The organism is Nonomuraea monospora (assembly GCF_039531895.1).
Classification (GTDB): Bacteria; Actinomycetota; Actinomycetes; order Streptosporangiales; family Streptosporangiaceae; genus Nonomuraea; species Nonomuraea monospora.
Genome location: NZ_BAAAQX010000005.1, coordinates 397,490 through 453,742 on the forward strand (window position 1 = coordinate 397,490; position 56,253 = coordinate 453,742).

Genomic DNA, 56,253 nt, shown 5'->3' on the forward strand with positions numbered 1-56,253 from the left:
ACGAGGACGTCTTCGACGCGCTGACGCTGCTGGCCGCCGGCTCGTGGTCGCCGGCCGCCGTCGCCGAGGGCCACGCGGTCGTGCAGCGCCTGCAGGCCGACATGTTCGAGGGGCGCAGGAACCGCCTGGTGCGCCTGGGCTTCCCGCCGGACGAGGCCGCCGAGCTGTCCGCCCTGCACACCCGCAACTTCATGTGACCGTCACAGGACGATCGGCAGCCTGTCATGGCCGCGCACGGTGCTGCTGTGCAGCCGCGCCGCGCGCTCGTGATCCTCGACCCGGCCGGGATCGTCGTGCCGGGCAGGCCCACGTCACGGGTGCAGATGTGCTCGCGCGTCTGATCACCTCTCCCGCGCCTCGCCGCGCTCCCTGATCAGCGCCCGCAGCTCCGCCGTGGCCTGACGGGCGCGGGCCTTCTCCGAGCCCTGGATCCCCATGGCGCTGACCGTACGCCCGTCGGACAGGTCGAGCCGCGGCCACGGATCGCCTGTCACCATCGTGACCTCCAGCACCTCCGGCCACGTCACCCGCTGCGTACGCATCGCGTTGACGATCGTGAGGCCCTCGTCGTCGGCCTCCACCCGCACCCGCCCCAGCAGATGCAGCACCCAGGCCACCGCGCAGCCGAACGCCACGATCGCCACCCGGTCGGGCAGCTTGAACGGCTGCGCGATGAGGACCGCCATCACCACCGCCCCCAGCACGATCACGACCGCGAAGCCGTAGGCGACGACGCGGCCCCGGCGCGGACGCCAGGTGACGGGCAGGGGCGGAGGGGATACGGGCTCTGGCACGAGGAGAACCTACCGTAGGTCAGGCGAGGGTCCTCAGGAGGAGGGCGGTCTCGAGCGCGGCGATGGTCGACTCATACCCCTTGTCCTCCTTGCTGCCCGGCAGGCCGGAGCGATCGACCGCCTGGTCGAGGCTCTCGCACGTGAGCACGCCGTTGCCGATCGGCGTCTCCTCGTCCAGCGAGATCCTGGTCAGGCCCGACGTCACCGAGTCGCACACGTACTCGAAGTGGGCCGTCTCGCCGCGGATGACCGCGCCCAGCGCCACCACCGCGTCGCAGCGGCGGGCCAGGGCCTGGGCCACCACCGGGATCTCCAGCGAGCCCGCCACCCGCACCACGGTCGCGCTGGCGCCGCTGTCGTCGCAGGCCTGCACGGCGCGTGAGACGAGCTGGTCGGTGATCTTGGCGTGCCAGCTCGCCGCCACCACGCCCACCGTCAGCCCTGCCGCGTCGGGCACCGCGACGCCCGGCCGTCCTTCCCCGCTCATTCGCTCTCCTTGTTCACGAGGCCTCAGAGATGTCGTGGCCGAGGCGTTCGCGCTTGGCCTTCAAATACCGCTCGTTGTACGGGTTCATCGCCACGGGCATGGGCTCGCGGCCGAGAACCTTGATGCCGTACCCGTCCATGCCCTTGAGCTTGGCCGGGTTGTTGGTGAGCAGCCGGATCGACTTCACCCCGAGATCGGCCAGGATCTGCCCCGCGTTGGAGAACTCCCGCGCGTCCACCGGCAGCCCCAGCTCCAGGTTGGCGTCCACGGTGTCGCTGCCGTTGTCCTGGAGGCTGTACGCCTTCAGCTTCGCCAGCAGGCCGATCCCCCTGCCCTCGTGCCCGCGCAGGTAGACGACCACCCCGCGGCCCTCCTGCGCGATGGCCGACATGGCGTGGTCGAGCTGCACCCCGCAGTCGCAGCGCATCGAGCCGAACACGTCGCCCGTCAGGCACTCCGAGTGCGCCCTGACCAGCACGTTCTCGCCGTCGTCCAGGTCGCCGAAGACCAGCGCGACGTGCTCGCCGCCGTCGAGCGCGCTGGCGTACCCGAACGCCCGCCACATCCCGTACGTGTTCGGCAGCCGCGTCTCGGCGACCCTGGTGACCATGCTCTCGGCCCGCCGCCGGTAGTCGACGAGCTGCTCGATGGAGACCAGCGCCAGATCGTGCTCGTCGGCGAAGCGGCGCAGCTCCGGCAGCCTGGCCATGGTGCCGTCGTCGTTGACCACCTCGGCCAGCGCGCCGGCCGCCGACAGCCCGGCCAGCCTGGACAGGTCGACCGCCGCCTCGGTGTGGCCGCGCCGGGCCAGCACGCCGCCCTCGTGGTAGCGCAGCGGGAAGACGTGACCGGGGCGGACCAGCTCGTTGGGCTCGGTCGCCGAGTCGGCGAGCGTGCGGATGGTCCTGGCCCGGTCGGCCGCCGAGATGCCCGTGGTGACGCCGTCGCGGGCGTCCACGGTGATCGTGTACGCCGTGCGCATGCGCTCCTTGTTGTGGAACACCATGAGCGGCAGGCCCAGCCGGTCGAGCTCCTTGCCCTCCATGGCCACGCAGATCATGCCGCTGGTGTGCCTGATGGTGAACGTGCACAGCTCCGGCGTGGCCTTGGCCGCGGCGAAGATGAGGTCGCCCTCGTTCTCCCGGTTCGCGTCGTCCACCACCACCACGGGCTTGCCGTTGCGGATGTCCTCGATCGCGCGCTCGATCGGGTCGAGCTTGATGTCGCTCACCGGGCCACCGCCGGCACCGCCAGGGGCCCCGTGCGGTATTCACGCAGCCATTTCACGAAACCGACCATGACCAGGACGAAGAAGACGCCGTACACGGCTCCGGACACCACCAATCCCGAACTGAACGCCAGCGGCACCCCGACCAGGTCCACCGCCACCCACACGATCCAGAAGTCCACCAGCGCCCTGCCCTGCGCCCAGGTCGCCGCCGCGCTGCCGACGAAGATGTAGGCGTCGGCGGCCACCAGCACCATGCCCTTGACGCCCGGCACCGAAGCGCCCCACGACAGGCCCGTCACGTAGAACAGCACCCCGATCGCGGCCGTGCCCAGCAGCATGACGCCGATCAGCATCGACCGTTCCCACCAGTGGGCGGGCCTGACCGCCAGCTGCTTCCCGTCCTGCGTGCCGCGCCGCCACGCCCACCAGCCGTAGACCGCCAGGCCCGCGAACAGCACCTGCTTCAGCGCGTTACCCGTGACGTGCGCGTTGATCGAGGCGGCGAACAGCAGCACCGCCCCGGCGAACTGCACCGGCCACGTCCACATCGACTTGCGCATGGCGAGCAGGACTGTGGCCAGGGCGGCGATGTTGCCCACCAGGTCGGTCCACAGGACATGCGTGCCGAAAACCTCGAACCCGGCGTTTAGCCAGTTCATTGCCTGACCACCAGCCTCTCCACATACTTCGCGATCACGTCCACCTCGATGTTGACCACGTCACCCACCTGCCGCTCGCCCATCGTGGTGAGCTTCAGCGTCGTCGGGATGAGACTCACGCCGAAGCCGTCGTCGTCAACCGTCGTCACCGTCAGGCTGATTCCATCGATGGCGATCGACCCCTTCTCCGCCACGTACGGGGCGATCGGCCCCGGCAGGGAGAAGCGCAGGTCGTCCCAGCTCTCGCCGGGGTCGCGGGACAGCAGGACCGCCGTGCCGTCCACGTGGCCCTGCACGATGTGGCCGCCGAGCCGCTGGTCGGCGCGCACGGCGCGCTCCAGGTTCACCGCGGAGCCCTCGGCCAGGCCGCCCAAGGAGCTGCGGTCCAGCGACTCCCTGATCACGTCCACGGTGAACACGTCGTCCTTGACCTCGACGACCGTGAGGCACACGCCGTTGACGGCGATCGAGTCGCCGTGCTTGGCGTCGGAGGTCACGACCGGGCCGCGCACCGACAGCAGGGCGCCGCCGCCCGCCTGCTCGATGGCCACCACTTCGCCCTTTTCCTCAATGATTCCGGTGAACATCACTTCTCCCTGCCTGATTGAGTGCCTGGTTGAGTGCCTGGTGTGGGGGTGGGCCGGGCAACAAGCCGCAGATCCGGCCCGATAGTGGAAATTTCGTCAAATCTCAGGCGGTGGAGGTCGCCGATCGTCCCCGCCCCTGCCGCGCCCAGCGCCGCCTGTCCCGAACCCAGCAACGCCGGCGCCAGATATGCCACCACCCGGTCGACCAGCCCTCGCCGCACGAACGAACCGGCCAGCGTCGGGCCGCCCTCCAGGAACACGCTCACCACGTCGCGCGCGGCCAGCTCCCGCAGGAGGGCCTCCAGGTCCAGGCCCTTGTCGTGGCGGGGCAGGCGCAGGAGGTCCGCCTTGAGGTCGGTGCCGGTGTCGTCGGCCACGGCGATGAGCGTGGGGGCCTGGTCGTCCAGGACGCGGGCGGACGGAGGTGTCCGGGCGTCAGGATCGACCACAACCCGCAACGGCCCCCGCCGCCGCCCGGCACCGGTGGCAACGCCAGCGCCTTGGCTCACGCCTTCGCCCGCGCCCGCATCCGCGCCCTGGCCTACACCTTCGCCCGCTTCCGCCCCTGCACCCGCGCCCTGGCCTACGCCTTCGCCCGCTTCCGCCCCTGCACCCGCGCCCTGGCCTATGCCTTCGCCAGCTCCCGCGCCTGTGCCCGCGCCTTCGCCAGCTCCCGCGCCTTCGCCAGCGCTCGTGCCTTTGCCCGCGTCTTCGGGCCGCCCACCCGTGCGGGCGGTGAGCTGCGGGTCGTCGGCCAGCACCGTGCCGATCCCGGCGACGATCGCATCAGCGGCCCTCCGCAACCGATGCACGTCCTCCCTGGCCTCAGCCGAGGTGATCCACTTACTGGTCCCGTCCTCAGCCGCCGACCGCCCGTCCAACGTCGCCGCGAACTTCCACGTCACATGAGCCCGCCCAAGCCGCACATACGTCAGCCACTCCTCATTCCCCCGCTCAGCAGCCTCGGCCAGCACCCCGGCCGTGACAGCCACTCCACGCGCCCGCAGCCGCGCGGCCCCACCGGCCGCCTTGGGGTTGGGATCGGACACGGCGATCACCACCCGCGCCACCCCCGCCTCCAGCAACGCGAGGCTGCAAGGCCCGGTGCGCCCGGTGTGGTCGCAGGGCTCCAGCGTCACGTACGCGGTGCCGCCCCTGGCCCGCTCCCCCGCCTGTGCGAGCGCGACGACCTCGGCGTGCGGCCCGCCGGCGTACGCGTGGAAGCCCTCACCGGCGACCTGCCCGGCGGCGTCGAGCACGACGCAGCCCACGACGGGGTTGGGGCTGGTGGTGCCGTGACCGCGCGCGGCCAGCTCGACGGCGCGCGCCATGTGGGCGGCGTCCTGTGCGGGTGTCATCAACCCCGGGTCTCCTACTCGCCAGTAGCTTCAAGCCACGGCGGGCCCCGGGGGATATTTCGCCATGAGTGCGACAGGTGCCCTCATGGCAGGCCGCCCGGCTGGGACGCCGGACAACCTCGCGCGCTTCCTCCCATCCGGACTTTAACCGTCGGTCCCGGAATTTCACCGAGTCAACCGGCCGATGGCATCGGCCGGGTCGCGGACTGTCACCGCCGGTTCGGAATTTCACCGACCCCGGAGCACGCTAGCTCTCTTCTCCTACCAGTTTGCCATGCCGATACCCGAGCATGCGACCACCCCCCGAAAAACAACCAAGCGATTGCTTCAGGCGGCCATCAGCCGATGCGCGCGGCGCGCCGCCGGGCTGTACCGCACGTGCCCAGGCACCAGCCCGAGCCCCGTGTGCAGGGTGCGCAGGGTGGCGGTGGCCCACAGGTCCTCGACCGGGGTGGCGGGCAGCCCGTACAACCGCCTGGCCCAGCGCGGGAGCGTCGCGAACGCCAGCAGCGTCAGCGCGGGCATCGCCGGCTTGAGCGGGGTGAGCAGGCGCGGCAGCGGGGCGTTCAGCGACAGGCGCAGCGGATGGGCGGCCTCGGGCACGAAGCGCAGCCCTGGGCGTTCGGCCTCGATGTAGTCGTGCAACTCCGCCACCGAGCCGGGCACGTCCTCCCGCGCCAGCCCGACGACCTCGGCGGCCCGCCGCCACTCGGCCACGAACGAGTCGGCCTCCGCGTCCGACAGCCGCACCCCGGCGCGGCGGGCGACCGACAGGTACGAGTCGACCTCGCCCACGTGCACCCAGCGCAGCGCTTCAGGATCGTCGAGGCGGAAGGTGGCCCCGGTGTCGGGGTCGTGCGCGGTCAGCTTGGCGTGGATCTTACGGACGCGGCGTCCGGCGCGCTCGACCTCGGCATGGGTGCCATAGGTGCGGACGCGGACGAACTCGGTGGTCCGTACGAACCGGGACCAGGCCTCCTGCGGATCCATCAGCGCCGAGTTCTGCAGCACGCCGCGCATCGCCCTCGGGTGCAGCCCCTGCATCAGCAACGCGCGGAAACCGCCCACGAGCAGGATCGGCTCACCCATCACCCGCCACGTCACCGAGCGGGGCCCGAAGATCCCATGGTCGCTCATAAGTGGATAGTTACCCAGGTAGGGCGACCTTCATGTCAACGGACGGCCATGCCGGGAAACGGCACACCCAGGACCGGCGCGGGGACGAGACGGCTGACTCGGGGGACGGCGCGATCAGGAGACGGCGCGATCAGCGGAGGGCGCGATCAGGAGACGGCGCGGTTGGCGGCGGCGCGTAGTTCGTCGATCGCCGCCACCGGGTCGGACGCCCCGTAGACGGCACTGCCCGCCACGAACACGTCGGCCCCCGCCTCCGCGCACCGCTCGATGGTGCCGGCGTCCACTCCCCCATCGACCTGCAGCCAGACCCGCCCCCCGTGCCGCCCGATCAGCTCTCGGGCCCGCCGCACCTTGGGCAGCACCACGTCGAGGAACTTCTGCCCCCCGAACCCCGGCTCCACGGTCATCAGCAGCAGCATGTCGACCTCGCCGAGCAGATCCTCGTACGGGTCGACGGCGGTGGCCGGGTTGAGCGCGAGCCCCGCCCTGGCGCCGAGCGAGCGGATCTCGCGCAGCGTGCGGATGGGCGCCTTGGCCGCCTCGGCGTGGATGGTCACGCTGCCCGCCCCCGCCTCCGCGTACTGCGGCGCCCAGCGGTCGGGGTCGGCGATCATGAGGTGGCAGTCGAGCGGCGTGTCGGTCGCCTTGTGCAGCGCCTCGACCACGGGCAGCCCGAGGGTCAGGTTGGGCACGAAGTGGTAGTCCATGACGTCGACGTGCAGCCAGTCGGCGTTGGGCACGGCGGCGGCCTCGTCGGCGAGCCTGGCGAAGTCGGCGGCGAGGATGCTGGGCGAGATCTGTACGGCCATGATCCCCCTAGTCTAGTGACTCACGCCGCCCCGCCCTGCCGGACGCCTCCGCGTTCGCGGCCCCCGGCCATCAGCCCGAGCCTGATGAACAGCAGCGGCGCCCCCACCTGCACCCACAACGTCAGCACCGCATAAGCCACATACGTCCCCACAACGCCCTCCGGCAGCACCTCACGCTCGACGTACCAGATGAGCACCGCCACAACGGTCCCGATCACCCACCGCCCGGCCCGCGCCCGCAGCGTGCCGCCCGCGTCGAACCACCCCAGCCGGTACATCAGGGACGCCCCGGCGAGCGTCCCCAGCAGCACCCCCGCCATGGTGACGACGGTCTCCAGCCCCTCGGGATCGATGGCCCCCGCCGAGCTCCACCCCGGCGGCACCACCCACCCGCCGTACGGCACGTTGGCGAGCGCCGCGCACCCCAGCAGCGCGACGGACAGCACAGCGGACGCGGCGAGCTGCACCCACAGCGCCTGCCCGCGCCACCACACCGTGACCGGCCGCTCCAGCCGCCGGACGAGCAGCAGCACCACGATGCCGAGCAGCACGCCGACGACCACGTCCGAGATGAAGTGCACCCCGAGGTACACCCTGCTCAGGCACACCAGCCCGACGACCACCGCGGCCCCCCACCACGCCCACGGCCTGGCCACCGTCGCGGCGATCCAGCCCAGCCCCACGGTGCCGATCTGGGCGTGTCCTGAGGGCAGCCCGAAGGTCTGCTCGATGGAGTACGGGTGGATCCTGGCGTCGATCCAGTACGGCCTGGGCTGGTGGGCGGCGAGCTTGAGCACCGCGTTGGAGGCGGCCGCCGTCAGGACGGCGAGCCCCAGCCGCAGCGCGAGCCCCGGGTTGACGCACCAGTAGAGCAGCGGCAGGCAGAGCAGGAAGAACGTGTCCGTGCCGAGCACCGACACCAGCTCCATCACCGGCCGGACGGCGTCGGGCCAGCTCTGGAGCCACACGATGGGTGCCAGCTCCGCCAGGTGAAGGTCGTCCAGGAGATCCATCACACGGCCGGGGACGGCGTCAGGAGGTCCTGCGCAGCAGCGCCAGGAACATCGCGTCGGTGCCGTGCCGGTGCGGCCAGAACTGGGCGTGCGGCCCGTCGCCCAGCGCCTCGACCTCGGGCAGGTAGGCGCGGGCGTCGAGCTGCTCGGCGTCCTTCCTGCGGGCCAGCACGTCGCCCACCACGACCCGGGTCTCGGCCAGGTGAGGCGAGCACGTCACGTACGCCACGACGCCGCCGGGGCGCACGGCGTCGAGCGCCGTCTCCAGCAGCCGCCGCTGCAGCTTGCCGAGGTCGGCGATGCCCGCCGGGTCGCGCCGCCAGCGCGCCTCCGGCCGCCGCCGCAGGGCGCCGAGACCGGTGCAGGGGGCGTCGAGCATCACCCGGTCGAAGACGCCCGGCCGCCACGCGGGCTCGGTGCCGTCGGCGGTGACGACGGACGCGCTCCTGGTGGTCTGCCAGACCAGCCGCGCCCGGTGGTACTGCACGTCGGCGGCGAGCACCCGCGCCCCACCGGGGAAAGCCCCGGGAACGTCCGAGCGCATGCCGCCGCCCGCCGCGGGCGAGCCCGCGCCGCTGCCCGGTGTGTCCGAGCGGGTGCCGCCGTCGGACGTGCCCGGTCGTGAGGCGTCGTCGCCGGCCGCGCGCCGGTCGGCCTCGCTCCGCAATCCGGCCAGATCCCCGTGGTCGGCGATCGCGTCCAGCAGCCCGGCCTTTCCGCCAGGCCCCGCGCACATGTCGAGCCACAGCTCATCACCGTCGCCACCGACCGGCACCCGGGTGAGCGCCAGCGCAACCAACTGGCTGGCCTCGTCCTGCACCGCCGCCCGGGTCTCGGCGACGGCCTCGATCTGCCCGGGATCCCCTTCGCGCAGATAGGCGGCGTACGGCGAGTACCGCCCAGGAAGGGCGCCGGCGTCCAGCAGCTCCTCCACCGAGCTGCGCCCAGGCCGCGAGACGAGCGTCACCAGCGGCCGGGCGTTGTCGGCGTCGAGCAGCTCGGCCATCTCGTCGGACGAGCCCAGCGCGTCGCGGAACGCGGAGACGATCCAGCGCGGATGCCCGTAGGCGACCGCGAGGTGCCCGACGGGGTCGTCGGCGGGGTCGGGCGCCACGATGGGCACCCACTCCTCCAGCGTCCTGGAGCCGATCTTGCGCAGCACCGCGTTGACGAACTTGGCGGCCCCCTGGCCGATGCGCAGCCGTACCAGATCGACGGTGGTGCCGACGGCGGCGTGCGGCGGGACGCGCATGCGCAGGAGCTGGTGGGCGCCGAGCCGCAGCGCGTCGCGCACGTCGGGGTCGGGCGCGCGGTCGCTGCACATCTCGATGATGGCGTCGTAGGTGCCGAGCCCGCGCAGCGTCCCGTACGCCAGCTCGGTGGCCAGCGCGGCGTCGCGCCCCTTGATGCCGCGCTCGCGCAGCAGGCGCGGCAGCAGCAGGTTGGCGTACGCGTCGCGCTCGTCAACCGCGCGCACCACGTCGTAGGCGGCGTTGCGGGCCGGGTCGCGCGACGGTCTGCGGGGCCTGCCCGAGCGGTCGTCGCCGCCCCTGCCGCCGGACCCCTGCTGCCCCCTGGTCTTCATCCGCTCAACTCTCACTCGCGGCACGCCCGGTCACCCGAAGAGCTCCTTGCTCTCCGGGCGGACCCCGCGGGCCCATTCGACGGCCCCCATCAGCCGCTTGCCCTGCGGCTGCACCTCGCCCAGCTCGACGGCGTCGCTGGCCGTCCCGACCAGCACGGACGTCTTGGACGCGACGATCTCGCCGGCCGCCAGCCGTTCGCCTGGCACCACCCGCACGGGCCCCAGCTTGACGCGCTGCCCGCGGAACTCGCTCCACGCGCCCGGGTTGGGCGTGCAGGCCCTGATCAGCCGGTCGACGCGCATGGCGGGCTTGGTCCAGTCGACGCGGGCGTCGGTGACGGAGATCTTGGGGGCGATCGTGACGCCGTCGGCGGGCTGCGGGCGGGCCTCCAGGGTGCCGTCCTCGACGCCGTCGAGGGTGGCGGCGAGCAGGCCCGCGCCGGAGACCGACAGCCGCTCCAGCAGCGCCCCGCTGGTGTCGGAGTCGCGGACCTCCTCGGTGACGACGCCGTAGACGGGGCCGGCGTCGAGCTCCTTGACGATCTGGAACGTGGTCGCGCCGGTGATCTCGTCGCCGTGCAGGACCGCGTGCTGGACGGGCGCCGCGCCGCGCCAGGCGGGCAGGATCGAGAAGTGCAGGTTGATCCAGCCGTGCCGGGGCACGTCGAGCGCCGACTGCGGCAGCAGGGCGCCGTAGGCGACCACGGGGCAGCAGTCGGGCTCCAGCTCCCTGAGCCGGTCGAGGAAGGCGGGGTCGCCGGCCTTCGGCGGGCGCAGCACCTCGATGCCGGCCTCCTCCGCGAGCTCGGCCACCGGCGAGGGGTGGACCTTGCGGCCGCGGCCCGACTGGGCGTCGGGGCGGGTGACGACCGCGACGACCTCGTGCCGGGGCGAGTCGATCAGGGTGCGCAGTGACGGGAGTGCCGTCTCGGGCGTGCCCGCGAAGACCAGACGCATGCTGTCAGAGCGCCCTTCCGCCGGTGGCGTGCGGCGAGACCTTGATGACCGGGGCGGACAGGCCGCTCCACTCCGCCTCGCGCACGGCCTTCATGGCCAGCTTGCGCTGCTTGGGGTCCATCCGGTCGATGAACAGGATGCCGTCGAGGTGGTCGGTCTCGTGCTGGAAGCACCTGGCCATGAGGTCGGTGCCCTCCAGCGTGACCGGCTCGCCGTGCATGTCGAAGCCCTTGGCGACGGCGCGGATGGCGCGCGGCGTCGGGAACGACAGGCCGGGGAAGGACAGGCAGCCCTCCTCGCCCTCCTCGTCGAGGTCGCCGGACAGGTCGAGGTCGGGGTTGACCAGGTGGCCGAGCCGGTCGTCGACGTAGTAGGTGAACACCCGCAGCCCGACGCCGATCTGCGGGGCCGCCAGGCCGGCACCGGGGGCGTCCATCATCGTGTCCGTGAGGTCCTTGACCAGCTTGCGCAGCTCCTTGTCGAAGTCGACGACGGGGGCCGCCGCGGTGCGCAGCACCGGATCTCCGAACAGCCGGATCGACTGGATCGCCAAGGGGGTGACTCCGTTCTCAAGCGTGGATCAGCCCAGTTTAGTGCAGGTGCGGGCCCAGCCAGGTGGCCCAGCCAGGTGGCCCGGTCAGTCGGTCTGCTAGCCGCTGCGGCGCGCGTGCTCCAGCGAACGGGCCTTCATCGCGGCCTTGCGTGCCGCCTTGACCACGGCCTTGTCGTCGTGGGCGCCGGCGAGCATGTCGAGGACGGCGATCGTGTCGGGGTGGCCGACCGCGGGCATCTCGCCGACGAGCTTGATCAGGTCCTCGCCGGGCTCGGGCGGGTCGATGCGGCCGGCGGCGGGGCCCGACAGGTGCATGAGGGCCGCCAGCGAGTCGACCGCGAGCCAGGTGTGGTCCTCGGGGCTGAGCGTGGGGGCCGCGAGGTCGCGGATGTGCAGCCAGGACGCGGCGTAGCGGCGCATCAGCGGATGCTCCAGCGCCTGCCTGACCGGGGCCTCGGCCTCCGGCCCCAGCTCCTCCAGGATCGCGCCGACGGCGCCGCGCTGCCCGGCCGTGCCGGAGGCGGCGATCTCGATCAGGTCGCGGGCGGCCGACTCGGGCGAGCGGCGCTCCAGCCACCCGGCCACCGCGCTCTGCGTGGCGCTGCCCTTGACCAGCGCGTCGACCAGCTCGGCCGCCGACAGGTCGGCGAACACCTCCACCTCGGCGGCGGTCGGCGCGTCGTGGCCCTCGCGCAGCAGATCGCGGCGGATGGCCCACACGCCGAGCGGGGTGAGCGCGGTGCGGCCCGCGGCGGTCTGCTCGACCAGCCCGCAGTACGCCAGCAGCGACAGGGCCTCCAGCAGCTCCGCGGGCAGCGCGGCGGCGATCTTGCGCATCTCGGCCGCGCCGGGCGCGCAGGCGACCTCGTGGGACTGCAGGATTCCGCGGGCGAGGTTGGCGGTGGCCACCCCCGACCGCACGGAGTAGATGGTGGCCAGCATCTCGGCGAGGTGCCCGTCGACCACGGCCGAGCCGGTCAGGCCCTCGTCGGCGCGGTCGAGGACGTCCATGACCACGCCGTCCCAGAACTCCAGCGTGGCCTCGACCGTGAGCTGCATCGACAGCGGCCCGCGCGAGGCCTTGCCGCCGAGGATCTGCAGCAGGCCGGTGTTGACCGCGACGACCCAGATCAGGCGCAGGCGGGCGGCCGGCAGGCCGAGCTCCCGCGCGGCGGTCTCGGCGTCGGGCTCGGTCAGGTGGCCGGAGGGCGTGACCTGGCGCTCGCCCGTCCACGTGGTGAGCCGGATGGCGTCGGCCACCAGCGGCACCGTGGGCACCGCCCTGGCCAGCTCGGCGTCGGGCGCCAGCAGGACCGGAGGGAACGTCAGCGCCTCATGCTCCACGTGAGTCTCCTCAGGGGGCCGTGGAGGCACGGCGGCCTGCTCATCGATCAGCTTACGCAGCTCGGAGAGGTCGAAGACGTTGTTTGCCACCCACGAAACTTACTGCACAGCGGTCACATGAGCGTACTCAACGGATGCCGCGGGAGCGGGCTTTGAACGCGGCCTTGCGTGCCGCCTTGGCCACCGTACCGTCGGTGATGGACCGTCCGAGCAGCTCCAGGACCTCGACGACGTCGGGGTGGTCGACGCGCCACATCTCCTCGATGAGGTGGGCGGGCGGGCCGGAGGCGGCCATGTTCTCGGCGAAGATCTCCGGGTCCTCCTCGGCGGCGGGCATGGCCAGGGCCAGCATGTCGACGCTGACCCAGAGCAGCTCGTCCTGGGTGAGCGGCGGCGCGGGCAGCTTCCTGGCGGCCAGCCAGTGGATGGCGTGCGGGCGCAGCTCCTGGTCGTCCAGGTGGTCGCGGACGGCGGGCTCGGCCTCGGCGCCGAGGCGGTCGACGATGGTGATGGCGATGCCGCGGGCCACCGCGGGCGCGCCCGAGGCGGCGGCCAGCAGCTCGGCGGCGGCCTCCGCGGGCACCCTGCCGGACAGCCAGCGGCTGATGTCGTCCTCGGCGATCTCGGTGGGCACGCCTTCGAGCAACCCCTCGATGAGCCCGAGCGCGTCGGCCTCGGCCAGGTCGGGCGCCTCAGGCGCGTCGATGCCGAGGGAGAGGTAGTGCTCGCGCAGCGCCCAGACCGCGAGGGGCGTCAGCTCCGCGCAGTCGCCGGCGACGCGCAGCATGCCCGTACGCTCCAGCCGGCTCAGCACGGCGGCCAGGTCGGCCTCGCCCTCGCCGGACAGCTCGTCGAGGTAGTCGCCGATCACCGTGACGGGCACCCGCACCTGGAGCCGGTAGATCATGTCGAACAGGTCGTAGAGGCCCTCGTCGAGCTCGGCCGAGCCGGTGACGGCGCCGCCCGTGTCCTGCTCCAGCAGGTGGGAGACGCGCTGCGCCCACGCGGTCAGCGGGTCGCCGCCGGCGGGCAGCGGCTCCTCCGCCAGCATCGGGACGCCCTGGAGCGCGGCGCGCAGCTCCTCGGGCGCGGCCAGCCGGACGGCGGGCAGCGGCGTGCAGCCGGGGCAGTCGCAGGGCGCCTCCCCCAGGTCGGGCAGCTCGCCCGAGGGGATGGCGACCGACTGCTCGAGTGAGTCGGGGCCGATGGAGCTGAACAGGCTCTTGGCCATGCCGAAGTTCGCCGGGTCGGCGAGCGCGTCGGGCATGCGGGTGGCGATGTGGTCGAGCCGCTCGCGCATCCGCGTGGCCGTCTCGCCGCTCACCTGGGCCGCCTCGGCGAGGTAGTCGACGAGGGTGCGGGCGGCGGCGACGGTCTCCGGCGCGCTCTCCGGAGGGGCGATGACCTTGCGCGGATAGATGGACAGCAGCAGCTCGTCGAAGGTCTCGGGGGTGAAATCACCCAGTTCGTTGACGTTGAGGTAGTCGCTGGCGTAGTCGCAGAGCAGGCGGACCTCGTCCGCGTCCACCTCGACTTCCCGCGCGCGCCCCCAAGCGCGCAGGTCGTCGATGGCCTGGTTCACCCATTCGATCGACACAGGGGCACGCTAACGGGTGACCCACGGATGAGCGAATCGGGGAAATGGTCTAAATAAGGTCGAGAGGGTCGACACTCACCCTCACGACATCCGGCGTCTTTCTGGCCGCACGCACCCCACTGGCCCCCTTCAGCGCAGCCGCCAAGGCCGCCCCACCTGCCCGGCGAACCCGGATCATGGCGCGTTCCTGACCGGACTCGTCCACCGGCACGGGGCCGAGCACCTGAGCGTCCGGCGGAAGGCGTACCTCTTCGAGCATCTGCCTGACCGCGCTCGCCGCGCCGGTCAGCGTCGCCATCCGCACCGCCGGCGGGAACCCCAGCTCGGCCCGGTCGCCGAGCTCACGCTCGGCGTGAGTGATCGGATCCCACCGCAGCAGCGCCTGTACGGACGGCAGCGCCGCGTCCCCGAGCACCACCAGCTCGGCGGCGGGACGCAGCAGCGCGGCGGCGTTCATCCACCGGCGCACCGTCTCCTCCGCCGCCCGCAGATCGGCCCGCCCGAGCAGCGCCCACCCGTCCAGCAGCACCGCCGCCGCGTAACCGCCCTCCGCCACCGGCTCTGCGCCCGGCGTCGCGACCACCAGCGCGCGGGTGGCGGGCACCGAGGCCAGGACGCCGTCGCGGCCCGACGTCCGCACCGGCACCGACGGGAACGCCCTGCCGAGCTCCTCCGCCGTCCGCCTGGCGCCGGTCACCACGGCGCGCAAGCGGGGGCTGCCGCAGGACGGGCAGCGCCAGGCGGCGTCCACCCGGCCGCACCAGCGGCAGTACGGGGCCGTATGGCCGCCCCTCAGCGCCAGCGGGCCATGACACAACGGCCCCCCCTGCTCGCCCAGCGTCTGTGACGATCCTGGCGTCTGTGACGGTCCAAGCGTCTGTGACGGCCCTAGCGTCTGTGATGGTCCCAGCGTCTGTGACGGTCCCAGCGGCACCACCGTCTGGGACGGCCCCCGTCCTGCTTGCGGCATCACCGTCTGGGACGGCCCCCGTCCTGCTTGCGGCACCGCCGTCTGGGACGGCTCCCCCAAGGCGGTGCGGGTGGGCGGCAGGACGCAGCGGGCCGGCATGCGGCAGTGCTGGCACGCCAGCGCGGGCAGGTAGCCGCGCCTGGGCACCTGCACCAGCACGGGGCCGCTGTCCAGGCCGACCCGCAGGGCGCGCCAGGCGATGCTGGGCAGGCGGGCCTGGCGGGCGGCCTGGTCCTTGGCCAGCTCGGCGTCCTCCCCCGCCGGACGCACCCGGGGGGCCAGGCTCCTGATCGTCGTACGCGCCGCCACGATCGGCCGCGCCCACCCACTCGCCACGAGCTGCGTGGCCTCGGCCGTACGGGCGTAACCGCCGATGAGCATGCCGGCGCCGGTCCGGTGTGCGCGCAGGCCCAGCACCTCGCGGGCGTGCGGGTAGGGGGCCAGGCGTTCGGCGTGCAGGTCGTCGCCGTCGTCCCAGATGGCCACCAGGCCCAGCTCGGCGACGGGGGCGAACATGGCGGCCCTCGTGCCGACCACGGCCTTCACATGGCCTCTCAGGACCTTCAGCCACCGCCTGTACCGTTCCGCAGGGCCCAGGTCGGCGGTCAGCGCCACATGCCTGCCCGGCCCCAGCAGGCGGGCGAACTCGGCGTCGGCCAGCGCCACATCCTTCCCGTCGGGCACCACGACGACCGCACCCCTCCCGCCGTCCAGCGTGGCCCGCACGGCCTCGGCGATCGCGCCCGCCCAGCCCCTCGCGCCTGGAAGCGCCGACCAGACGGCCCGGGGGGTGCGGCCGTTACGCAGCGCGTCCAGGAAGGACGGGCCGGTGGGGTACGCATCCCAGGCACTCACGAACTGGACCGCGGCACCGGGGGTTGGGGTGCCGGGCGCTGTGGTGCCGGGCGCTGTGGTGCCGGGCGCTGTGGCGCCGGGCGCTGTGGCGCCGGGGGGCGTGACGCTCGCAGCGCTCCGGGCCGCCGCACCCGAGGCTGCCTGCCGGGCCGTCGTGTGCGCGGTGGGCACGGTGGACGCGGGCGCGGTGAACGCAGACGCGCTAGGCGCAACGGGCGCAGGCGCAGGCGACCCGGGTGCGGCGGGCGACGTGCTCGCCGGTGGCACAGCCGGGCGCTCAGGCGGCGTAGGCGTGGACGTGGCCGGCGCGGCGGTGGGCGTGGGCGCAGGCGCGGCTGTGGAGGTCGGCGGCGTGCGGGCAGGCGGCAAGGGCCCCGTGGGCGTGGACGCGGGGGGCGTGCTCGCATGCGGCGCGGACGCAGCGGGCGCGGCAGGCGCGGCGGGCGCGGCGGGCGCGGCGGGCGCGGCGGGTGCGGCGGGCGACGTGCTCGCCGGTGCCGCTGCCGTGCGGTCAGGCGGGATGGGCGGCGGCGCGGCTGACGTGGGCGGCGCGGAGGCGGGCGTGGGTGACCCGGGTGCGGCGGGCGACGTGCTCGCCGGTGGCACAGGTGGCACGTACGCGGGCGGCGGGCTGGTGGGTGGGGTGGGTGGGCTCTCGGACTCGGCCTTGGCGTGGCGGGGTGGGATGGCGAGTCGCAGTACGTCGGTCAGCGTCCCCGCGTACCGGTCGGCCACCGCCCTGGCCAGCCCCGCGATCTCGGGGGTGAGCACCCGTTCGGGCGACACCACCCGTTCGAGCGGCGTCAGCTTGCCCTCGTGCTCGCTCTCCCCCACCCGCTCCAGCAGGAACCCGTCCACGAGCTTGCCCGCGAACCGGACCCGCACCCGCACCCCCGGCTCGGCGACGGCGTGCAGGGGCTCGGGGATGAGGTAGTCGAAGGGCCGGTCGAGGTGGGGCAGCGGGCTGTCGACGACGACCCTGGCCACGGGCTTGTCGGGGGCGGGGACGGGCGCGCCCTTGGTGTCCTTCGACGACTGCGCGGGCCGCACGGCTTCGAGCGGCAGGAGGGCGTCGTCGGAGGAAGGGGTCACGCAAAAGGTCTACCAGACCTCCGCCCGCATCCACGCCCACGACGTGCCCCGCGAGCGGCCGTGACGGCGAACCCACCGCCGCCCTCGACAACCGCCCGGCAGGCAGACGCTCGCGCCCGCTGGGCGATCGCGTAGCGCGCCGATGGGGAACCGCTCGCGCCCCGCTGAAGCAACCGCCCCGTGTGCCGGCAGGGAGCCGTTCGGCCCCGCTGGGCAACCGCTCACCTCCCGCTGGGCAACCGCTCGTGTGCCGAATAGTGCGCACGCTGAAAGTCGTACGCAGGTGGCCCGGAAACACCCTTCAGGCACACCCGTAAACAGCCCCCCGGACGAACAAGGGAGCACAAGAAAAACCGGTGCCGCCCCTCGGAAGGGCAGCGGCACCGGTCAGCGAGTGACAGCCGTCACAACCCCGCGGCGGTCCGCAGAGCCTCGGCGCGGTCGGTGGACTCCCAGGAGAAGCCCTCCCGCCCGAAGTGCCCATAGGCCGCGGTCTCCGAGTAGATCGGCCGCAGCAGGTCGAGGTCGCGGATGATCGCGGCGGGCCGCAGGTCGAACACCTGGAGCACGGCCTCCTGGATCTTCTCCACGGCCACCTTCTCGGTGCCGAAGCACTCGACGAACAGGCCGACGGGCTGCGCCTTGCCGATGGCGTACGCGACCTGCACCTCGCACCGGTCGGCGAGGCCGGCGGCGACGACGTTCTTGGCGACCCAGCGCATGGCGTAGGCGGCGGAGCGGTCGACCTTGGACGGGTCCTTGCCGGAGAAGGCGCCGCCACCGTGGCGGGCCATGCCGCCGTAGGTGTCGATGATGATCTTGCGCCCGGTGAGGCCGGCGTCGCCCATGGGGCCGCCGATCTCGAAGCGGCCGGTCGGGTTGACCAGCAGGCGGTAGCCCTCGATGTCGATGCCGATGTCCTGGAGCACGGGGTCGACCACGTGCTCCTTGATGTCGGGGGTCAGCATCTCCTTGAGGTCGATCTCCGCGGCGTGCTGGGTGGAGACGACGACGGTGTCGAGGCGGACGGGCGTGTCGCCGTCGTACTCGATGGTGACCTGGGTCTTGCCGTCGGGGCGCAGGTAGGGCACGGTGCCGCTCTTGCGCACCTCGGACAGGCGCTGGGCCAGCCGGTGGGCGAGCGTGATCGGCAGCGGCATCAGCTCGGGGGTCTCGCGGCAGGCGTAGCCGAACATGAGGCCCTGGTCGCCGGCGCCCTGGCGGTCGAGCTCGTCGCCGTCACCGTCGACGCGGTGCTCGTAGGCGTCGTCGACGCCCTGGGCGATGTCGGGCGACTGCGCGCCGATGGACACCGACACGCCGCAGGAGGCGCCGTCGAAGCCCTTGTGGGAGGCGTCGTAGCCGATCTCCAGGATCTTCTCGCGGATGACGCCGGGGATGTCGACGTAGGTCTCGGTCGTGACCTCGCCTGCGACGTGAACCTGGCCGGTAGTGATCAGCGTCTCGACGGCGACCCGGCTCTTGGGGTCGTCCTTGAGCATGGTGTCGAGAATCGCGTCACTGATCTGGTCGGCGATCTTGTCCGGGTGGCCCTCGGTGACCGACTCGGATGTGAACAGGCGACGTGACAACTCAGTGGCTCCTCATGCAGCGGCTGCTGACGGATGTGATGCCCGGCACCCTGGGGCGCGGCTGGGCCTCGGGGAAGTCTAGCCCTACCTGGCGCCAGGTCGCGAAAGTGTCCACCATATGTCTCCCATCAGAGCTCGGGGAGTGGATCGGCCGGCAAGATCTCCGGGTTGAAGATCTCGGCGTCCGCGGCCGAGACCACAGCGGCGTACTCCTCATCGAACTCGAACACGATCGAGCCGAGCTCGACAACGCATCCAGGCATGATGGGCCCGATCCTGGTGCGGCGCGGGAACTCGGCGAACACCGACACCGGTCTGTCGGTCCTGAGCGTTCTCGTGGCCAGAACGGATATGGCCGTGTCGGTCACCACGATCAAGAAGTTGCCCGTCCCCGCGGGCCCCTCGGAGAACGCGGGAAAGACGTAGTGGATCTCCCCTTGATCGCCGAGCAATGTTCTACAACGTTCCCTGACAGCAGAACCCACCGGCATTCCATCCCCCTTCGCCCCAAGTATCCGCAGGCAAGGAGGAATGTTGCAACAGGTGATCGAGTAACCGGATCTGTACGCTTTGTACGATTTTCCGCCCCTTCAGGAGAGGCGCTCACCCACCAGGTCCCACACGGCGTCGGCCAGGTCTTCCTTGGGCCCGAACGGCACCTCGACCGGATCGCCGCCCGCCACCAGCACGGTGGCCGCGTTGTCAGGCGTGCCGAACGCCAGCCCCTCGCCCACCTGGTTGACGACCAGCAGGTCGCAGCCCTTGCGGGCGAGCTTGGCCTGCCCGTTGGCCAGCACGTCGTGCGTCTCGGCCGCGAAGCCCACGATCACCCGGGGCCCGGGCTCCACGCGACGGCGCTCGCCCAGCTCGGCGAGGATGTCGGGGTTCTTGACGAGGTGGATGGCCTCGGGCTCGCCGTCCGTCTTCTTGATCTTGACGTCGGCCCGGGTCGCGGGACGGAAGTCGGCCACCGCGGCGGCCATGACGACCACGTCGGCGTCGGCGGAGGCGGCCAGCACGGCGTCACGCAGCTCGGCCGTGGACTCCACCCGCACCACCTTCGCACCCGCGGGGTCGGGAAGCGTGACGTTGGCCGCCACGAGCGTGACCTCGGCGCCGCGGGCGGCGGCCGTGCGGGCCAGGGCGTAACCCTGCAGCCCCGAGGAGCGGTTGCCGATGAAGCGCACCGGGTCGATGGCCTCGCGGGTGCCGCCGGCGGAGACGACGACCTTGCGCCCGGCCAGGTCGCGGGGCCTGCCGCGGAGCACGCGCAGGCAGGTCTGGAAGATCTCGGCGGGGTCGGGCAGCCGCCCTGGACCGGTGTCGGCGCCGGTGAGCCGGCCGACGGCCGGGTCGATCACGACGGCGCCCCGCTCGCGCAGCGTCGCGACGTTGGCCCGCGTGGCGGGGTGCTGCCACATCTCGGTGTGCATCGCGGGCGCGAAGACCACCGGGCACGTCGCCGTGAGCAGCGTGTTGGTGAGCAGGTCGCCCGCCAGCCCGTGCGCGGCCTTGGCCAGCACGTCGGCGGTCGCCGGAGCCACCACGACGAGGTCGGCGCGCTTGCCGATGCGCACGTGCGGCACCTCGTGCACGTCGTCCCACACGTCGGGGGACACGGGGTTGCCCGAGAGGGCGGCCCAGGTGGGCGCGCCCACGAACTTCAGGGCCTCGCGGGTCGGCACGACCCGCACCTCGTGCCCCGACTCGGTGAACAACCGCAGCAGCTCACACGCCTTGTACGCGGCGATGCCGCCGCTGACGCCCAGGACGACCCGCATCGAAGAGGTCAGGCCGCGCCTTCGATGGGCTCGGCGTTGAGCAGGCCCTCGGAGACCTCGCGCAGCGCGATGGACAGCGGCTTCTCCTGGGCGTGCGTCTCGACCAGCGGGCCGACGTACTCCAGCAGGCCCTCGCCGAGCTGGGAGTAGTAGGCGTTGATCTGGCGAGCACGCTTGGCGCCCATGATCACCAGGGAGTACTTGCTGTCGACGATGTCGAGCAGCGCGTCGATCGGCGGGTTGGTGATGCCCTCCGCGGCCGGGGTGGTGCCTGCCACGATGTCAGACCTCTCGGTTGGTGGTTGTCGTGACCCCCTGAGGGTCAGTCATCAAGGCTATCAGCCGGTGGCACACGTCTTGGACACTCGTGTTCACCAGTGTCAGGTCGAATTCCGACTCGGCGGCCATCTCGACCCGCCCGGCCTCCAGCCGGCGCGCGATGACGTCCTCAGGCTCGGTGCCGCGTCCGCGCAGCCGCTTCTCCAGCTCCTCCCAGGTGGGCGGGGCCAGGAACACCAGCAGCGCCTCCGGCATGCTGCCGCGCACCTGCCTGGCGCCCTCCAGGTCGATCTCGAGCAGCGTGGGTACGCCGTCGGCGAGCTTCTTCAGCACCGGCTCGCGCGGCGTGCCGTAGCGGTTGCCCGCGAACTCCGCCCACTCCAGCAGCTCTTCCGACTCCACGAGCCGGTCGAACTCCTCGCCGTCGACGAAGAAGTAGTGGACCCCGTTGACCTCGCCGGGCCGGGGCCTCCTGGTGGTCACCGAGACCGACAGCCACACCTCTGGGTGTGCCCGCCGGAGCTCGGCGACGACCGTGGACTTGCCGACGCCCGACGGCCCGGACAGGACCGTCAGCCGCCGTTCGCTCAGGGGCGGGAAGTCGACTTCCACTTCCGGTCCGACCGCCTCGTAGGCACTGACATCGCCGGACCAGGACCTGTCGGTCACTTCCTACCCCCCGTTGAACCTGCGCTTTCGTGTGGAACAGAGACTAGCTCTCGTTGCCACCGAACTCGCGCTCGAGGGAGGCCCTCTGGTTCGCGCCGAGACCCCGCACGCGGCGGGACTCGGCGATGGCGAGCCGCTCCATGAGCTGCTTGGCGCGGACCTTGCCCACGCCGGGGAGCGATTCCAACAATGCCGACACCTTCATCTTGCCGATGACGTCGTCGGTCTGCCCATCCTTGAGCACCTCAGCCAGAGAAACCGCGCCATGCTTGAGCCGGTTCTTGACCTCGGCACGCTCTTTACGGGCCTTGGCAGCCTTTTCCAAAGCTGCGGCGCGCTGCTCAGGGGTCAGGGGAGGAAGAGCCACGCCGGGTCACCTCGAATTTCTGTCGATGTACTCGGACGGGAAGGGAAACTAGCTGGTCATCGCCCCCTAAGCAACGTCAAGAGCGGTTTCTCTCGCCACAAAATCCACTTCATCACTCTGCGTGATCGTAAAATCACATTGTGCTGATCAAATCGCCCTCACTTCCGCCTTCGCGCGTCGGCTCGCGCCGGTGTCGCGAAACGCAAGGACGTGGGTCGTCCCGCCTGACGCCGATGTCCGAAACCCCGCCCGCACCAGGGCCGAAACCCGGGCAGCGATCTTGTGCGGGCGGGTGCACGGATGCCTTATGATCTTGTGAGCGGGGCCCGGCGGGCGTGCTGGCGACGATCTTGCCGTACGCGTGCCTCCCGCATGCGCGTGAACGTACGCACACGCGGGATCCGTACGCTCGGCCAGGAACCGTACGCGCGTCGAAAGCCGCAAGCCAGGCGCGCGGGCGTCAGGAGGCGCGGCGGAGCGAGGCGGCGATGGCGGCCGCCGCCGCTCCAGGATCGGGCGACCCCGTGATGGGCCGGCCGATCACCAGCAGGTCGGCGCCGTCCGCCAGCGCCTGCTCAGGCGTCGCGACCCGCTTCTGGTCCTGGGTGGCGGCCCCGGTGGGCCGCACGCCCGGCGTGATGAGCGTGATCTCACCGCCCACCTCGGCCCGCACCGCCGAGACCTCGTTGGGCGAGCACACCAGCGCGGTGGCGCCCGCCTCGACCGACAGCGCTGCCAGGCGGCGTACGGCGTCGTCGGCGGGCCCTGCGACCCCGATGCGCTCCAGGTCGCTCTCGGTGAGCGAGGTCAGGATGGTGACGGCGGCGATCTGGGTGTGCGGCGCGGACTCCACCGCCGCCTTGATCATGGCGGGCCCGCCGGCGGCGTGCACGGTCAGGATCGAGGGACGCAGCCGCGCCACGGCCCGCGCGGCGCCGGCGACGGTGTTGGGGATGTCGTGCAGCTTGAGGTCGAGGAACACGCGCACGCCGCTGGCCCCCCGCACGGAGGCGATCACGTCGGGCCCGTAGCGCAGGTAGAGCTCCAGGCCCACCTTGACCGTGCTGACATGGGGCGTGACCAGGGCGGCCCATCGGGCGGCGGTCTCCAGGTCGGGAGCGTCGAGAGCGACGGCGATGGGTGCGGGGGTCAAGACGTGCTCTCCAGAGGTTCGGGAGTCAAGGCGTGCTCTCCTCGGTATCGACTAGCAGGTGCCGGGGCGCGCTCCCCGGCGGGCGGTGCGCCAGGCCGACGGCGTCGGCCAGCCGCTGGAAGCCGCGGGCCCTCAGGAGCTCCTCAAGCTCGCGTTCGATGCGCAGGCAGGCGTACGGGTCGTGGAACAGCGCCGTGCCCACTGCGACCACGCAGGCGCCCGCCAGGACGAGCTGGAAGGCGTCCTTGCCGGTCATGACGCCGCCGACGCCGATCAGCGGCACCCCGGGCAGGGCGGCGTGCACCTGCCAGACGCACCGGACGGCCAGCGGCAGGATGGCAGGACCCGACAGCCCGCCGGTGACGGCGGCGAGCGAGGGCCGCAGCGCCTCGGTGTCGATGGCCATGCCCAGCGGATTGTTGATCATGGAAAGCGCGTCGGCCCCGGCGTCCACGCAGGCGCGGGCGACGGAGACGATGTCGGCCACGTCGGGCGCGAGCTTGGCGACGACGGGCACGTCGTAGCGCATGATGGAGCGCACGGAGGCGATCACCTCGGCGGCTGCGCTGCCCTCGCGGGCGAAGACGCGCCCCCTGTCCTCCATGTTGGGGCAGGAGAGGTTGACCTCCAGCGCGGTCACCCCGGGCGCGTCGGCGAGCCTGCGGGCCAGCTCGGAGTACTCGGCGACGGTGCCGCCGCCGATCGAGACGATGGTCTTGATGCCCCGCTGGGCCAGCCAGGGCAGCTCGCGCTCCAGGAACGCGTCGATGCCGGGCCCCTGGAGGCCGACGGCGTTGAGCATGCCGGAGGGCGTCTCGGCCATGCGCGGCGTGGGCCGGCCGGCGCGCGGGGCCATGGTGATCGAGCGGGTGGTCAGCGCGCCGAGCCGGTGCAGGTCGAAGAACTGGGCCAGCTCCCGGCCCGAGGAGGCGCAGCCGGCGGCGGTGGTGATCGGGTTGGCCAGCTCCACGTGCGCCAGAAATGTCCGCATATCAACTGACATGTCGAGCACCGCCTCCGGGGGCGCCGAGCGCGTCGAACGGGATCGTTCCCACGTCCTCGAAACGCACCCGCTCCCCCCGGAACACCGGCCCCTCCGCGCACGCCCTGACCATCCTGGTCGCCCCGTCGTCACCGATGACGGGCAGCACGCACGTCATGCACACCCCGATCCCGCAGGCCATCGCCTCCTCGACCGCCACCTGCACGGGGATGTCGAACTCCATCGCCACCGCCGTCACCGCCCGCAGCGTCTCCATGGGCGCGCAGGCGTAGACGACGTCGGCCCGCGTGTCGGCGATCACCGAGGGCAGCGCGTCGGTGACCTTGCCGCGCAGCCCCAGCGAGCCGTCCTCGGTGGTCAGCGTGGTCGTCTCGGCCATCCTGCGGGCCCGCATCGCGCCGAAGACGCGCTCGGCCCCGGCGCCGCCGAGCACGAAGTCCACCCGGCAGCCCCGCTCCAGCAGCGCGTCGGCCAGCGGGAACAGCACGGCGGAGCCGTACTCGGAGCCGACCAGCACGCAGTGAACCGGGTCGCGCGGCAGCGGGAAGGGCCGCCCGAGCGGCCCCACCAGGTCGAGCGTGTCACGGGCGCGCCGCTCGGCCAGCCACGCCGTGCCCGAGCCGCGCACGGTGAAGACCAGCTCCACCGTGCCGCCGTAGTCGGACTTCACGTCGTGGATGGACAGCGCGCGGCGCGTCACCATCGACGAGTACGGCCCGCCGACCGCCACGGAGACGAAGTGGCCGGGGCGGTAACGCTCGGCGATGCCGGGCGCCACCACCGTCAGCGCATGGTAGGCGTCGACCCGGCGCGTCGTCAGCACCGTGCCCGTCACCTGCACCGGTGTGCCGGCCAGTCGTCTTCACCTCCCGTGCGGGGTCAGCCCCGGAGTGCCTGTGCGTGCTCCTGGAGAGACCGTACGCCGACGTCGCCGCGCACGATCGCCTGGATGCCCGCCGCGGCGGCCGCCAGGCCCGAGACCGTGGTGATGCACGGGATGCCGCGCAGCACGGCGGCCGTGCGGATCTCGTAGCCGTCGAGCCGCGGCCCCGACTGGCCGGGGCTGCCGAAGGGCGTGTTGACGATCAGGTCGACCTCGCCGTCGAGAATGGCCTGCACGCTCGTGGGCTCACCTCCGGGACCCGTCCCCTCGCTGTGCTTTCGCACGATCTTGGCATGGACACCGTTGCGGCGCAGCACCTCGGCGGTCCCCTCGGTGGCCAGGATCTCGAATCCGAGATCCGCGAGCGCCTTCACAGGGAAGATCATCGCACGCTTGTCCCTGTTGGCCACGGATACGAACGCGCGTCCCTTGGTCGGGAGCTGCCCGTAGGCGCCCGCCTGCGACTTGGCGTAGGCGATGCCGAAGAACTCGTCGATGCCCATGACCTCGCCCGTGGAGCGCATCTCGGGCCCGAGGACGATGTCCACGCCGCGGAAGCGGTTGAACGGCAGCACCGCCTCCTTGACCGCGATCGACGCGTCGAGCGGCAGTGTGCCGCCGTCGCCCTCGGCGGGCAGCATGCCCTCCTCGCGCAGTGACGCGATCGACGTGCCGAGCATCACCCTGGCCGCCGCCTTGGCCAGCGGGGTGCCGGTGGCCTTGGACACGAACGGCACCGTGCGGCTGGCGCGCGGGTTGGCCTCCAGCACGTACAGGATTCCGGCGTGCATGGCGTACTGGACGTTCAGCAGGCCGCGCACGCCCACCCCGGCGGCGATGCCTTCGGTGGCGGCGCGGATGGCCTTGATGTCGGCGCCGCCGAGGGTGATCGGCGGCAGGGCGCATGCCGAGTCGCCGGAGTGGATGCCGGCCTCCTCGATGTGCTCCATGACGCCGCCCAGGAACAGCTCCTCACCGTCGTAGAGCGCGTCCACGTCGATCTCGATGGCCTCGTCGAGGAACTTGTCGACGAGCACCGGGTGGCCGCCCTCCTGGGCCGCCATGTACGTGGTGAGCGTCTGCTCGTCGTACACGATGGCCATGCCGGCCCCGCCGAGCACGTACGAGGGCCGCACGAGCACCGGGTAGCCGATCTCCTCGGCGATCTCCAGCGCCTCGGCCACGGTCAGCGCGGTGCCGTGCTTGGGCGCGGGCAGCCCGGCCTCGGCCAGCACCCGCCCGAACGCGCCGCGCTCCTCCGCCAGGTGGATGGACTCGGGCGAGGTGCCGACGACGGGCACGCCCGCGTCCTTGAGCGCCTGCGCGAGGCCGAGCGGCGTCTGGCCGCCGAGCTGCACGATCACGCCCGCGACCGGCCCGGTCTGCTGCTCGGCGTGCACGACCTCCAGGACGTCCTCCAGCGTGAGCGGCTCGAAGTAGAGCCGGTCGGAGGTGTCGTAGTCGGTCGAGACGGTCTCGGGGTTGCAGTTGACCATGACGGTCTCGAACCCGGCCCGCGACAGCTCGAACGAGGCGTGCACGCACGCGTAGTCGAACTCGATGCCCTGCCCGATGCGGTTGGGGCCCGAGCCGAGGATGATGACCTTCTGGCGCTCCCCCGCGGGGACCTCGGTCTCCTCGTCGTAGGTCGAGTAGAGGTAGGGCGTCTTGGCGGCGAACTCGGCGGCGCAGGTGTCGACCGTGTTGTAGACCGGCCGCAGCCCGAGCGCGTGCCGCAGGTCGCGGACCCTGGCCTCGTCGATGCCGCGGATCTCGCCGATCTGCAGGTCGCTGAAGCCCAGGTGCTTGGCCCGGCCGAGCACCTCGGCGGTCAGGTCGTCGGCCGCGCCGACCGCCTGGGCCTCCTCGTGCAGCAGGAAGAGCTGGTCGATGAACCACGGGTCGACGCTGGTGGCCTCGTACAGCTCCTCGGGCGTGGCGCCGGCCCTGATGGCCTGCTGCATCGTGCGCAGCCTGCCGTCGTGCGGGGTGCGGCAGGCGTCGAGCAGGTCGTCCTTGGGCGCGACGTCGCCGGCCCAGGTGAAGGAGGACTCCTTCTTCTCCAGCGAGCGCAGCGCCTTCTGCAGCGCCTCGGGGAACGAGCGGCCGATCGCCATGGCCTCGCCCACCGACTTCATGTGCGTGGTGAGGGTCTGGTCGGCGCCCCTGAACTTCTCGAACGCGAAGCGCGGCACCTTCACCACGATGTAGTCGAGCGTCGGCTCGAAGGAGGCCGGGGTCTCCTTGGTGATGTCGTTGGGGATCTCGTCGAGCGTGTAGCCGATGGCCAGCTTGGCCGCGATCTTGGCGATCGGGAAGCCGGTGGCCTTGGAGGCCAGCGCCGACGAGCGCGACACGCGCGGGTTCATCTCGATGACGATCATGCGCCCGGTGCGCGGGTCCACCGCGAACTGGATGTTGCAGCCGCCGGTGTCGACGCCGACCTCGCGGATGACCGCGATGGCGACGTCGCGCATGTTCTGGTACTCGCGGTCGGTCAGGGTCAGCGCGGGCGCCACGGTGACGCTGTCGCCGGTGTGCACGCCCATCGGGTCGATGTTCTCGATGGAGCAGACGATGACGACGTTGTCGGCCTTGTCGCGCATGACCTCCAGCTCGTACTCCTTCCAGCCGAGGATGGACTCCTCCAGGAGCACCTCGGTGGTCGGGGAGGCGTCGAGCCCTGCGCCGCCGATGCGGCGCAGGTCCTCCTCCGTGTACGCGAAGCCGGAGCCCGCGCCGCCCATCGTGAACGAGGGCCGCACGACGACGGGGTAGCCCAGCTCACCCGCCGCGGCCAGGCACTCGTCCATGGTGTGGCAGATGGCCGACCTGGCCGACTCGGCGTTGAGGCCGTGCTCGCGGGCGACCTTGGCGACGATCTCCTTGAACTTCTCGCGGTTCTCGCCCGACTGGATCGCGTCGAAGTCGGCGCCGATCAGCTCGACCTCGTACTTGTCGAGCACGCCCGACTCGTGCAGCGCCACGGCGGTGTTGAGCGCGGTCTGGCCGCCCAGCGTGGGCAGCAGCGCGTCCGGGCGCTCCTTAGCGATGATCTTCTCGACGAACTCGGGGGTGATCGGCTCGACGTACGTGGCGTCGGCGAACTCCGGGTCCGTCATGATCGTGGCGGGGTTGCTGTTGACCAGGATCACGCGGAAGCCCTCGGCCCGCAGCACGCGGCACGCCTGGGTGCCCGAGTAGTCGAACTCGCACGCCTGGCCGATCACGATCGGCCCCGAGCCGATCACCAGGACTGACCTGATGTCCTCACGCTTGGGCACGGCTCATGACCTCACAGAACTCGTCGAACAGATAGGCGGCGTCGTGCGGCCCCGCGGCCGCCTCCGGGTGGTACTGGACGCTGAAGGCGCGGCCGTCAAGCAGCCGCAGCCCCTCCACGCAGCGGTCGTTGAGGTTGACGTGGCTCACCTCGGCCTGCCCGTACGGCGTCTCGAACGGCCCGTCGAGCGGCGCCTCCACCGCGAACCCGTGGTTGTGCGCGGAGATCTCCACCTTGCCGGTGCGCACGTCCTGCACCGGCTGGTTGACGCCCCGGTGGCCGTAGCGCAGCTTGTACGTGGACAGCCCGAGCGCCCGCCCGAAGAGCTGGTTGCCGAAGCAGATGCCGAAGAACGGCACCTTGGACTCCAGCACGCCCTGCAGCGCCGACACGTCGGCGGTGGCGGGGTCGCCAGGACCGTTGGAGAAGAACACGCCGTCGGGCTCGACCGCCATGATCTGCTCGTAGGTGGCGTCGGCGGGCAGCACGTGCACCTCGCAGCCGCGCTCGGCCATCCGGTGCGGGGTCATGCCCTTGATGCCCAGGTCGACGGCCGCGACCGTGTAGCGCCTCGGGCCGATGGGGGGCACCACGTAGGTCTGCCCGGTGGCGACCTCGCCGGCCAGGTCGGCGCCCTCCATGCGGGGCGACCGCCGTACGCGCTCGACGAGCTCCTCGACCGGCGCCTCGGGCGCGCTGAAGATGCCGGCGCGCATGGCGCCGCGCTCGCGCAGGTGGCGGGTGAGCGCGCGGGTGCCGGGGATGGCGATCCCGACCACGCCCTGCTCCTTGAGGTAGTCGTCGAGCGAGCGGTTGGCCCGCCAGTTGGAGACCACCCTGGACGGCTCGCGCACGACGTAGCCGGCCACCCAGACGCGCCCGGACTCGGGGTCCTCGTCGTTGACGCCGGTGTTGCCGATGTGCGGCGCCGTCATGGCGACGATCTGCCGGTGGTAGGACGGATCCGTGAGGGTCTCCTGGTAGCCGGTCATGCCGGTGTTGAAGACCATTTCGCCGAACGTCTCGCCTTCGGCGCCGTATGGGGTTCCGTGGAAGACGCGGCCGTCTTCCAGGACGAGCACCGCAGTGTTCAAACCAGCTTCCCTTCGAGAACGGTCGGCCTGCCGCGCAGGAACGTCGCCACTACCCTGCCGGGCAGCGTCATCCCCTCGTACGGGGTGTTCCTGCTCTTGGACGCGAAGGCGGACGGATCGACCTTCGTGCGCGCGGACGGGTCGTACAGCGTGATGTTGGCCGGGGCGCCCACCTCCAGCGGCTGCCCCTGCCCGGCGAGCCGCCCGATGCGGGCGGGCACGACGGACATGCGCTGGGCGAGGCCGGCCCAGTCGAGCAGCCCGGTCTCGACCATGGCCTCCTGGACCACGCTGAGCGCGGTCTCCAGGCCGACCATGCCCATGGCGGCGGCCGACCACTCGGTCTCCTTGTCCTCGACCGGGTGGGGCGCGTGGTCGGTGGCCACGATGTCGATCGTGCCGTCGGCCAGCGCGGCACGCAGCGCCTCGACGTCCGCGCGGGTGCGCAGCGGCGGGTTGACCTTGTAGATGGGGTTGTAGGCGCCCACCGGCGACTCCTCCACGAGGTCGTCGGTGAGCAGCAGGTGGTGGGGGGTCACCTCGGCGGTGACGTTCCACCCCTTGGACTTGGCCCAGCGGATGATCTCGACCGAGCCGGCCGTGGAGACGTGGCAGACGTGCAGCCGGGAGCCGACGTGCGCGGCCAGCAGGCAGTCGCGGGCGATGATCGCCTCCTCCGCGACGGCGGGCCAGCCGGTCAGGCCGAGCCTGCCGGAGACGACGCCCTCGTTCATCTGGGCGCCGGCGGTGAGCCTGGGCTCCTGGGCGTGCTGGGCGACGACGCCGTCGAACGCCTTGACGTACTCCAGGGCGCGGCGCATCAGCACCGCGTCGTCCACGCACCTGCCGTCGTCGGAGAAGACCCGCACGCGGGCGGCGGAGTCGGCCATCGCGCCCAGCTCGGCGAGCTGCTTGCCCTCCAGGCCGACGGTGACGGCGCCGACCGGGTGCACGTCGCAGTGGGCGAACTCGCGGCCCAGCCGCCACACCTGCTCGACCACGCCGGCGGTGTCGGCGACGGGCGAGGTGTTGGCCATGGCGTGCACGGCGGTGTAGCCGCCGCGGGCGGCCGACTGGGTGCCGGTCTGCACGGTCTCGGCGTCCTCGCGGCCCGGCTCGCGCAGGTGCGTGTGCAGGTCGACGAGGCCGGGCAGCGCGATCGCGCCCGCGCCGTCCACGGCGTTCTCGCCCGCCAGGCCGGGGCCGATCTCGGCGATCGCCCCGTCGGCGACGCGGATGTCCACGGGCTCGCCGCCCAGGATCCTCACGTTGCGAATGATCATGCGGTCTCTCCCCCGAGCAGCAGGTACAGGACGGCCATGCGGATGGTCACACCGTTGGCGACCTGTTCGACGATCGTGGACCGCGCCGAGTCGGCCACCTCGGCGGCGATCTCCATGCCCCGGTTCATCGGCCCCGGGTGCATGACGATCGCCTCGTCGGGCATCTTCGCGAACCGGTCCCTGTCGAGGCCGTAGCGGCGGGAGTACTCGCGCTCGCTCGGGAAGTACGCGGCGTTCATCCGCTCCTTCTGCACCCGCAGCATCATCACCGCGTCGGACTTCGGCAGCACCGCGTCGAGGTCGTAGGAGACCTCGCACGGCCAGGTGCCGACGGAGACGGGCAGCAGCGTGGGCGGCGCGACCAGGGTGACCTCGGCGCCGAGCGTGTGCAGCAGCAGCACGTTGGAGCGGGCGACGCGGCTGTGCAGCACGTCGCCGACGATGGTGACCCTGCGGCCCTCCAGGCCGCCCAGGCGGCGGCGCATGGAGAAGGCGTCGAGCAGCGCCTGAGTGGGGTGCTCGTGGGTGCCGTCGCCGGCGTTGACGACGCTGCCGCGCACCCAGTTGGCCAGGCGGTGCGGCGCGCCTGAGGCGCCGTGGCGGATGACGACCGCGTCGGCGCCCATGGCCTCCAGGGTCAGCGCGGTGTCCTTGAGCGACTCGCCCTTGGACACGCTCGACCCCTTGGCCGAGAAGTTGATCACGTCGGCGGACAGCCGCTTGGCTGCCGCCTCGAAGGAGATCCTGGTGCGCGTGGAGTCCTCGAAGAACAGGTTGACCACGGTGCGCCCGCGCAGCGTGGGCAGCTTCTTGATGGACCGTTCCGAGACCCTCGCCAGCTCCTCGGCGGTGTCGAGGATGAGCAGCGCGTCGTCCTTGGCCAGGTCTCCGGCCGAGATCAGGTGCCGGTTCACCGGGCGCCCCCCTTCATCAGCAGGACGGCGTCGCGGCCGTCGGTCTCCTGGAGGTAGACCTTGACCTTCTCGCTCTTGGCGGTCGGCAGGTTCTTGCCGACGTAGTCGGCGCGGATGGGCAGCTCGCGGTGGCCGCGGTCGACCAGCGTGGCGAGCTGCACGGCGGTGGGCCGGCCGAGGTCGTTGAGCGCGTCGAGCGCGGCGCGCACGGTGCGGCCGGAGTAGAGGACGTCGTCCACGAGCACGACGACCTTGCCGTCGATGCCGTCGGGGGGCAGCTCCGTGGGGCCGAGCGGCCGAACGGGCCCGCTGCGCAGGTCGTCGCGGTACATGGTGATGTCGATGGAGCCGACGGGGATCTTGACGCCTTCGAACTGCTCGATGCGGTCGCCGAGCCGGCGCGCCAGCGTGGCGCCGCGGGTCGGGATGCCGAGGAGGACGACGTCGCCCGCGCCCTTGGTGCGCTCGAGGATCTCGTGCGCGATCCGGGTCAGCGCCCGGTGGATGTCCGGGGCCTCCAGCACGGCCCTGGAGTCGTCCGCGGATGTGGACATGGCGAAGCTCACCACCTTTCCCGCCTCACGGGACGGGTCTTAAAAGGGTGTTGGTCGGGACACACAGTACCAGGGGCTACCAGGTACAACGCGAGCGCCTCCCACCGGCGCCCGCGGCCCGGGGAACCTTCCGGATCGGGTAATTTCCCGCGCCGCGCGGTGTCGGCGCGGTTCGCGCCGGGCACGATCACCCGGCGCGCGGGGCGGCGGTCGAGCGTGACTTCCGCTCTTTTGAGGGGGATACAGCACAAATGACGTTCCATGTCGATTCCGAGGTCGGGCACCTGCGGCAGGTCCTGCTGCACAGGCCCGACCTGGCACTGAAACGGCTGACGCCCACCAGCAAGGACGCCTTCCTCTTCGACGACGTGCTCTGGGTGCAGCGCGCGGTCGAGGAGCACGAGGAGTTCCAGCAGGTGCTGACGAGCCGCGGCATCCGCGTCCACCTGCTGGCCGACCTGCTCAGGGAGACCGTCGACATCCCCGAGGCGCGCAAGCACATCCTGGACGCGGTCATCGACGAGCGCTGGCTCGGCCCCGTCGCCATCGACGACATCCGCAACACCCTCGACGGGATGGACGCGGCCACCCTCCAGGTCTACCTGACCGGCGGCATCACCAAGCGCGAGCTGGTCTCCATGGGCTGCGACCCCAAGGCGGTGACCTTCCACGCCACCGGCGAGGACGGCTTCATCCTGCCGCCGCTGCCCAACCACTTGTTCACGCGCGACACCTCGTGCTGGATCTACGACGGCGTGTCCATCAACGCGATGAAGAAGAAGGCCCGCATGCGGGAGACGGTCAACATGGAGGCCGTCTACATGTACCACCCGACGTTCGCCGCCGGCTTCGACCGGCCAGGGCAGGGCGGCTACCACTGCTGGATGCCCGGCCAGTCGGTGGCCCCCGCCACCATGGAGGGCGGCGACGTGCTCGTCATCGGGCGGGGCGCGGTGCTGGTCGGGATGAGCGAGCGCACCCAGCCCCAGGCCGTCGAGATGCTGGCGCAGCGGCTGTTCACGGCCGGGTCCGCGCGGCGGATCGTGGCGCTCGACATGCCGAAGGCGCGGGCGTTCATGCACCTCGACACCGTGATGACGATGCTCGACGTGGGCGTGTTCACCAAGTACGCCGGTCTCGGCATGCTGCCCGCGTACACCATCGAGCCCGGGGAGACGTCCAAGGAGCTGAAGGTCACCGACCACCCGCCCGAGGACATGCACAAGGCCATCGCGCACGCCCTCGACCTGCCCGACATCAAGGTGCTGACGCCCAGCCAGGACGTCTACGCCGCCGAGCGGGAGCAGTGGGACGACGGCTGCAACGGGCTGGCGCTGGAGCCGGGCGTGGTCGTGGCCTACGAGCGCAACGCCACCACCAACCACTACCTGCGCGACAACGGCATCGAGGTGATCACGATCAGGGGCAGCGAGCTGGGGCGGGGGCGCGGCGGGCCGCGCTGCATGAGTTGCCCGCTGGAGCGCGACGCGGTCTGAGAAGGCGGTCTCGAAGGAGGATCGGCATGCGGGTCATCGTGGCGCTGGGCGGCAACGCGGTGCTGCGGCGCGGGCAGCGGCCCGACGCCGACGCGCAGCTCGTCAACGTGCGGGCCGCCGTCAGGGCGCTGGCCGGCCTGGCCGGCGAGCACGAGCTGGTCATCACCCACGGGAACGGCCCGCAGGTCGGCATGCTGGCCCTGCAGAGCGCCGCCGACCCCGGCCTGAGCGGGCCGTACCCGTTCGACGCGCTCGGCGCGCAGACGCAGGGCCTGATCGGCTACTGGATGCAGCAGGCCCTGCAGAACGCGCTGCCCGGCAGGCAGGTGCTGGCCATGGTCACGCAGACCCTCGTGTCGGCCGTGGACCCGGCCTTCGCCGAGCCGGCCAAGTTCGTCGGCCGGGTCTACGAGCGGGAGGAGGCCGAGAAGCTGGCCGCCGAGCACGGCTGGACGGTGCGGCAGGACGGCGAGCACTGGCGGCGCGTCGTCCCCTCCCCCACCCCGCAACGCGTCGTCGAGACCCGGCTGATCCGCCGGATGGTGGCCGAGGGCGTGATCGTGGTGTGCGCCGGCGGCGGCGGGGTGCCCGTCGTCCGCGACGAGCGCGGCCGGCTGACCGGCGTCGAGGCCGTGGTCGACAAGGACCTCACCACCGCGATGCTGGCCGAGGCGCTGGAGTGCGACGCCTTCCTCAGCCTCACCGACGTGCCGCGCGTCATGCGGGACTTCGGCACCCCCGAGCAGAGCGAGATCGGCCACACCACGCCGCACGAGCTGCGGGCGCTCGACTTCCCCGCCGGGTCCATGGGGCCGAAGGTGGAGGCGGTCTGCCGGTTCGTGGAGACGACCGGCGACATGGCCGCCATCGGCCGCCTGGAGGACGCCGAAGGCATACTCGGTGGCTGCGCGGGCACCATCGTCACACCCAACGGCCGGTGGCCGCTGACGAGCACGCTGTAGGGGGTGCCCGATGACGCTGACCCGGCGGCTCCTGCGTACCAAGCCGACCGAGCGGATCGTGGCCGAGGGCGGGCACGGCGAGGGCGGCGAGCTGCGGCGCACCATGTCGCTGTGGCAGCTCACGCTGTTCAGCGTCGGCGCGACGCTGGGCACCGGGATCTTCGTGATCCTCGGGCAGGCGGTGCCCAAGGCGGGGCCCGCGGTGGTGCTGTCGTTCGTGCTGGCGGCCGTCACGGCGCTGTTCTCCGCGCTGTCGTACGCCGAGCTGGCCGGCACGATCCCGGTGTCCGGCTCGTCCTACTCCTACGCGTACGCGACGCTGGGCGAGCTGGTGGCCTGGATCTGCGGCTGGTGCCTGATGCTGGAGTACGCCGTCTCCGTGGCGGCCGTGGCCGTGGGCTGGGGCGAGTACCTCAACTCGTTCCTGTACTCGCTGTTCGGCTTCACGCTGCCGGACGCCATCACCCGCTCCCCCGGCCAGGACGGCGGAGTGATCAATCTCACGGCGATCGTCATCGTGCTGCTGACCACCTGGCTGCTGCTGCACGGGGCCTCGGAGAGCGCCAAGGCGAACGCCTTCTTCGTGCTCATCAAGATCGCGGTGCTGCTGTTCTTCTGCGTGGTGACGTTCACCGCGTTCGAGTCGGGCAACCTCACGCCCTTCGCCCCGCTCGGCGTGGCCGGCATCACGGCCGCCGCCTCGCAGGTCTTCTTCTCCTACATCGGCTTCGACGCCGCCTCCACGGCCGGCGAGGAGGCCAAGAACCCCAAGCGGGACCTGCCCCTGGCGATCATCCTGTCACTGGCCATCGTGACCGTCGTCTACGTCCTGGTGGCGCTGGCCGCCGTCGGCGCGATGCCGTGGACCGAGTTCGACCCCGACAACACCGAGGCCAGCCTGTCGTACGTCGCCAACCTGGCCCTGGGCGCCACCTGGCCCGGCCTGATCGTCTCCTTCGGCGCGGTCATCGCCATCGCCAGCGTCGTGCTGACCGTCATCTACGGGCAGACCCGCATCCTGTTCGCGATGTCCCGCGACGGGCTCATCCCGCGCGTCTTCCAGAAGGTCAACCCGCGCCGGCAGGTGCCCGTCGCCAACACCCTCATCGTGGCCGGGTTCATCTCCGTACTGGCCGGGCTGGTGCCCCTCGGACAGCTCGCCGAGGCCACCAGCATCGGCACCCTGTTCGCCTTCGCCATCGTCAACGTCGGCGTGCTCGTGCTCCGCTACCGCAGCCCCGAGCTGCCGCGCAGCTTCCGCACGCCGCTGTTCCCCGTCACGCCGGTGCTGGGCGCCGTCATGTGCGTGGTCGTCATGGCGGGGCTGGCGGGGGTGACCTGGCTGGCGTTCGGGCTGTGGATGCTCGTGGGGCTGGTCTGCTACTTCCTGTACGGCTATCGCCATTCGCGGCTGAACGACGAGGTGCGCTGAATGAGGCTCGACGACGTGCTGGCCGGATACGTCCCCGGGCCCCGGGGGCGGGACGGGCTGGCGCTTGCCGTACTGCTGGCCGAGCAGGCGCACGCGCGCCTGACCGTGGCCACCGTGCAGCCGCCCGCCCGCTCGACGCCTGGGCCCGCCAGGGCAGAGGAGAGCGCGTGGCGCGCCTACCTGCGCGAGCAGGCCGACGCCACCCTCGCCCAGGCCCGCGAACTGGTGACCGAGCTGAGGGGCGGGCTTGAAGGCGGGCTGGGCGGCGGGCCCAGCGGCGGACCGGAAGGCGAGCCAGGCGGCGGCCCTGGCGGCGAGCCGGAAGGCGCCCCTGACAGCCGGCCGGGCGACGGCCCCAGCGACGGCCCCGGCGGCGACCCTCGTGACAGGCCGGGCAGCGACCCTGGCGGCGACCCTCGCGGCGGGCCGGGCACCAACCCGGGCGGCAGGCTGGAAGGCGCGCCGAGAGGCGGACCGGGCGGCCAGCCGGGCGGCGGCCTCAAAGGCGGACCGGGTGGCGAGCCGGGTGGTGGGGGCGCTGAGTATGTCGCGCACACGCACAGGGGCAGCGGGCGCGGGCTGGTGGAGCTGGCGCGCAGGCGGGGCGCCGACGTCGTGGTCATCGGCTCGGCGTCGGGCAGCGGCAGAGGGCGCATCTCGGTGGGCAGCACCGCCGACCAGCTCCTGCACTCCTCCTCCGTTCCCGTCCTGCTCGCCCCGCGCGGCTACGGCGACCAGCCGCCGGCCGCCTTCGACCGCCTGACCGTCGCCTACCGGCGCGGCCCCGGCTGTGACGCGGCCGTCAAGGACGCGGCCGGGACGGCCGCGGCGCTGGGCGTGCCGCTGCGCCTGGTGACGCTGGTGATCAGCAGCGGCAGGCGGGCGAGGATCGAGGAAGAGATGCTCGTACGCCTGCGCGACCAGGCGGCGGCCGACCTCCACGCGGCGGCGCGGGGACGGCCGACGGGGCGGGCCGTGGAGGTCGAGGTGCTGGAGGGCCGCAACGTGGCCCAGGCACTCGGGACGACCTCGTGGCTGCCCGGCGAGATGATCATATGCGCTTCCAGCGACACGGGGCCACTGAGGCGGGTGTTCCTGGGGGACACCTCGATGAAGATCGTCCGGGCTTCGACCTGCCCTGTCATGATTCTCACCAGGGAGCCCTGACCGCCGGAATTTCTCGTCAAACTCTGACGAAGTCACCGTTGTCAGTGGGACATGAGGTGCGATTGTGGCGTTCCCTACCGGACCGGATTCGGCATCTTTTTTCCAATCAGCTTGACCTTAGGCGTCCACCCCTTTACCGTCACTGTGCGTAACCACACCGCGCGGCGTTCTGGGGTAAACCCAGAGCCATGGCTACCGATGGTGCCGAGCCTGGCACCAGACCCCCCGGTGGCCCGGGCATACGCCGCAAGGGAGCACAATCTACTGAGAGCGATACATACGAGAGCCGGGGGGCCACACGATGCCGTCTGAGTACGCAAAGTCGCTGGGTGCACGACTCCGCGCCATCCGCACCCAGCAGGGCCTGTCCCTGCATGGAGTCGAAGAGAAGTCGCGTGGCAGGTGGAAAGCCGTAGTCGTTGGCTCCTACGAGCGTGGCGACCGAGCGGTGACCGTGCAGAAGCTTGCCGAACTTGCCGATTTCTACGGGGTGCCCGTATCCGAGCTGCTGCCGGGCGGAGCCGCCCCCAGCCCGCTCGGGCCGACGCCCAAGCTTGTGATCGACCTGGAGCGGCTCGCGACGCTGCCCAAGGAGAAGGCCGGCGCCCTCGCCCGGTACGCCGCCACGATCCAGAGCCAGCGTGGCGACTACAACGGCAAGGTGCTGTCGATCCGCCAGGAGGACCTGCGCTCCCTGGCCGTGATCTACGACAAGTCGCCGAGCGAGCTCACCGAAGAGCTCATCAGCTGGGGCGTTCTCGACGCCGAGGCCCGCAGGGCCGTGGAGTCGTTCTGACGTTCTGAGACCGTCCGGGGTCTTGGGACTTCGTCGTCCTGGTTTTGAGGTCGCCCGCTCCGACCGGGGGCTCGTCGCATCGTCGGCGAGCCCATCGGCATTTTCCGGGTGCTGCGGTCGAGGAGTTTCTAGCGGCCCGGACGTCGGCCGTATCCCTGTGCTGGGCGCCGTCCACGTTGCGCCGTGCATCGCCGCACCCCGACTCGCCGCACCGGCGCCGGGTGAGAAGCGGGCGAGCGTGGCAGGGCACCCGTGATGCGGTGGCGGCCCTCAGGCTGAGGTGGCAGGGCAGCCAAGACGCGGCGACAGGCCTCAGGACGCGAAGCCAGGCCCGGGCGCGATGGGCAAGCCTCGGGCGCGCTTGCGAGGCCCGCAGACACGGCGACAAGGCCCGTAGACGCGACGGTGAGCCTCAGGACGCGATGACCAGGCTCGCGGACGCGGGGGCCAGCCTCGGGCGCGGTTGCGAGCCCGTAGAGGCAGCGAGCCTCAGAACGCGTGGCCAGGCCAAGCAGATGCGGCGGCTGACCTCAGGACGAAATGGCAGCCCAGGAATCCGGTGGCGAGCCGCAGAACGCGGTGGCGAGCACGCGGACGCGGCGGCCAGGCCCGTAGACGCGACGGTGAGCCTCAGGGCGCGATGACCAGGCTCGCGGACGCGGTGGCCAGCCTCGGGCGCGGTTGGCGAGCCCGTAGCAGTGGCGGTGAGCCTCAGAACGCGGGCGAAGGCCGTCAAGGTGAGCCTTGAGCCGCGTCAGGGCGCAGACCGCGCTTCAGGAACCCCTCTTCAACCCGCCAACGGCACATCCACCGGCAGTTGCGGCTGGGACGGAACCCCCAATATGCCCTCCACGGTCGTCACGAACGTCTCAGCCTCAGCCAAGATCTCCTCAGCGTCCGCCGCACTGACCCGCCGCACCATCCCCGCCTCGGCCGCGGCCCGCTTGGCGGCGGTGGTGGCGAAGTAGGTGGCCCACTGCTCCAGCGACGGCTCCGCCTCAGGCAGAAGCTCCCACGCGCTGCGCAGCCGCCGGCGGCGCCCCTCGGTGGGGCGGGGCCGGGCGGCGAGGATCGCCGCTGCCGCTCGCAGGGCCGCCAGGTGGGCGGCCACATATCGGGATGCCGGGGTGCGAGCGCCGGTCGCCTCCGCCAGGCACGAACGTGAGTCGGTCAGGTGTGCCCGAACCGCAGGCGACAGCCGGGGCCCGGGCGTTTCTCTAGGCCGTGGTGCCATCTTGCGCGCCTCCTTTGGAGTCGTGGGCGACGCCGGCTTCCGCGCCGATGGAGCCAACAATCGCAGACGCCACCGACATTTCCGCCGGGCAGGCCGGACGAGGAGCTTCCCCTCTCCCCGTCCGGCCAGGACACGCCCACTCGTCTCCGCCGACGACGAGGACGCGCCCTTCGCCCGAGGAGCCTGGCCGCGGGAGAATCGCTTGGGGAAGCGAACGGCCCGCGACCAGGTCCCAGGTGACGTTGAGCCGCGAGCCTCACCGTCACTAGGTCGAACATAATTTCGATCACGGCCGGTTGTCAACCGAACCACGAACATAGGTTCGATGATGTTGATGGGAAAGCGTCACGAACCCCCGCGTACACGAAAGAGCCGCCGCCGCGAGTCAGGGATGCGGCGACGGCGAAGCGGTGTTGTCAGGGCGTTGTCAAGTCAGGAGACCGAGATCGCCCCGGACGGGCAGAGGGTCACAGCCCGGCGCACGGCCTCCTCCAGCTCCTGCGGAGGCTCGTCCTGGAGCAGCACGACCGTGCCCTCGTCCTCGCTCTGGTCGAACACCTTCGGCACCGTCAGCGCGCACATGCCCGCGCCGATGCACACCGTGGTATCTGCCTTGATTTCCATCGTGACCTACCAAGTGACAGGGAGGCGGTGCACTCCGTAGATGCTCATGTCCGAGCGCATCGGCACCTCCTCGGGTGTTACCGCCAAGCGTAGGCCAGGCAGGCGCCGCAGCAGCGCTGGGTAGGCGATGCGCATCTCCGCCCGGGCGAGCTGCTGGCCGAGGCACTGGTGGATGCCGTGGCCGAAGGTCAGGTGGCCGCCGGCGGGCCTGGTGAGGTCGAGCCGTTCGGCGTCGGGGAAGCGGGCGGCGTCGCGGTTGACGGCGGGCAGGTGGATGGCGACGTTCTCGCCCGCGGCGATCGTGACGCCCTCGATCTCGACGTCCTCCAGCGCCGAGCGGATGGGGCCGAGGTGGATGATCGTGAGGTGGCGCAGCAGCTCCTCGACGCCGTTCTCCACCACGGACGGGTCGTCGCGCATGGCGGCGAGCTGGTCCGGGTTGGTGAGCAGCGCGTACGTCCCGAGCCCCAGCATGTTGGCGGTCGTCTCGTGCCCCGCGACGAGCAGCAGGACGCCGACCCCGGTGAGCTCCTCGTCGCTCAGCTCCCCGCCCTCGATGAGCCCGCTGAGCAGGTCGTCGGCCGGTTCCTTGCGCTTGCGCTGGACGAGCCCGTACAGGTAGGACGAGATGCCGCCGAGCGCGGCGATGGCGTCGTCGGCCTTGGCGTCGAGGCTGGCCAGCACCTTGGTGTCGGCCTGGAACCGGTCGCGGTCCTCGTACGGCACCCCGAGCAGCTCGCAGATGACCAGCGACGGGATCGGCAGCGCGAACTCCTGCACGAGGTCCACGGGCGGCCCCGCGGCCTGCACGGCGTCGAGGCAGGCCTCGGTGATCTCCTCGATGCGCGGCTCCAGCGTCTTCATCCGCCGCACCGTGAACTGCCCGGTCAGCAGCCTGCGGAAGCGGGTGTGGTCAGGGGGGTCCATGCGCAGGAAGAAGCCGGGCGGCACGCGGAACTTCTCCGGCCGGGCGGCCAGCTCCATCCTGGCGGACGGGATCGGCGGGTGCATGTGCTCGGGCCGGTTGCTGAAGTGCGGGCTCGCCAGGACGGCGCGGGCCGCCGCGTAGCCGGTCACGAGCCAGCCCTGGTGGCCGTCGGCGTACGTCATGCGGTGGATCGGCGCCTGTTGGCGCAGGGCGGTGACCTCGTCGGGCGGGTCGAGCGGGCGCTGGCGGACGGTGGGCAGGGTCAACGGTGACATGTTCCGCTCCTTTCCGAGCTCTCCCCTCCAGAAAACCTCACTTGATGCAAAACTTCAATGGATGAAAACAATAAGGACGTGCAGTATAGTTCCGGCATGGTGGAAGGGCTCCGGGAGCGCAAGAAGCAGCGCACGCGGCAGGCGCTGATCGAAGGGGCGCTGCGGCTGTTCGAGGAGAAGGGCTTCGAGGAGACCACGCTCGCGGAGATCGCCGAGCAGGCCGACGTGTCGACGCGCACGTTCTTCAGCTACTTCGCCAGCAAGGAGGACGTCGTCTTCTACGACACCGCGTCCCGGCTGGAGCTGGCGCTCACGGCGATGGAGAGCCGGCGGCCCGGCGAGACGGTGACCGGCGTGCTGCTGCGGGTCATCGAGGAGAGCTTCGAGCAGGCCACCGCGTACCAGTATCTGACGGCGGAGGAGGCGGCGCTGCGGGTGCGGCTCATCCTCACCGAGCCCGCACTGCAGGCGCGCGCGCTGCTCATGCTGTTCGACACGCAGCTCAGGCTGGCCAGGGCGCTGCACGAGGCGTTCCCCGAGCTGACGCTGGCGGACGCCGCGGCGGCGGTGGGCGCGCTGATCGGGGCGATCAAGCTGTCCGTGATGGCCACCCTCGACCAGGAGCAGTCGATGGCGGACCTGTGGGTCATCGCGCGCCGCGCGGCCGAGGTCACGATCACCGGCCTGCACACCCTCGGATAGCGCGGGATGGGTGAAAGGCTGTCGCGGGAGGGGAAGCGGATGGCGGGAAGCGGTCGCCTGGCGGGGCTCGTCCTGCTGGCTCTGGGGCCGGCGCTGGCGGCGGCGTACGCGGGCGCGGGCCACGTGGCCGTCCGGGCGGCGGTGCGCGCGCAGCTCGCCGGCCCCGGCTGGCAGGGCGGCGGCGTCGACGAGTCGGGGCTGACCTCGCTGGGCGTGGACACGTGGCGGCTGACCTGGTGGACCGCGACGGTCGTCGGCCTGGCCGCCGTCGCCTACCTCGTGTTCGGGGTGCTGTTACAGCGCGAGAGACGCGGCCGGACGCTGATCCTCGTGGTGTCGGGTGTCCTCATTGTCCCGTACGCGCTGGGCTTCGGCGTCGCGCTGTTCAATCCCGTCGTGCTGCTGGCCAACCTGTACGAGTCGCCCGACTTCCTGGCGGGGCTGCCCGCGTGGCAGCCGTACACGGCCTGGCTGTTGCTGGCCGGAGGGCTGGCGCAGGCCGTGGGGATGGTGCTGGCCGCCGCACAGGGCAAACGCGCCGCCGCCGCCGCGGACGTGGCGCCGGTCAACGAGCGCAGCTGAACGTGCCGCCGCTCGGTTCCACCGCTGGGCCGGCGCGATCGTCAGCCGCTCCCCCCGGCCCGGCCAGGCTGGTGTAGATCACGTGCTCTACGCCCGCCTCGGCCCGCAGCGCGTCCAGGTCGTCCAGCCGTGCCCGGAGCCGGTGGGCGTCCAGCCCGCGGGCGGCGGCCCGGCGTCCTGCGGGACGACGGCCGTGCAGACGCCCTCGGGCGGGGTGCCCTGGTAACGCTCGATCCTGGTCCACCACACCCGGTACGACAGCGGCACCCAGACGTTCCACTTCACCCCGGCCTCCACCGCCACCCGGCCCGGCGGTGACGGCGCGGGCAGGCCGTCGGGGCCGGGCGTGGGCGGGGCGGGCGCCAGGTGCGCGACGAACGCCACGTGGATCAGCGCCAGGACGACCGCGGTGAGCCATGCGGGCCGCCGGACCAGGGCCGCCGCCGCCAGGCAGGCCAGCAGCGCCAGCGCGGACAGGGAGGCGGCGGTCAGGTCGAGGGCGTCAGGGACGCCGGTGAGAAAGATCACTTCGGGGAAGTCGAAGGCGATGAAGGCGTGGCTGTGGAGGCGGTCGCCCGCGTACCAGGCGGTCATGCCGCCGGTCACGGCGAGCAGCCCGGCGGCGGCCAGCGCGTGCCGCACCACGCCCCGTCGTCCCGTGCGGAGCAGGACGAGCATGCCCGCCAGCGTCCACGCCACCGCGACGCACGCCAGGTAACGCCCGTAGGCGAAGTTGCCGACGCGGTGCTCGTCCGGGAGGGCGGCGGAGGAGGCATACGCGATGCCCAGGGTCGTGACCAGCAGCACCCCCGCCAGGACGCGCGGCGCGAGCGGCGCGCTGCGGCGGGCCATCAGGGCCAGCGCTCCGGCCAGGCCCACGCCCGCCAGGCCCCACGTGCCCGCGATGAGGTACCAGAGCTGTCCGGCGGCCCCGGACAGCGCCCACGCCTGCCCTTCCAGGCTCGTCAGGCGCTCCACCAGCAGCGCCGACAGGTCACGTGGGCCCTGGGGGTAGAGGGCGGCCCGCAGCGCCCCGTTGAGCGCGTCCCCCGCCACCGCCCCCGCGACGGCGGCGGCCAGCGTCGCGATCAGGGCCGCACGCGGCAGCCTGCGCCACAGCGCGACCGCCAGGAGCAGGCACACCGCCACGATCACCGTCCCGCGCAGATGCACGGCCATCGCGTACGCCGCCAGCCCGCCCGCCGCAGCCCCGGCCCACACCCGCCGCCGCCCAGACCCCGCCTCGACCCCGCCCCAAAGCCGCCCAGACCCCGCAAAACCCCCGGCCCACACCCGCCGCCGTGCGGGCTCGTCCGCGACCAGGTCGTGCAGGGCGACCAGCCACCCCAGCACGACCACCGGCAGGACGGCGTCGGCCAGCGCGAAGCCGGAGAACACCAGCACCGACGGCGACAGCCCCGCCGCGAAGGCCACCACCAGCGCCGCCCGCCTGCCCAGCCGAAGCCGCCGCAGCAGCACGTACGCCATCGGGTACGCGCAGGCCCCGGCCACCGCCCCCACCCCGACGGCCAGCCGGTAGGCCGACTCGGGGTCGGAGGTCAGCCAGAAGATGGGCACGAGCAGCAGCGCGTACCCGGCGTGGTAGAAGGTCGAGCCGGACAGATCGGCCGCCGCGCCGCCCGCGAGCCAGCGGGCGGCCAGGAGGTAGCCGGTCTCGTCCGGGTTCGCCACGGGCGCCGCGTGGTAGCGGTTCAGCCATAACCGCAGCGCCACCTGCGCGGCCCAGCCGGCGGCCAGCAGCCACCACACCCGCGTCCCCGTCCCGTTCGGGCGCCGGGGCGCCGCGGGCGTACGCACCAGGAAAGCCGTTGTCATGAGATCCCCCCAGAGTTCGGGGGAAGCTCACCAGAGCACGGATAACCGGCCCGTCACCGATTTCGGTTATGCGGAGGTTATGCAGGTTCAGGCACGCTTGTACGCGCCCCTGACGTGCACAGGGACACCCTTGCCCAGCAGCCCGGGCAGCTCGACGGCCACGTTCATGGGCATCCGCACGCAGCCGTGCGAGGCCGGGTACAGCGGCACCGACAGCGCGCCGTGGAAGGCGATGCCGCCGTTGAAGAAGATCGGGTTGTACAGCTCACCGAGGTAGGACTTGTGCCAGCCGCTGGCCCGCCACGTCGTGCGGTAGTTGCCCGTCGGCGTGCGGGCCGAGCCGCAGAAGCGCTGCTCCTTGCCCTGCCAGTCGGCGGTCTCGCAGTAGGGGACGCCGCTGCCGGACGAGACGTGGGTGATCAGCTTCACCTCGCCGCGCACGTACAGGACCATGATCTGCTTGGTCAGGTTGACCTCGGCGCGGGTCGCCTTGCCGTTCGGCACCAGCACCTTCGGCGCGCGCGGCGTCTCCAGCGCCTCCCAGGTGCGCTTGGCGACGGTGCTGGTCGGCTTGATGCCGTTGACCTTCTGGAACGCCCAGACGGCGGCCAGCGTGGTGCCGCCGTACTGGCCGTCGGTCTTGCCGGGGCGGTAGCCGAGCTCGATCAGCCGCTTCTGCATCCAGGTGACGGCCTTGCCCTTGGCGCCCAGCCTGAGCGTCTTGCGCGGCGCGGAGACGCGTTCGGCGGTGGCGGACGGCCCCTGCTGGGCCGCGGCGGCCGGCGGGGACGCGGGCAGGGGCGCCTGCGCCTGCCGTGCCGCGTGCTGCGTTCCGCAACCCGAGACGACGACCGCGCCGGCCGTCAGAAGAGCAGCCACCCCGGGCAGCCGTCGAACCCGCACCCGTACCACCTCTCCTAAAGAACGGATCAGGGGACCCTACACCACTTACCAGGAATGGGTAATAGAGGCGTCAACCTGTTTAGAGTGTCCCCATGTCTGAGAAGTTGCCTGCTAACGCCGTCGTCGTGGAGAGCGCCCTGCGCTCGCTGGGAGCCACCGGCGAGATCGTGGTCCTGCCCGAGAAGGCGCCGACGGCCGCGACCGCCGCCGCGCAGCTCGGCTGCGAGGTGGGCGCGATCGCCAACAGCCTGATCTTCGACGCCGACGGCTCGCCGCTGCTGGTGCTGACCAGTGGGGCGCACCGCGTGGACGTCGAGCTGATCGCCCGTACGGCGGGGGTCGAGCGGGTACGCCGGGCGACGCCGGAGTTCGTCAGGGAAGCCACCGGGCAGCCCATCGGCGGCGTGGCCCCGGTCGGGCACCCCGCGCCCGTGCGGACCCTGGTGGACAACTGGCTGAGCAAGCACGAGGTGGTGTGGGCCGCGGGCGGGCATCCGCACACCGTGTTCCCGACGACGTTCGACGAGCTCGTGCGGATGACCGGGGGTTCGCCGGTGGACGTCGAGTAGTGTGCGACGGGTGATCGAGTTTCGCGGGGCCGGGCCGGCCGGGTTCACCGAGCGGCTGGAGACGGTGATCGACATTTACACGGCAGCGATGAATCCGCCGGAGGAGCAGATCACCGGCCGCAAGACCATCATGCGAAATCACGCGACATATCCCCATTTTCAGTGCTATTTCGCGGAATTGCGTGATTCATCCCCAGATATGCCCGCTCCGGAACCCCGCGTCGTCGGCTTCGCGTACGGCTTCCGTGGCGCGCCCGGCCAGTGGTGGCACGACGTCGTCCTCAGGGGCCTGGAGGACCGGCTGGGCGAGGAGGCCGCCCACGCCTGGATGGGGCACGCGTTCGAGCTGGCCGAGATCCACGTGCACCCCGACTACCAGAACAAGGGCGTCGGCCGCGCCATGATCAGGACACTGTGCGCCGGTCGCCGGGAACGCTCCGCCGTCCTGTCGACCCACGACCAGCCCACGCCCGCCCGCCACCTGTACGCCAGCATGGGCTTCTCCGACCTGCTGACCAGGTTCGTCTTCCCGGGCGGCTCCGAGGAGTACGCGATCGCCGGCCGGCCGATGCCGCTCACCTAGCCCAAGTAAAGGCCGTGACCAGCGGGTTTGCCAGGCCATGACGCAGGGCACGATCGATGACGGAAGGTGACCGACCCTTTACCCCCTGCCCGTCACCCGCCCGGTCCCCCTGCGGACGGGTGACGGGCAACCGCACGCGGGGGCTCCGGCCTCACGCGGAGGCGGTCACCCGATCCAGCCGCTGGAAGACCTCACGCGACGCGCTCGACCGGTTGAACGTGATGAAGTGGATGCCGGGCGCGCCCTCGTCGAGCAGCCGCTGGCACAGCTCGGCGCCGTGCTCGATGCCCAGCCGCCGCACCGCCGCCGGATCGTCCTTGACCGCCTCGAACCTGGCCGCCACGTCGGGCGGGAACGGCGCCCCCGAAAGCTGCTCGGACCTGGCGATCGTGCTCATCTGGGTGACTGGCATGATGCACGGGATGATCGGCGTGTCACAGCCCTGGGCCGCCACCCGGTCGCGCAGCCGCAGGTAGTCGTCGGCCTGGAAGAACATCTGGGTGATCGCGTAGTCGGCCCCGGCCCGGCACTTGCGCACGAAGAAGTCGGTGTCGGACTCGATGGACGGCGAACGCGGATGCTTGTAGGGGAACGCGGCCACGCCGACGCAGAAGTCGCCCGCCTGCCGGATCAGCCGCACCAGCTCCTCGGCGTAGAGCACGCCCTCCGGGTGCTGGACCCAGTCGCCCATCGGGTCGCCGGGCGGGTCGCCGCGCACGGCCAGGATGTTGCGCACCCCGGCGTCGGCGAAGCGCCCCACGAGGTGACGCAGCTCCCGGATCGAGTGGTTGACCGCGGTGAAGTGCGCCACAGGCGTGAGCGTGGTGTCGTGGGCGATCCGCTCGACGATGTCGACCGTGCGGTCGCGGGTGGAGCCGCCGGCGCCGTACGTCACCGACACGAAGGTCGGCCGCAGCGACTCCAGCTCTCTGATCGCCCGCCAGAGCTGCCGCGCGCCCTCGTCGGTCTTCGGGGGGAAGAACTCGAACGAGAACGACCGGCCACCGGAGGCGAGCATCTCGCGGACGGTGGGAACACGATCGGGCCGGATGGAGGATCGACCAAGCGCCATGGACCAAGGTTACCGTCACATCTGCCGAACCTGCGGGTCAGAGGAACCACCTGGAGATCCTGACCTGTCCGCTGGGCCACTAGTCTCAGGGGCATGACCACTGACGCCGCCGGCATGGAGACCCTGCGCGCGCAGGTGGAACGCGCACTTTCGGAGTTCGTCGAGCGGAAGCTGCCCTCGACGGGCGAACCGGAGTTCGCGCCGCTGCGCACGGCCGCCGACGAGCTGCTGTCCGGCGGCAAGCGGCTGCGCCCGGCGTTCTGCTACTGGGGCTGGCGCGGCGCCGGCGGCGCCGACGACCCCGGCATCTTCACCGCCTCCGCCTCACTGGAGCTGCTCCAGGCCAGCGCGCTGGTGCACGACGACGTGATGGACAAGAGCGACCTGCGCAGGGGCATGCCGTCCGCGCACCGCCGCTTCCAGGCGATGCACGAGAAGTCCGGCTGGTACGGCTCCGCCGAGCAGTTCGGCGAAGGCGCCGCGATCCTGCTCGGCAACCTGCTGCTCATCTGGGCGGGCGAGATGTGGCGGGCCAGCGGCCTGCCCCGCGAGTCCCTGGACGTGGCCCAGCCCTTCCACGACCACATGCGCAGCGAGCTGATGTGCGGCCAGTACCTCGACCTGCTGGAGCAGGCCAACGGCGAGAACACCTTCGAGTCGGCGCTGCGCGTGGCGCTGTTCAAGAGCGGCAAGTACTCGGTCGAGCAGCCGCTCAGGCTCGGCCTCGCCCTCGCCGCCCGCGAGCTGGCGCCGTGGATGGACGAGCTGTGCACCGGGTACGGGCGGCGCGTCGGGATCGCCTTCCAGCTCCGCGACGACATCCTCGGCGTCTTCGGCGACCCGGCGCAGACCGGCAAGCCCGCGGGCGACGACCTGCGGGAGGGCAAGCGCACCATGCTCGTCGCCCGCACCCTGGCCGCCGCCTCCGCCTCGGACGCCGAGACCGTGCGGCTGCTGCTGGGGGATCCGGGGCTGGACGAGAAGGGGGTCGCCACGTTGCGGGAGATCATCGACGGGACGGGGGCCCTGCGGGAGTGTGAGGACCTGATCGGCGAGTATCTGGGGCAGGCGCTGGAGGCGCTCGACGCGGCGCCGGTCACGCCCGAGTCCCGCAGCGCGCTGACGGAGCTCGCCATCGCGGCCACGTCCCGCAAGACCTGATCAGCGTTGACGGAGGCGCCCGTGGCGAGAGCGGGCGCCCCGGTCGCTCAGCCGCCTGACAGTCGTTTGGCGAACTCCGCAGCCGCCGCCCCAGGGTCGTCGGCGTCGGTGATCGCCCGTACCACCACCACGCGCCGCACCCCGTACGACATCACCTCGTCCAGATTCCCGAGGTCGATGCCGCCGATCCCGAACCACGGCCGCGAGGTCTCCAGCGACGCCGCGTGCCGCAGCAGCGGCGGCCCCGGAGCCGGGCGGCCCGGCTTGGTGGGGGTGGGCCAGGTGGGGCCACAGCAGAAGTAGTCGACGCCCTCCTCCACTGCCGCGGCGGAAGCCTCGGCGGCGGAGTGGGTGGACCGTCCGATGACGATGTCGTCGCCGAGTATCTCTCGCGCGACCGTCACAGGAAGGTCGTCCTGCCCCAGGTGGAGCACGTCGGGCCGGGCGGCGTAGGCGATGTCCGCCCGGTCGTTGACGGCCAGCAGCTTGCCGTGCCGGTCGCAGGCGTCGCGGAAGACTTCGAGGAGCGCGAGTTCTTCGCGTGCCTCCAGGCCCTTCTCCCGCAGTTGGATGATGTCCACGCCTGAGGCCAGCACCGAGTCGAGGAACTCTGCCAGATCGCCGCGGTCGCGGCGGCCGTCTGTGCAGAGATAGAGGCGGGCCTCAGAAAGCGAGGGCTTGGGCACGCCGCTTGACCTCTGTGTGACGGCCGGCCTTGATCGCCTCTATGGGCGACCCTGGCAGGGACTCGTCTGGGGTGAAGAGCCAGCGCAGCGACTCGACGTCGTCGTAGCCGGCGTCCTGCAACACGGTCAGTGTGCCGGGCAGGCCCTTCATCACGTCCTTTCCATCGAGGAACACCGCGGGCACCTGCGGCCCGCCGCTGCCCCGGCGTACGCCGAGGAGCTTGTGGTCCCGGAGGAGTTGCTTGGCCCGCCCGATCGGAAGATCAAGGCGCGAGGCCACTTCGGGGAGAGTGAGCCACTCTTCAACGAGTTGGTCGGTCTCCCGGTCGATCTGTGCAACAGAAAGCGTCACGAAACCACAACTACCACATGCCGTGCTTGCTCAAACAACACAATCTCGTAGGGGTACTTGTGGATCTACCAGGCGTTCCGCATCGAGGCGTGAACCGGCTTCGATGATACGGCGCCCCTGGACGAGATCGCGCGGCCGGTCCACGGCCAGCACCGCGGCGAGAGTGTCGTCCGCGGTGAGCCACACGGCCGACCACTTTCCCTCGGGTTCGCCCCGATGGACGAGCCGATCGCCCGCCGGGTGATGGCCCGCGTACTGCAGCATGTGCCCGAACTGCTCCGACCAGAAGTACGGCACCGGATCGTAGACCGCCTCCTCCCCCAGCAGCGTCGCGGCGGCGACCTCGGGGGCGTTCAGCGCGGTGTCCCAGTGCTCCACGCGCAGCCTGGTCCGCCAGCGGCGCGACCACCAGGCGGCGCAGTCGCCGACCGCGACGACGCCCGGCAGGGACGTGCGCAGGTGCTCGTCGGTGACCACGCCGTTGTGCAGGTCGATGTCGGCGTCGGCGAGCCACTCGATCGCCGGGCGCACGCCGATGCCGGTGACGACCACGTGGGCCTCGACGAACTCGCCGCCCACGAGCTGCACGCCGCCCTCGTCCACGGAGTCGACCATGGTGCCGAACCGCACGTCGATGCCGTCGTACCAGGGCAGGGTGCGCCCGCCCAGCTCGGTGCCGAGTGCCGTGGCGAGCGGGGTGGCGGCGCTCTCGACGACCGTCACGACGCAGCCCGCGCGGCGGGCCGCGGTGGCGACCTCCGCGCCGATCCAGCCGGCCCCGATGATCGCGACCCGGGCGCCGGGGACGAGCATCGCGCGCAGCTCGTGCGCGTCGTCGAGGGTGCGCAGGACGTGCTGCGGGCCGTCGCCCGGCAGCCGGATCGGGTCGGCGCCGGTCGCGATGACCAGGCCGTCGTAGGCGACCTCGCCCTCGGTGGTCTCCACGACGCCCGCGCGCAGCGACTTGGCGGTGACGCCCGGCCAGAACTCCACGCCCAGCGCGTCGAGGTCGGTGTCGACGTAGCTGGTGTCGCTCTCGCCCTTCAGCACCGCCTTGGACAGCGGCGGGCGGTCATAGGGCCGATGGCGCTCCTGCCCGATCAGGGTGATCCGGCCGGTGAAGCCGCGCCCGCGCAGGGCCTCCACCGTACGCACTCCGGCCAGGCCCGCTCCCACCACCACGACATGGTTCACGTTCATGACCATAACGGGGGGCGTGCGTGGACGCCGCACCGAGGCCGTAGGCTGGTTGACGTAAGACGCGCGGGAGTCCGGCCGTTACCGGGCTGAGAGGAAGGCTTTACGGGCCTTCGACCGCAAGACACCTGATCCGGATCATGCCGGCGAAGGGAGCGCATGTGGATGTGATCGTCGGTGGCGGGGTCGTCGGGCTGTCGGTGGCCTGGCGGATGGCCCGCTCAGGGCGGGCCGTCACCGTGGTGGATCCGGCCCCCGGCAGAGGGGCGTCCTACGCGGCGGCGGGGATGCTGGCCCCGGTCAGCGAGGTGACCTTCACGGAGGCGCCGCTGCTGCGGCTGGGGGTGGCGTCGCTGCGCCGCTGGCCCGCCTTCGCCGCCGAACTGGCCGCCGACGCGGGCCTGACCCCGGACGCCACGCCCGTCCAGGACGCAGCGCCAGGCTCGGACGCGCCGCCACTCTCGGACGCGAGGCCAGGCTCGGACACGGGACCAGGCTCGGGTGTCGGGCCAGGCTCGGGCGTCGCGCCGGGCTCAAGGCCCGCGCCGGGATCAGGGCCCGCGCCGGGCTCGGGCGCGAGGCCGGGCGTCTCGGGGGCCGGGCCGGGGTTCGCTGATGTGCGGGGGCTGGATCTGCGGGCGGACGGGACGCTGGACGTCGCGTTCGGAGCCGACGACCTGGAGGCGCTCGGCGAGCTGGCCGCGTACATGGAGGAGCTGGGCCTGCCGGTCGAGCGGCTCACCGGCCGCGAGTGCCGCCGCCTGGAGCCCATGCTCGCCCCCTCCGTGCGCGGCGGCCTCCTGGCCCCGGGCGACGCGTGGGTGGACCCCAGGCGCGTGACGGCGGCCCTGCTGTCCGCGCTGGAGCGGCGGGGCGTCCCCGTGGTGCGGGCGCGCGCGTCCGAGCTGCTGCGGGACGGCGACCGCGTCTCAGGGGTACGCCTGGCGCCACCCGAGTCAGAAAACGGCACGGGCGGCGAGGTGCGCGGCGAGCGGGTCGTGCTGGCGGCAGGGGCGTGGAGCTCGGAGCTGGCCGAGGTGCCGGTGCGGCCGGTCAAGGGCCAGATCATGCGGTTGCGCTCGCCGCAGCCGCTGCTCAGCCGGTGCGTACGCGGCACGGTGCACGGCTCGTCCGTCTACCTGGTCCCCCGGGGCGACGGCGAGCTGGTGGTCGGGGCCACGCAGGAGGAGATGGGCTTCGACACCAAGGTGACGGCGGGCGGGCTCTACGAGCTGCTGCGGGACGCCAGGGAGCTGGTGCCGGGCGTCACCGAGCTGGAGGTCGCCGACGTGGTGGCGGGGCTGCGGCCTGGAACGCCGGACAACCTGCCGCTGATCGGCCCGAGCGGGACGCCGGGCCTGGTGTACGCGACGGGGCATCACCGGGGCGGCGTGCTGCTCGCCCCGCTGACGACCGCGATGTTGCTGGGCGAGGAGAGCGAGCTGGCGGCGCTGTGCGCGCCGGGGAGATTTTCATGATTGTTGTGATCAACGGGGCTGCCCACGAGGTGGCGGACGGCATGACCGTGGCTCAGGCCGTGCATACCCTGACCTCGGCCACCACCGGAGTGGCCGTGGCCGTGAACGACGAGGTGGTCACGCGCGGCGCCTGGGAGACGACGGCGCTGCGCGACCGTGACCGCATGGAGGTTCTGACGGCGGTGCAAGGTGGATGATCTGATCATCGCCGGGGAGAAGTTCTCCTCCCGGCTCATCATGGGAACGGGCGGCGCGCCCTCGCTGGAGGTGCTGGACCAGGCGCTGGCGGCCTCGGGCACCGAGCTGACCACGGTGGCGATGCGCCGGCTCGACCCCGCGGCGCGCGGCTCCGTCCTGGACGTGCTGCGCGAGCGCGACATCAAGGTGCTGCCCAACACGGCGGGCTGCTTCACCGCGGGCGAGGCCGTGCTGACGGCCCGGCTGGCCAGGGAGGCCCTGGAGACGAACTGGGTCAAGCTGGAGGTCATCGCGGACGAGCGCACGCTGCTGCCCGACCCGATCGAGACGTTCGACGCGGCGGAGCGGCTGGTGGCCGACGGGTTCGTGGTGCTGCCGTACATCGGTGACGACCCGGCGCTGGCGCGGCGGCTGGAGCAGGCGGGCTGCGCGGCCGTGATGCCTCTGGGCGCGCCGATCGGGTCGGGGCTCGGCATCCGCAACCCGCACAACATCGAGCTGATCGTGGAGGCCGCCTCGGTGCCGGTGATCCTCGACGCGGGCATCGGCACGGCCAGTGACGCCGCGCTGGCGATGGAGCTGGGCTGCGACGCCGTCCTGCTGGCCACGGCCGTCACCAGGGCGCAGCGGCCCGACCTGATGGCGTCGGCGATGAGGTCGGCCGTGGTGGCGGGGCGGCTGGCCCGGCAGGCGGGCCGCATCCCGCGCCGCCGCTACGCCGAGGCGTCCTCCCCCATGACGCCCTGACACGCCGTGGAGCGTCCGTCATGACGCTCTGACACGCCGGGGCGTCCCCATGAGATTCAGCCCTCAGACGCGGTGGAACCGGGGGCGGAGGCGTTCCGTCGAGAACGTCTCCGCATCGGTTTCGGGCGCTGAGGCCATGCCGGTGGCAAAACGCCCGTAAACTCAGCGGGGTGGATACGACGACTGCGGACCCCCTGGTCGGGCGGCTCCTCGATGGGCGCTACCGCATCGAGAGCCGGATCGCCCGGGGCGGTATGGCGACCGTCTACCTCGCGCTGGACATCCGGCTCGACCGGACGGTGGCGCTGAAGGTCATGCACCGATCGCTCGCCGAGGACCCGGCGTTCGTCCGGAGGTTCATCGGCGAGGCCAAGTCGGTCGCCAGCCTCTCGCACCCCAACGTGGTGCACGTCTTCGACCAGGGCACCGACAACGACGTCGTCTACCTGTCGATGGAGTACGTCCCGGGCCGCACCCTGCGCGACATCCTGAGGGACCGCGGCAGGCTGCCCGCCCGGGAGGCGCTCGAGATCATGATCCCGGTGCTCGCCGCACTCGGCGCCGCCCACCAGGCCGGGATGGTCCACCGCGACGTGAAGCCCGAGAACGTCCTGATGACCGACGACGGCCGGGTCAAGGTCGTCGACTTCGGTCTGGCCAAGGCGATCGAGGCGACGAACCAGACCCGTACCGGCGTGATGATCGGCACGGTCGGCTACATGGCGCCGGAGCAGGTCATCACCGGCGCCGCCGACGTGCGCAGCGACGTGTACGCCGCGGGCATCATGCTGTTCGAGCTGGTGACGGGGCAGCAGCCGTACGACGGGGAGACCCCGATGTCGGTGGCCTACCGGCACGTCCACGACACGGTCCCCGCGCCGTCGTCGGTGGTGCCGGAGGTGCCGCCGCTGGTCGACACGCTGGTGGCGAGCGCGACCGCGCGCGAGCCCGAGCACCGCCCCGCCGACGCGACCGCGATGCTGGTGGCCGCCGTGGACGCGCACCGCATGCTGCCGCGCACCACGATCCCGCCGGGCACCGGCCCGGTCATGTCGCACTCGCAGCCGCTCGGCCCGCCCCAGGGCACGGTGGCGATGCCGTTCGGCTCTCCGCCGCCGCCCGGCTCGCCGTCCATGCCGCAGGCCGCGGCGGGGCACACGCTGATCCAGCCGCGGGCCGACGCGCCCCCGCAGCGGCGCGGGTTCCGGCCCAACTGGTTCCTGGTGCTGCTCGCCGCCGTCATGGTGGTCGCGGTCGGGCTGACGGGCTGGTACTTCTCCCAGCCCGAGTACGTCACCGTGCCCGACCTCGTCGGCCAGAACCTGGCCGCCGCCGAGAAGAACCTCACCAGCGCCGGGCTGCTGATGCGCAAGGCCGAGGGCCAGTACGACGAGAAGGTGGCCGAGGGCCTGGTCCTCAGCACCGACCCGGCGGCCAAGTCGGAGCTGGAGAAGGGCTCCACGATCACGCTGGTGCCCTCGCTCGGGCCCAAGCGCATCGTGGTGCCCAACGTCGAGGGCAAGACCGCGAACGAGGCGCGCGCCGAGATCGCCGGGGCCGGGCTGAGCGTCGGCACGGTCAAGCGGCTGGCCAACCCGGACGTCGAGCGCGACCGGGTGATCCGCACCTCGCCGCAGTCGGGCGAGAGGCTGAAGGAAGGCGCCAAGGTCAACATCTACGTCAGCGCCGGGCTCACCATGCCCGACGTGAACGGGATGCCGAAGGACCAGGCCGCCGAGTTCCTCAGCCGTCAGGGCTTCAACGTGCAGGTCAACGAGGTCGACGACGACGCCGAGCCGTGCACCGTGATCGCCCAGGCGCCCAAGGCGAAGTCCGAGGTGGACAAGGGGGCGCAGGTGATGGTGACGGTGGCGCGCTGCCAGACCGACATCTGGGACTTCTTCCGCAAGCACGGCGAGGCCCGGGACGACGAGCAGTTCGCGCTGGTGCCCGGGGTGATCGGCAAGAACGTCAACGACGCCAAGGCCGAGCTGGAGGCGCTGGGCTTCCGGGTGCAGGTGCAGCGGCTGGGCGGGGGCGGCGTGGTGCAGTACCAGCGTCCGTTGCCGAACAGCGAGCGGCCGGCCGGGAGCACCGTCTACCTCTGGCAGTGACGACCCCGAACGCGTGTGCCCGCCCGCCGGGCACACGCGCCGGGCGCGCAGGGCAGGCCCACGGAGCGGGCACAGGCGACGGGCGCAAGGCAGGCCCACAGGACGGGCACAGGCAGGCGGGCGCGCAAGGCAGGCCCATGGGGCGGGCACAGGCAGGCGGGCGCGCAAGGCAGGCCCATGGGACGGGCGCAGGCAGGCGGGCGTGAGCGTCAGGTCAGGTGGCCGTGCAGGCGCACCCGGGCGAGCCCTCCGTCCGGGTAGATGTCCACCCGCACATGCGTGACCGGCTCCCGCACCGCGAGCCGGAAGCGGTGCGGCGTGTCGGGCTGCAGCCGCGTCCTGGGCAGCAGCTCGACCTCACGCTCCCCCTCCACCCCCGTCAGCGCCACCGCCCCGGGCGAGTTGAACAGCAGGTTGGTGGTGTCGATCTCGGCCAGCCGAACAACGCCCCGCCCGGCCAGCCGGATGACGAGCCAGTCGTTGCCCCCGTCCCGCCGCCGCGCGGTCTCCCACCCCTCCGCCTGGTGCCGGGCCAGCCCAGGCGCGATGACGTTGTTGGGCGCGGAGTAGAACTCGTCGGAGCAGGCGGTGACGAGCCCGCCGTTGGCGAGCGCGGCCAGGTCGAGCCCGAGCCCGTCGTGAACGGACAGGTCGGGCCTGACCTCCCCGTGCACGCGCAGCCGGGCGACACCGCCGTCCGGGTGGATGTTGAGCCGCACGTGCGTGTACCGGCCCTCGTCGAACACCTCGAAGGCGTGCTCGGCGTCGCCCTTGAGCGGCGAGAGCGGCACGATCTCGGTCCACGGGGCCGCCAGCACCTCGGCCGGTGACGGGTGCCCTTCGAGAGCGGCGGCCTCCACGGAGGCGTGGGTGGGGTAGTTGCCCTTGAACCAGGCGGTGTCGATCACCACGCCGCGGATCACGCCCGGCATCCCGAGCCGCACCACCGCCCAGTCGTGCCCCGGCTCGCGCCTGCGCCGGGTCTCCCAGCCGTCGTACACCTGCCCCTTGTTGCCGAAGGTCTCCGGCCGGAACCCGGGCCTGCCCGGCCTGATCAGGCTCTCCTTCTCGGCGAACGACTCGTCGCTGGCGGCCGTCACCGAGCCGCCGTGGGAGCGCAGGGCCAGGTCGGGCAGCCGGTGGAAGGGACTCATCTACCGCACCTCCAGGAGCAGTCGTCCGTGTGGCGAGCCGTCCACCGGACGGCCGCGCAGCCAGGTGGTCAGGACGGCGCCCTTGAGGGTGCGGCCGTGGTAGGGGGTGACGGGGTTCTTGT

The 56,253-nt window shown here is 72.0% G+C and carries 55 protein-coding genes and 2 riboswitches (2 of these 57 only partly in view); of the genes, 15 read left to right on the top strand and 40 right to left on the bottom strand.

From position 1 onward, the window contains the following. Positions 1–197 carry the 3' portion of a ferritin-like domain-containing protein gene (locus tag ABD331_RS13090; protein ID WP_344474092.1) on the top strand. It extends 1,003 nt beyond the left edge of the window, so 197 of the gene's 1,200 nt are visible here — the last part of the coding sequence; its start codon lies off the left edge, out of view; its stop codon occupies positions 195–197. A 144-nt stretch (positions 198–341) separates the two neighbouring features. Here ABD331_RS13090 and ABD331_RS13095 read toward each other — a convergent pair whose 3' ends face one another. The 29 genes from ABD331_RS13095 to pyrR all read right to left on the bottom strand — a co-directional run bounded on the left by ABD331_RS13095 (position 342) and on the right by pyrR (position 31,883). After that, complete coding sequence (locus ABD331_RS13095) at positions 342–794, bottom strand: PH domain-containing protein (protein ID WP_344474094.1); 453 nt, start codon at positions 792–794, stop codon at positions 342–344. Between the two features lie 19 nt (positions 795–813). Next, a complete protein-coding gene (gene ribH, locus ABD331_RS13100; protein WP_344474096.1) occupies positions 814–1,281 on the bottom strand; it encodes a 6,7-dimethyl-8-ribityllumazine synthase in 468 nt (155 codons plus the stop codon). Between the two features lie 13 nt (positions 1,282–1,294). Next, entirely contained in the window at positions 1,295–2,512 is a 1,218-nt protein-coding gene (locus tag ABD331_RS13105) for a bifunctional 3,4-dihydroxy-2-butanone-4-phosphate synthase/GTP cyclohydrolase II (protein WP_344474098.1), read from the bottom strand. Further along, positions 2,509–3,171, bottom strand: a complete 663-nt coding sequence (locus ABD331_RS13110; protein WP_344474100.1) for a nicotinamide mononucleotide transporter family protein — start codon at positions 3,169–3,171, stop codon at positions 2,509–2,511. The genes ABD331_RS13105 and ABD331_RS13110 overlap by 4 nt, the downstream gene beginning before the upstream one ends. Then, positions 3,168–3,758, bottom strand: a complete 591-nt coding sequence (locus ABD331_RS13115; protein WP_344474103.1) for a riboflavin synthase — start codon at positions 3,756–3,758, stop codon at positions 3,168–3,170. The genes ABD331_RS13110 and ABD331_RS13115 overlap by 4 nt, the downstream gene beginning before the upstream one ends. Beyond that, positions 3,758–5,116, bottom strand: coding sequence for a bifunctional diaminohydroxyphosphoribosylaminopyrimidine deaminase/5-amino-6-(5-phosphoribosylamino)uracil reductase RibD (ribD, locus tag ABD331_RS13120; RefSeq protein WP_344474105.1), 1,359 nt, complete (start codon positions 5,114–5,116; stop codon positions 3,758–3,760). Before ribD ends, ABD331_RS13115 begins: the two co-directional genes overlap by 1 nt. A gap of 119 nt (positions 5,117–5,235) precedes the next feature. Beyond that, positions 5,236–5,366, bottom strand: a riboswitch (FMN riboswitch). Positions 5,367–5,443: 77 nt separating this feature from the next. Beyond that, positions 5,444–6,253 carry an oxygenase MpaB family protein gene (locus tag ABD331_RS13125; RefSeq protein WP_344474107.1) on the bottom strand — a complete coding sequence of 270 codons (810 nt, stop codon included), beginning with the start codon at positions 6,251–6,253 and terminating at the stop codon, positions 5,444–5,446. A gap of 146 nt (positions 6,254–6,399) precedes the next feature. Further along, positions 6,400–7,062 (bottom strand): ribulose-phosphate 3-epimerase, encoded by a 663-nt coding sequence (gene rpe / locus ABD331_RS13130; protein WP_344474109.1) that lies wholly within the window; start codon positions 7,060–7,062, stop codon positions 6,400–6,402. 20 nt (positions 7,063–7,082) lie between these two features. Further along, positions 7,083–8,075, bottom strand: a complete 993-nt coding sequence (locus ABD331_RS13135; RefSeq protein WP_344474111.1) for a phosphatase PAP2 family protein — start codon at positions 8,073–8,075, stop codon at positions 7,083–7,085. Between the two features lie 19 nt (positions 8,076–8,094). After that, the gene (locus ABD331_RS13140; protein ID WP_344474113.1) at positions 8,095–9,660 is read right to left on the bottom strand and encodes an RsmB/NOP family class I SAM-dependent RNA methyltransferase; all 1,566 of its coding nucleotides are present in this window, start codon (positions 9,658–9,660) and stop codon (positions 8,095–8,097) included. Positions 9,661–9,690: 30 nt separating this feature from the next. Then, complete coding sequence (gene fmt / locus ABD331_RS13145; protein WP_344474115.1) at positions 9,691–10,617, bottom strand: methionyl-tRNA formyltransferase; 927 nt, start codon at positions 10,615–10,617, stop codon at positions 9,691–9,693. A gap of 4 nt (positions 10,618–10,621) precedes the next feature. Beyond that, positions 10,622–11,170 (bottom strand): peptide deformylase, encoded by a 549-nt coding sequence (def, locus tag ABD331_RS13150; RefSeq protein ID WP_344474117.1) that lies wholly within the window; start codon positions 11,168–11,170, stop codon positions 10,622–10,624. Positions 11,171–11,266: 96 nt separating this feature from the next. Then, complete coding sequence (locus tag ABD331_RS13155) at positions 11,267–12,604, bottom strand: hypothetical protein (protein ID WP_344474119.1); 1,338 nt, start codon at positions 12,602–12,604, stop codon at positions 11,267–11,269. Between the two features lie 37 nt (positions 12,605–12,641). Further along, positions 12,642–14,111 carry a hypothetical protein gene (locus ABD331_RS13160; protein ID WP_344474121.1) on the bottom strand — a complete coding sequence of 490 codons (1,470 nt, stop codon included), beginning with the start codon at positions 14,109–14,111 and terminating at the stop codon, positions 12,642–12,644. 49 nt (positions 14,112–14,160) lie between these two features. After that, on the bottom strand, positions 14,161–17,028 hold the full coding sequence (locus tag ABD331_RS13165; protein ID WP_425565991.1) for a primosomal protein N' family DNA-binding protein: 2,868 nt from the start codon (positions 17,026–17,028) through the stop codon (positions 14,161–14,163). 404 nt (positions 17,029–17,432) lie between these two features. Continuing rightward, positions 17,433–18,620, bottom strand: a complete 1,188-nt coding sequence (metK, locus tag ABD331_RS13170; protein WP_344474123.1) for a methionine adenosyltransferase — start codon at positions 18,618–18,620, stop codon at positions 17,433–17,435. Between the two features lie 128 nt (positions 18,621–18,748). Further along, positions 18,749–19,111, bottom strand: coding sequence for a hypothetical protein (locus ABD331_RS13175; protein WP_344474125.1), 363 nt, complete (start codon positions 19,109–19,111; stop codon positions 18,749–18,751). Positions 19,112–19,210: 99 nt separating this feature from the next. Further along, positions 19,211–20,401 (bottom strand): bifunctional phosphopantothenoylcysteine decarboxylase/phosphopantothenate--cysteine ligase CoaBC, encoded by a 1,191-nt coding sequence (gene coaBC / locus ABD331_RS13180; RefSeq protein ID WP_344474127.1) that lies wholly within the window; start codon positions 20,399–20,401, stop codon positions 19,211–19,213. Between the two features lie 8 nt (positions 20,402–20,409). Further along, positions 20,410–20,679, bottom strand: coding sequence for a DNA-directed RNA polymerase subunit omega (gene rpoZ / locus ABD331_RS13185; protein WP_080041099.1), 270 nt, complete (start codon positions 20,677–20,679; stop codon positions 20,410–20,412). A 4-nt stretch (positions 20,680–20,683) separates the two neighbouring features. Beyond that, positions 20,684–21,292 (bottom strand): guanylate kinase, encoded by a 609-nt coding sequence (gene gmk, locus ABD331_RS13190; RefSeq protein ID WP_344474131.1) that lies wholly within the window; start codon positions 21,290–21,292, stop codon positions 20,684–20,686. 100 nt (positions 21,293–21,392) lie between these two features. Beyond that, positions 21,393–21,716, bottom strand: a complete 324-nt coding sequence (gene mihF / locus ABD331_RS13195; RefSeq protein ID WP_020541698.1) for an integration host factor, actinobacterial type — start codon at positions 21,714–21,716, stop codon at positions 21,393–21,395. Between the two features lie 460 nt (positions 21,717–22,176). Beyond that, positions 22,177–22,869 (bottom strand): orotidine-5'-phosphate decarboxylase, encoded by a 693-nt coding sequence (gene pyrF, locus ABD331_RS13200; protein WP_344474134.1) that lies wholly within the window; start codon positions 22,867–22,869, stop codon positions 22,177–22,179. A gap of 25 nt (positions 22,870–22,894) precedes the next feature. Continuing rightward, entirely contained in the window at positions 22,895–23,872 is a 978-nt protein-coding gene (locus ABD331_RS13205) for a dihydroorotate dehydrogenase (RefSeq protein ID WP_344474136.1), read from the bottom strand. Further along, complete coding sequence (locus tag ABD331_RS13210; RefSeq protein WP_344474137.1) at positions 23,862–24,713, bottom strand: dihydroorotate dehydrogenase electron transfer subunit; 852 nt, start codon at positions 24,711–24,713, stop codon at positions 23,862–23,864. Before ABD331_RS13210 ends, ABD331_RS13205 begins: the two co-directional genes overlap by 11 nt. Positions 24,714–24,751: 38 nt before the next feature. Beyond that, complete coding sequence (carB, locus tag ABD331_RS13215) at positions 24,752–28,039, bottom strand: carbamoyl-phosphate synthase large subunit (RefSeq protein ID WP_344474139.1); 3,288 nt, start codon at positions 28,037–28,039, stop codon at positions 24,752–24,754. Then, positions 28,026–29,132 (bottom strand): glutamine-hydrolyzing carbamoyl-phosphate synthase small subunit, encoded by a 1,107-nt coding sequence (carA, locus tag ABD331_RS13220; RefSeq protein WP_344474140.1) that lies wholly within the window; start codon positions 29,130–29,132, stop codon positions 28,026–28,028. The genes carB and carA overlap by 14 nt, the downstream gene beginning before the upstream one ends. Then, complete coding sequence (locus tag ABD331_RS13225) at positions 29,129–30,415, bottom strand: dihydroorotase (RefSeq protein ID WP_344474141.1); 1,287 nt, start codon at positions 30,413–30,415, stop codon at positions 29,129–29,131. The genes carA and ABD331_RS13225 overlap by 4 nt, the downstream gene beginning before the upstream one ends. Beyond that, complete coding sequence (locus ABD331_RS13230; RefSeq protein WP_344474143.1) at positions 30,412–31,329, bottom strand: aspartate carbamoyltransferase catalytic subunit; 918 nt, start codon at positions 31,327–31,329, stop codon at positions 30,412–30,414. The genes ABD331_RS13225 and ABD331_RS13230 overlap by 4 nt, the downstream gene beginning before the upstream one ends. Then, the gene (gene pyrR, locus ABD331_RS13235; protein WP_344474146.1) at positions 31,326–31,883 is read right to left on the bottom strand and encodes a bifunctional pyr operon transcriptional regulator/uracil phosphoribosyltransferase PyrR; all 558 of its coding nucleotides are present in this window, start codon (positions 31,881–31,883) and stop codon (positions 31,326–31,328) included. Before pyrR ends, ABD331_RS13230 begins: the two co-directional genes overlap by 4 nt. Before the next feature lie 251 nt (positions 31,884–32,134). On the opposite strand from pyrR, the gene ABD331_RS13240 reads away from it, so the two are divergent. From ABD331_RS13240 to bldD, 5 genes are all read left to right on the top strand, one after another. After that, positions 32,135–33,379, top strand: a complete 1,245-nt coding sequence (locus tag ABD331_RS13240; protein ID WP_344474148.1) for an arginine deiminase — start codon at positions 32,135–32,137, stop codon at positions 33,377–33,379. Between the two features lie 26 nt (positions 33,380–33,405). Then, positions 33,406–34,341, top strand: a complete 936-nt coding sequence (arcC, locus tag ABD331_RS13245) for a carbamate kinase (RefSeq protein WP_344474150.1) — start codon at positions 33,406–33,408, stop codon at positions 34,339–34,341. 10 nt (positions 34,342–34,351) lie between these two features. Next, positions 34,352–35,773 carry an amino acid permease gene (locus tag ABD331_RS13250; protein ID WP_344474152.1) on the top strand — a complete coding sequence of 474 codons (1,422 nt, stop codon included), beginning with the start codon at positions 34,352–34,354 and terminating at the stop codon, positions 35,771–35,773. After that, on the top strand, positions 35,774–36,940 hold the full coding sequence (locus tag ABD331_RS13255; RefSeq protein WP_344474154.1) for a universal stress protein: 1,167 nt from the start codon (positions 35,774–35,776) through the stop codon (positions 36,938–36,940). Between the two features lie 301 nt (positions 36,941–37,241). Then, positions 37,242–37,736, top strand: a complete 495-nt coding sequence (gene bldD, locus ABD331_RS13260; protein ID WP_026214021.1) for a transcriptional regulator BldD — start codon at positions 37,242–37,244, stop codon at positions 37,734–37,736. Between the two features lie 787 nt (positions 37,737–38,523). Here bldD and ABD331_RS13265 read toward each other — a convergent pair. The 3 genes from ABD331_RS13265 to ABD331_RS13275 all read right to left on the bottom strand — a co-directional run bounded on the left by ABD331_RS13265 (position 38,524) and on the right by ABD331_RS13275 (position 40,797). Beyond that, positions 38,524–39,288, bottom strand: coding sequence for an SAV_6107 family HEPN domain-containing protein (locus ABD331_RS13265; RefSeq protein ID WP_344474156.1), 765 nt, complete (start codon positions 39,286–39,288; stop codon positions 38,524–38,526). Between the two features lie 114 nt (positions 39,289–39,402). Next, positions 39,403–39,594 carry a ferredoxin gene (locus ABD331_RS13270; protein ID WP_148434761.1) on the bottom strand — a complete coding sequence of 64 codons (192 nt, stop codon included), beginning with the start codon at positions 39,592–39,594 and terminating at the stop codon, positions 39,403–39,405. 6 nt (positions 39,595–39,600) lie between these two features. Then, a complete protein-coding gene (locus ABD331_RS13275; protein WP_344474157.1) occupies positions 39,601–40,797 on the bottom strand; it encodes a cytochrome P450 in 1,197 nt (398 codons plus the stop codon). 96 nt (positions 40,798–40,893) lie between these two features. Between ABD331_RS13275 and ABD331_RS13280 the strand changes: the two genes are divergently transcribed. Both ABD331_RS13280 and ABD331_RS13285 read left to right on the top strand, forming a co-directional pair. After that, a complete protein-coding gene (locus ABD331_RS13280; RefSeq protein ID WP_344474159.1) occupies positions 40,894–41,499 on the top strand; it encodes a TetR/AcrR family transcriptional regulator in 606 nt (201 codons plus the stop codon). 39 nt (positions 41,500–41,538) lie between these two features. Continuing rightward, complete coding sequence (locus ABD331_RS13285; RefSeq protein WP_344474161.1) at positions 41,539–42,081, top strand: hypothetical protein; 543 nt, start codon at positions 41,539–41,541, stop codon at positions 42,079–42,081. Between the two features lie 87 nt (positions 42,082–42,168). Here ABD331_RS13285 and ABD331_RS13290 read toward each other — a convergent pair whose 3' ends face one another. Both ABD331_RS13290 and ABD331_RS13295 read right to left on the bottom strand, forming a co-directional pair. Next, positions 42,169–43,917 carry a hypothetical protein gene (locus ABD331_RS13290; RefSeq protein WP_344474163.1) on the bottom strand — a complete coding sequence of 583 codons (1,749 nt, stop codon included), beginning with the start codon at positions 43,915–43,917 and terminating at the stop codon, positions 42,169–42,171. Between the two features lie 87 nt (positions 43,918–44,004). Further along, a complete protein-coding gene (locus ABD331_RS13295) occupies positions 44,005–44,820 on the bottom strand; it encodes a L,D-transpeptidase family protein (protein ID WP_344474165.1) in 816 nt (271 codons plus the stop codon). Positions 44,821–44,912: 92 nt separating this feature from the next. Between ABD331_RS13295 and ABD331_RS13300 the strand changes: the two genes are divergently transcribed. Beyond that, complete coding sequence (locus ABD331_RS13300) at positions 44,913–45,389, top strand: YbaK/EbsC family protein (protein WP_344474167.1); 477 nt, start codon at positions 44,913–44,915, stop codon at positions 45,387–45,389. Between the two features lie 10 nt (positions 45,390–45,399). Further along, positions 45,400–45,972, top strand: coding sequence for a GNAT family N-acetyltransferase (locus ABD331_RS13305; RefSeq protein ID WP_344474169.1), 573 nt, complete (start codon positions 45,400–45,402; stop codon positions 45,970–45,972). A 151-nt stretch (positions 45,973–46,123) separates the two neighbouring features. On the opposite strand, the gene metF is transcribed toward ABD331_RS13305, so the two are convergent. Beyond that, positions 46,124–47,044 carry a methylenetetrahydrofolate reductase [NAD(P)H] gene (gene metF / locus ABD331_RS13310; RefSeq protein ID WP_344474171.1) on the bottom strand — a complete coding sequence of 307 codons (921 nt, stop codon included), beginning with the start codon at positions 47,042–47,044 and terminating at the stop codon, positions 46,124–46,126. 93 nt (positions 47,045–47,137) lie between these two features. On the opposite strand from metF, the gene ABD331_RS13315 reads away from it, so the two are divergent. After that, positions 47,138–48,205, top strand: a complete 1,068-nt coding sequence (locus ABD331_RS13315) for a polyprenyl synthetase family protein (RefSeq protein ID WP_344474173.1) — start codon at positions 47,138–47,140, stop codon at positions 48,203–48,205. Between the two features lie 47 nt (positions 48,206–48,252). On the opposite strand, the gene thiE is transcribed toward ABD331_RS13315, so the two are convergent. Genes thiE through ABD331_RS13330 form a run of 3 tightly spaced genes read right to left on the bottom strand, consistent with a single transcriptional unit; the run spans position 48,253 to position 50,443 of the window. After that, entirely contained in the window at positions 48,253–48,891 is a 639-nt protein-coding gene (gene thiE / locus ABD331_RS13320) for a thiamine phosphate synthase (RefSeq protein ID WP_344474175.1), read from the bottom strand. Beyond that, positions 48,869–49,243, bottom strand: a complete 375-nt coding sequence (locus ABD331_RS13325) for an Rv2175c family DNA-binding protein (protein WP_148434739.1) — start codon at positions 49,241–49,243, stop codon at positions 48,869–48,871. Before ABD331_RS13325 ends, thiE begins: the two co-directional genes overlap by 23 nt. A 30-nt stretch (positions 49,244–49,273) precedes the next feature. Beyond that, a complete protein-coding gene (locus tag ABD331_RS13330; protein ID WP_344474178.1) occupies positions 49,274–50,443 on the bottom strand; it encodes an NAD(P)/FAD-dependent oxidoreductase in 1,170 nt (389 codons plus the stop codon). Positions 50,444–50,496: 53 nt separating this feature from the next. Then, positions 50,497–50,612, top strand: a riboswitch (TPP riboswitch). Here ABD331_RS13330 and ABD331_RS13335 point away from each other — a divergent pair. The 4 genes from ABD331_RS13335 to pknB all read left to right on the top strand — a co-directional run bounded on the left by ABD331_RS13335 (position 50,581) and on the right by pknB (position 54,977). Continuing rightward, positions 50,581–51,918 (top strand): FAD-dependent oxidoreductase, encoded by a 1,338-nt coding sequence (locus ABD331_RS13335; RefSeq protein ID WP_425565992.1) that lies wholly within the window; start codon positions 50,581–50,583, stop codon positions 51,916–51,918. It overlaps the preceding riboswitch by 32 nt. Continuing rightward, a complete protein-coding gene (gene thiS / locus ABD331_RS13340) occupies positions 51,915–52,115 on the top strand; it encodes a sulfur carrier protein ThiS (protein WP_148434733.1) in 201 nt (66 codons plus the stop codon). The genes ABD331_RS13335 and thiS overlap by 4 nt, the downstream gene beginning before the upstream one ends. Next, complete coding sequence (locus ABD331_RS13345) at positions 52,108–52,863, top strand: thiazole synthase (RefSeq protein ID WP_148434723.1); 756 nt, start codon at positions 52,108–52,110, stop codon at positions 52,861–52,863. Before thiS ends, ABD331_RS13345 begins: the two co-directional genes overlap by 8 nt. A 170-nt stretch (positions 52,864–53,033) precedes the next feature. Beyond that, complete coding sequence (gene pknB, locus ABD331_RS13350) at positions 53,034–54,977, top strand: Stk1 family PASTA domain-containing Ser/Thr kinase (RefSeq protein WP_344474181.1); 1,944 nt, start codon at positions 53,034–53,036, stop codon at positions 54,975–54,977. A 209-nt stretch (positions 54,978–55,186) separates the two neighbouring features. On the opposite strand, the gene alc is transcribed toward pknB, so the two are convergent. After that, positions 55,187–56,131, bottom strand: a complete 945-nt coding sequence (gene alc, locus ABD331_RS13355; protein WP_344474183.1) for an allantoicase — start codon at positions 56,129–56,131, stop codon at positions 55,187–55,189. Beyond that, a protein-coding gene (gene allB / locus ABD331_RS13360; protein WP_344474185.1) for an allantoinase AllB crosses the window boundary here: on the bottom strand, positions 56,132–56,253 show its end. The gene runs 1,189 nt beyond the window's last position; only the last 122 of its 1,311 coding nucleotides appear in the window; the start codon falls outside the window, past its right edge — the gene reads right to left on this strand; its stop codon occupies positions 56,132–56,134.

Excerpts from the sequence above, each read along its gene's own strand:
- ABD331_RS13250 (WP_344474152.1), top strand. The coding sequence starts at position 34,352 with ATGACGCTGACCCGGCGGCTCCTGCGTACCAAGCCGACCGAGCGGATC.
- arcC (WP_344474150.1), top strand. The coding sequence starts at position 33,406 with ATGCGGGTCATCGTGGCGCTGGGCGGCAACGCGGTGCTGCGGCGCGGG.
- rpe (WP_344474109.1), bottom strand. The coding sequence starts at position 7,062 with ATGGCCGTACAGATCTCGCCCAGCATCCTCGCCGCCGACTTCGCCAGG.
- ABD331_RS13225 (WP_344474141.1), bottom strand. The coding sequence starts at position 30,415 with ATGATCATTCGCAACGTGAGGATCCTGGGCGGCGAGCCCGTGGACATC.
- alc (WP_344474183.1), bottom strand. The coding sequence starts at position 56,131 with ATGAGTCCCTTCCACCGGCTGCCCGACCTGGCCCTGCGCTCCCACGGC.
- ABD331_RS13110 (WP_344474100.1), bottom strand. The coding sequence starts at position 3,171 with ATGAACTGGCTAAACGCCGGGTTCGAGGTTTTCGGCACGCATGTCCTG.
- ABD331_RS13115 (WP_344474103.1), bottom strand. The coding sequence starts at position 3,758 with ATGTTCACCGGAATCATTGAGGAAAAGGGCGAAGTGGTGGCCATCGAG.
- ABD331_RS13315 (WP_344474173.1), top strand. The coding sequence starts at position 47,138 with ATGACCACTGACGCCGCCGGCATGGAGACCCTGCGCGCGCAGGTGGAA.
- ABD331_RS13175 (WP_344474125.1), bottom strand. The coding sequence starts at position 19,111 with ATGCCGGTGGGTTCTGCTGTCAGGGAACGTTGTAGAACATTGCTCGGC.
- ribD (WP_344474105.1), bottom strand. The coding sequence starts at position 5,116 with ATGACACCCGCACAGGACGCCGCCCACATGGCGCGCGCCGTCGAGCTG.
- ABD331_RS13285 (WP_344474161.1), top strand. The coding sequence starts at position 41,539 with ATGGCGGGAAGCGGTCGCCTGGCGGGGCTCGTCCTGCTGGCTCTGGGG.
- ribH (WP_344474096.1), bottom strand. The coding sequence starts at position 1,281 with ATGAGCGGGGAAGGACGGCCGGGCGTCGCGGTGCCCGACGCGGCAGGG.
- fmt (WP_344474115.1), bottom strand. The coding sequence starts at position 10,617 with ATGCGTCTGGTCTTCGCGGGCACGCCCGAGACGGCACTCCCGTCACTG.
- ABD331_RS13125 (WP_344474107.1), bottom strand. The coding sequence starts at position 6,253 with ATGAGCGACCATGGGATCTTCGGGCCCCGCTCGGTGACGTGGCGGGTG.
- pyrR (WP_344474146.1), bottom strand. The coding sequence starts at position 31,883 with ATGTCCACATCCGCGGACGACTCCAGGGCCGTGCTGGAGGCCCCGGAC.
- coaBC (WP_344474127.1), bottom strand. The coding sequence starts at position 20,401 with ATGCGGGTCGTCCTGGGCGTCAGCGGCGGCATCGCCGCGTACAAGGCG.
- thiS (WP_148434733.1), top strand. The coding sequence starts at position 51,915 with ATGATTGTTGTGATCAACGGGGCTGCCCACGAGGTGGCGGACGGCATG.
- ABD331_RS13240 (WP_344474148.1), top strand. The coding sequence starts at position 32,135 with ATGACGTTCCATGTCGATTCCGAGGTCGGGCACCTGCGGCAGGTCCTG.
- bldD (WP_026214021.1), top strand. The coding sequence starts at position 37,242 with ATGCCGTCTGAGTACGCAAAGTCGCTGGGTGCACGACTCCGCGCCATC.
- ABD331_RS13265 (WP_344474156.1), bottom strand. The coding sequence starts at position 39,288 with ATGTTCGTGGTTCGGTTGACAACCGGCCGTGATCGAAATTATGTTCGA.
- ABD331_RS13255 (WP_344474154.1), top strand. The coding sequence starts at position 35,774 with ATGAGGCTCGACGACGTGCTGGCCGGATACGTCCCCGGGCCCCGGGGG.
- metF (WP_344474171.1), bottom strand. The coding sequence starts at position 47,044 with ATGGCGCTTGGTCGATCCTCCATCCGGCCCGATCGTGTTCCCACCGTC.
- ABD331_RS13205 (WP_344474136.1), bottom strand. The coding sequence starts at position 23,872 with ATGTCAGTTGATATGCGGACATTTCTGGCGCACGTGGAGCTGGCCAAC.
- ABD331_RS13300 (WP_344474167.1), top strand. The coding sequence starts at position 44,913 with ATGTCTGAGAAGTTGCCTGCTAACGCCGTCGTCGTGGAGAGCGCCCTG.
- ABD331_RS13280 (WP_344474159.1), top strand. The coding sequence starts at position 40,894 with ATGGTGGAAGGGCTCCGGGAGCGCAAGAAGCAGCGCACGCGGCAGGCG.
- ABD331_RS13135 (WP_344474111.1), bottom strand. The coding sequence starts at position 8,075 with ATGGATCTCCTGGACGACCTTCACCTGGCGGAGCTGGCACCCATCGTG.
- ABD331_RS13275 (WP_344474157.1), bottom strand. The coding sequence starts at position 40,797 with ATGTCACCGTTGACCCTGCCCACCGTCCGCCAGCGCCCGCTCGACCCG.
- ABD331_RS13290 (WP_344474163.1), bottom strand. The coding sequence starts at position 43,917 with ATGACAACGGCTTTCCTGGTGCGTACGCCCGCGGCGCCCCGGCGCCCG.
- ABD331_RS13270 (WP_148434761.1), bottom strand. The coding sequence starts at position 39,594 with ATGGAAATCAAGGCAGATACCACGGTGTGCATCGGCGCGGGCATGTGC.
- ABD331_RS13140 (WP_344474113.1), bottom strand. The coding sequence starts at position 9,660 with ATGAAGACCAGGGGGCAGCAGGGGTCCGGCGGCAGGGGCGGCGACGAC.
- ABD331_RS13330 (WP_344474178.1), bottom strand. The coding sequence starts at position 50,443 with ATGAACGTGAACCATGTCGTGGTGGTGGGAGCGGGCCTGGCCGGAGTG.
- ABD331_RS13335 (WP_425565992.1), top strand. The coding sequence starts at position 50,581 with ATGCCGGCGAAGGGAGCGCATGTGGATGTGATCGTCGGTGGCGGGGTC.